General features: G+C 64.1%; 54 protein-coding genes (2 of these 54 running past the window's edge). 33 read left to right on the top strand and 21 right to left on the bottom strand.

Annotated elements, in window-relative coordinates; all coding sequences use genetic code 11:
• The 3 genes in view from GGR38_RS11335 to GGR38_RS11345 are tightly spaced (at most 24 nt apart) and all read right to left on the bottom strand, a layout consistent with a single transcriptional unit that may run on beyond the window.
• Positions 1 to 572 carry the 5' end (the start) of an acyl-CoA dehydrogenase C-terminal domain-containing protein gene (locus GGR38_RS11335; RefSeq protein ID WP_183625584.1) on the bottom strand. It extends 1,219 nt beyond the left edge of the window, so only the first 572 of its 1,791 coding nucleotides appear in the window; its start codon is at positions 570 to 572; the stop codon falls past the left edge of the window.
• Between the two features lie 24 nt (positions 573 to 596).
• Complete coding sequence (locus GGR38_RS11340) at positions 597 to 2,909, bottom strand: 3-hydroxyacyl-CoA dehydrogenase/enoyl-CoA hydratase family protein (RefSeq protein WP_183625586.1); 2,313 nt, start codon at positions 2,907 to 2,909, stop codon at positions 597 to 599.
• Positions 2,909 to 4,030 carry a thiolase family protein gene (locus tag GGR38_RS11345; RefSeq protein ID WP_183625588.1) on the bottom strand — a complete coding sequence of 374 codons (1,122 nt, stop codon included), beginning with the start codon at positions 4,028 to 4,030 and terminating at the stop codon, positions 2,909 to 2,911. The genes GGR38_RS11340 and GGR38_RS11345 overlap by 1 nt, the downstream gene beginning before the upstream one ends.
• Before the next feature lie 225 nt (positions 4,031 to 4,255).
• Between GGR38_RS11345 and GGR38_RS11350 the strand changes: the two genes are divergently transcribed.
• From GGR38_RS11350 to GGR38_RS11375, 6 genes are all read left to right on the top strand, one after another.
• Positions 4,256 to 4,660, top strand: a complete 405-nt coding sequence (locus tag GGR38_RS11350; protein ID WP_183625590.1) for a DUF2147 domain-containing protein — start codon at positions 4,256 to 4,258, stop codon at positions 4,658 to 4,660.
• A 31-nt stretch (positions 4,661 to 4,691) separates the two neighbouring features.
• Positions 4,692 to 5,993, top strand: coding sequence for an OmpP1/FadL family transporter (locus GGR38_RS11355; RefSeq protein ID WP_183625592.1), 1,302 nt, complete (start codon positions 4,692 to 4,694; stop codon positions 5,991 to 5,993).
• A 37-nt stretch (positions 5,994 to 6,030) separates the two neighbouring features.
• Positions 6,031 to 7,695 (top strand): long-chain-fatty-acid--CoA ligase, encoded by a 1,665-nt coding sequence (locus tag GGR38_RS11360; RefSeq protein WP_246404523.1) that lies wholly within the window; start codon positions 6,031 to 6,033, stop codon positions 7,693 to 7,695.
• Between the two features lie 78 nt (positions 7,696 to 7,773).
• Positions 7,774 to 8,199: a MerR family transcriptional regulator gene (locus tag GGR38_RS11365; RefSeq protein WP_246404524.1), complete on the top strand. Its 426-nt coding sequence runs from the start codon at positions 7,774 to 7,776 to the stop codon at positions 8,197 to 8,199.
• 67 nt (positions 8,200 to 8,266) lie between these two features.
• On the top strand, positions 8,267 to 9,043 hold the full coding sequence (locus GGR38_RS11370) for an SDR family NAD(P)-dependent oxidoreductase (protein WP_183625597.1): 777 nt from the start codon (positions 8,267 to 8,269) through the stop codon (positions 9,041 to 9,043).
• Positions 9,043 to 9,249, top strand: coding sequence for a hypothetical protein (locus tag GGR38_RS11375; protein WP_183625599.1), 207 nt, complete (start codon positions 9,043 to 9,045; stop codon positions 9,247 to 9,249). Before GGR38_RS11370 ends, GGR38_RS11375 begins: the two co-directional genes overlap by 1 nt.
• Here the strand turns inward: GGR38_RS11375 and GGR38_RS11380 are convergent.
• The gene (locus GGR38_RS11380) at positions 9,246 to 9,905 is read right to left on the bottom strand and encodes a glutathione S-transferase family protein (protein WP_183625601.1); all 660 of its coding nucleotides are present in this window, start codon (positions 9,903 to 9,905) and stop codon (positions 9,246 to 9,248) included. The genes GGR38_RS11375 and GGR38_RS11380 overlap by 4 nt on opposite strands.
• A 211-nt stretch (positions 9,906 to 10,116) precedes the next feature.
• Between GGR38_RS11380 and GGR38_RS11385 the strand changes: the two genes are divergently transcribed.
• Genes GGR38_RS11385 through GGR38_RS11395 form a run of 3 tightly spaced genes read left to right on the top strand, consistent with a single transcriptional unit; the run spans position 10,117 to position 13,242 of the window.
• Positions 10,117 to 10,971, top strand: a complete 855-nt coding sequence (locus GGR38_RS11385; RefSeq protein ID WP_183625603.1) for a beta-etherase — start codon at positions 10,117 to 10,119, stop codon at positions 10,969 to 10,971.
• On the top strand, positions 10,968 to 11,798 hold the full coding sequence (locus GGR38_RS11390) for a glutathione S-transferase family protein (protein WP_246404525.1): 831 nt from the start codon (positions 10,968 to 10,970) through the stop codon (positions 11,796 to 11,798). The genes GGR38_RS11385 and GGR38_RS11390 overlap by 4 nt, the downstream gene beginning before the upstream one ends.
• Before the next feature lie 16 nt (positions 11,799 to 11,814).
• Positions 11,815 to 13,242: an aldehyde dehydrogenase family protein gene (locus GGR38_RS11395; protein WP_183625605.1), complete on the top strand. Its 1,428-nt coding sequence runs from the start codon at positions 11,815 to 11,817 to the stop codon at positions 13,240 to 13,242.
• Positions 13,243 to 13,277: 35 nt separating this feature from the next.
• Here the strand turns inward: GGR38_RS11395 and GGR38_RS11400 are convergent, their stop codons facing one another.
• Complete coding sequence (locus tag GGR38_RS11400; RefSeq protein WP_183625607.1) at positions 13,278 to 14,099, bottom strand: helix-turn-helix transcriptional regulator; 822 nt, start codon at positions 14,097 to 14,099, stop codon at positions 13,278 to 13,280.
• 186 nt (positions 14,100 to 14,285) lie between these two features.
• On the opposite strand from GGR38_RS11400, the gene GGR38_RS11405 reads away from it, so the two are divergent.
• Together GGR38_RS11405 and GGR38_RS11410 are read left to right on the top strand one after the other, a co-directional pair.
• Positions 14,286 to 15,164, top strand: a complete 879-nt coding sequence (locus tag GGR38_RS11405) for a beta-keto acid cleavage family enzyme (protein ID WP_183625609.1) — start codon at positions 14,286 to 14,288, stop codon at positions 15,162 to 15,164.
• A 26-nt stretch (positions 15,165 to 15,190) separates the two neighbouring features.
• Positions 15,191 to 16,144, top strand: coding sequence for an SDR family oxidoreductase (locus GGR38_RS11410; RefSeq protein ID WP_183625611.1), 954 nt, complete (start codon positions 15,191 to 15,193; stop codon positions 16,142 to 16,144).
• A 33-nt stretch (positions 16,145 to 16,177) separates the two neighbouring features.
• On the opposite strand, the gene GGR38_RS11415 is transcribed toward GGR38_RS11410, so the two are convergent.
• On the bottom strand, positions 16,178 to 17,137 hold the full coding sequence (locus tag GGR38_RS11415) for a bile acid:sodium symporter family protein (RefSeq protein ID WP_183625613.1): 960 nt from the start codon (positions 17,135 to 17,137) through the stop codon (positions 16,178 to 16,180).
• Between the two features lie 243 nt (positions 17,138 to 17,380).
• Here GGR38_RS11415 and GGR38_RS11420 point away from each other — a divergent pair, with 243 nt between their 5' ends.
• From GGR38_RS11420 to GGR38_RS11430, 3 genes are all read left to right on the top strand, one after another.
• Complete coding sequence (locus tag GGR38_RS11420) at positions 17,381 to 18,649, top strand: MFS transporter (RefSeq protein ID WP_183625903.1); 1,269 nt, start codon at positions 17,381 to 17,383, stop codon at positions 18,647 to 18,649.
• 36 nt (positions 18,650 to 18,685) lie between these two features.
• A complete protein-coding gene (locus GGR38_RS11425) occupies positions 18,686 to 19,831 on the top strand; it encodes a pyridoxal phosphate-dependent aminotransferase (protein ID WP_183625615.1) in 1,146 nt (381 codons plus the stop codon).
• Positions 19,832 to 19,916: 85 nt separating this feature from the next.
• A complete protein-coding gene (locus GGR38_RS11430) occupies positions 19,917 to 20,285 on the top strand; it encodes a c-type cytochrome (RefSeq protein WP_183625617.1) in 369 nt (122 codons plus the stop codon).
• 161 nt (positions 20,286 to 20,446) lie between these two features.
• On the opposite strand, the gene GGR38_RS11435 is transcribed toward GGR38_RS11430, so the two are convergent.
• The gene (locus tag GGR38_RS11435; protein ID WP_183625619.1) at positions 20,447 to 21,823 is read right to left on the bottom strand and encodes a porin; all 1,377 of its coding nucleotides are present in this window, start codon (positions 21,821 to 21,823) and stop codon (positions 20,447 to 20,449) included.
• Positions 21,824 to 21,971: 148 nt separating this feature from the next.
• A complete protein-coding gene (locus GGR38_RS11440; protein ID WP_183625621.1) occupies positions 21,972 to 22,964 on the bottom strand; it encodes a PQQ-dependent catabolism-associated beta-propeller protein in 993 nt (330 codons plus the stop codon).
• 197 nt (positions 22,965 to 23,161) lie between these two features.
• On the opposite strand from GGR38_RS11440, the gene pedF reads away from it, so the two are divergent.
• From pedF to GGR38_RS11460, 4 genes are all read left to right on the top strand, one after another.
• The gene (gene pedF, locus GGR38_RS11445) at positions 23,162 to 23,572 is read left to right on the top strand and encodes a cytochrome c-550 PedF (RefSeq protein ID WP_246404559.1); all 411 of its coding nucleotides are present in this window, start codon (positions 23,162 to 23,164) and stop codon (positions 23,570 to 23,572) included.
• A gap of 63 nt (positions 23,573 to 23,635) precedes the next feature.
• Entirely contained in the window at positions 23,636 to 24,511 is an 876-nt protein-coding gene (locus GGR38_RS11450) for a substrate-binding periplasmic protein (RefSeq protein WP_183625625.1), read from the top strand.
• 165 nt (positions 24,512 to 24,676) lie between these two features.
• A complete protein-coding gene (locus tag GGR38_RS11455; RefSeq protein WP_183625627.1) occupies positions 24,677 to 26,422 on the top strand; it encodes a methanol/ethanol family PQQ-dependent dehydrogenase in 1,746 nt (581 codons plus the stop codon).
• Between the two features lie 89 nt (positions 26,423 to 26,511).
• Positions 26,512 to 27,156 carry a response regulator gene (locus GGR38_RS11460; protein WP_246404526.1) on the top strand — a complete coding sequence of 215 codons (645 nt, stop codon included), beginning with the start codon at positions 26,512 to 26,514 and terminating at the stop codon, positions 27,154 to 27,156.
• A 115-nt stretch (positions 27,157 to 27,271) separates the two neighbouring features.
• On the opposite strand, the gene GGR38_RS11465 is transcribed toward GGR38_RS11460, so the two are convergent.
• Both GGR38_RS11465 and GGR38_RS11470 read right to left on the bottom strand, forming a co-directional pair.
• A complete protein-coding gene (locus GGR38_RS11465; protein ID WP_183625631.1) occupies positions 27,272 to 29,500 on the bottom strand; it encodes a NahK/ErcS family hybrid sensor histidine kinase/response regulator in 2,229 nt (742 codons plus the stop codon).
• Positions 29,497 to 30,651 (bottom strand): FIST N-terminal domain-containing protein, encoded by a 1,155-nt coding sequence (locus tag GGR38_RS11470; protein ID WP_425497057.1) that lies wholly within the window; start codon positions 30,649 to 30,651, stop codon positions 29,497 to 29,499. The genes GGR38_RS11465 and GGR38_RS11470 overlap by 4 nt, the downstream gene beginning before the upstream one ends.
• A gap of 225 nt (positions 30,652 to 30,876) precedes the next feature.
• Here GGR38_RS11470 and GGR38_RS11475 point away from each other — a divergent pair, with 225 nt between their 5' ends.
• From GGR38_RS11475 to GGR38_RS11490, 4 genes are all read left to right on the top strand, one after another.
• Positions 30,877 to 31,881, top strand: coding sequence for an efflux RND transporter periplasmic adaptor subunit (locus GGR38_RS11475; protein ID WP_183625633.1), 1,005 nt, complete (start codon positions 30,877 to 30,879; stop codon positions 31,879 to 31,881).
• Entirely contained in the window at positions 31,881 to 33,131 is a 1,251-nt protein-coding gene (locus tag GGR38_RS11480) for an ABC transporter permease (protein ID WP_183625907.1), read from the top strand. Before GGR38_RS11475 ends, GGR38_RS11480 begins: the two co-directional genes overlap by 1 nt.
• Entirely contained in the window at positions 33,128 to 33,829 is a 702-nt protein-coding gene (locus GGR38_RS11485; RefSeq protein ID WP_183625635.1) for an ABC transporter ATP-binding protein, read from the top strand. Before GGR38_RS11480 ends, GGR38_RS11485 begins: the two co-directional genes overlap by 4 nt.
• Positions 33,830 to 33,912: 83 nt before the next feature.
• A complete protein-coding gene (locus GGR38_RS11490) occupies positions 33,913 to 35,310 on the top strand; it encodes a hypothetical protein (protein ID WP_183625637.1) in 1,398 nt (465 codons plus the stop codon).
• Here GGR38_RS11490 and GGR38_RS11495 read toward each other — a convergent pair.
• The 4 genes from GGR38_RS11495 to cysK all read right to left on the bottom strand — a co-directional run bounded on the left by GGR38_RS11495 (position 35,288) and on the right by cysK (position 39,248).
• Positions 35,288 to 36,124 carry a cupin domain-containing protein gene (locus GGR38_RS11495; protein ID WP_183625639.1) on the bottom strand — a complete coding sequence of 279 codons (837 nt, stop codon included), beginning with the start codon at positions 36,122 to 36,124 and terminating at the stop codon, positions 35,288 to 35,290. The two genes, GGR38_RS11490 and GGR38_RS11495, sit on opposite strands and share 23 nt — an antisense overlap.
• A gap of 63 nt (positions 36,125 to 36,187) precedes the next feature.
• Positions 36,188 to 37,303, bottom strand: coding sequence for an alanine dehydrogenase (gene ald / locus GGR38_RS11500; RefSeq protein WP_183625641.1), 1,116 nt, complete (start codon positions 37,301 to 37,303; stop codon positions 36,188 to 36,190).
• A gap of 324 nt (positions 37,304 to 37,627) precedes the next feature.
• A complete protein-coding gene (locus GGR38_RS11505) occupies positions 37,628 to 38,320 on the bottom strand; it encodes a glutamine amidotransferase (RefSeq protein WP_183625642.1) in 693 nt (230 codons plus the stop codon).
• A 7-nt stretch (positions 38,321 to 38,327) separates the two neighbouring features.
• Positions 38,328 to 39,248 carry a cysteine synthase A gene (gene cysK, locus GGR38_RS11510; RefSeq protein ID WP_183625644.1) on the bottom strand — a complete coding sequence of 307 codons (921 nt, stop codon included), beginning with the start codon at positions 39,246 to 39,248 and terminating at the stop codon, positions 38,328 to 38,330.
• Between the two features lie 215 nt (positions 39,249 to 39,463).
• On the opposite strand from cysK, the gene GGR38_RS11515 reads away from it, so the two are divergent.
• Positions 39,464 to 40,507 (top strand): aldo/keto reductase, encoded by a 1,044-nt coding sequence (locus tag GGR38_RS11515; protein WP_183625646.1) that lies wholly within the window; start codon positions 39,464 to 39,466, stop codon positions 40,505 to 40,507.
• Positions 40,508 to 40,517: 10 nt separating this feature from the next.
• Here GGR38_RS11515 and GGR38_RS11520 read toward each other — a convergent pair whose 3' ends face one another.
• The 4 genes from GGR38_RS11520 to GGR38_RS11535 form a co-directional block, all read right to left on the bottom strand.
• On the bottom strand, positions 40,518 to 41,228 hold the full coding sequence (locus GGR38_RS11520; protein ID WP_183625648.1) for a cytochrome b/b6 domain-containing protein: 711 nt from the start codon (positions 41,226 to 41,228) through the stop codon (positions 40,518 to 40,520).
• Positions 41,229 to 41,299: 71 nt separating this feature from the next.
• Positions 41,300 to 41,752 carry a c-type cytochrome gene (locus GGR38_RS11525; RefSeq protein WP_183625650.1) on the bottom strand — a complete coding sequence of 151 codons (453 nt, stop codon included), beginning with the start codon at positions 41,750 to 41,752 and terminating at the stop codon, positions 41,300 to 41,302.
• Between the two features lie 123 nt (positions 41,753 to 41,875).
• A complete protein-coding gene (locus GGR38_RS11530; protein ID WP_183625652.1) occupies positions 41,876 to 42,793 on the bottom strand; it encodes a pirin family protein in 918 nt (305 codons plus the stop codon).
• Positions 42,794 to 42,819: 26 nt separating this feature from the next.
• A complete protein-coding gene (locus GGR38_RS11535) occupies positions 42,820 to 43,518 on the bottom strand; it encodes a pirin family protein (protein ID WP_183625654.1) in 699 nt (232 codons plus the stop codon).
• Between the two features lie 114 nt (positions 43,519 to 43,632).
• Here GGR38_RS11535 and GGR38_RS11540 point away from each other — a divergent pair, with 114 nt between their 5' ends.
• A complete protein-coding gene (locus GGR38_RS11540; protein ID WP_183625656.1) occupies positions 43,633 to 44,544 on the top strand; it encodes a LysR family transcriptional regulator in 912 nt (303 codons plus the stop codon).
• A gap of 237 nt (positions 44,545 to 44,781) precedes the next feature.
• Here the strand turns inward: GGR38_RS11540 and GGR38_RS11545 are convergent, their stop codons facing one another.
• Positions 44,782 to 46,179: a helix-turn-helix domain-containing protein gene (locus GGR38_RS11545; RefSeq protein WP_183625658.1), complete on the bottom strand. Its 1,398-nt coding sequence runs from the start codon at positions 46,177 to 46,179 to the stop codon at positions 44,782 to 44,784.
• Positions 46,180 to 46,359: 180 nt separating this feature from the next.
• Between GGR38_RS11545 and GGR38_RS11550 the strand changes: the two genes are divergently transcribed.
• The 5 genes from GGR38_RS11550 to GGR38_RS11570 all read left to right on the top strand — a co-directional run bounded on the left by GGR38_RS11550 (position 46,360) and on the right by GGR38_RS11570 (position 52,369).
• The gene (locus GGR38_RS11550) at positions 46,360 to 47,955 is read left to right on the top strand and encodes an isocitrate lyase (protein WP_183625660.1); all 1,596 of its coding nucleotides are present in this window, start codon (positions 46,360 to 46,362) and stop codon (positions 47,953 to 47,955) included.
• Between the two features lie 81 nt (positions 47,956 to 48,036).
• Positions 48,037 to 48,207 carry a hypothetical protein gene (locus GGR38_RS11555; RefSeq protein ID WP_183625662.1) on the top strand — a complete coding sequence of 57 codons (171 nt, stop codon included), beginning with the start codon at positions 48,037 to 48,039 and terminating at the stop codon, positions 48,205 to 48,207.
• Positions 48,208 to 48,373: 166 nt separating this feature from the next.
• Entirely contained in the window at positions 48,374 to 50,176 is a 1,803-nt protein-coding gene (locus tag GGR38_RS11560) for a DUF885 domain-containing protein (RefSeq protein ID WP_183625664.1), read from the top strand.
• 111 nt (positions 50,177 to 50,287) lie between these two features.
• The gene (locus tag GGR38_RS11565; protein ID WP_183625666.1) at positions 50,288 to 50,743 is read left to right on the top strand and encodes a hypothetical protein; all 456 of its coding nucleotides are present in this window, start codon (positions 50,288 to 50,290) and stop codon (positions 50,741 to 50,743) included.
• Between the two features lie 96 nt (positions 50,744 to 50,839).
• Positions 50,840 to 52,369, top strand: coding sequence for a tannase/feruloyl esterase family alpha/beta hydrolase (locus tag GGR38_RS11570; RefSeq protein WP_183625668.1), 1,530 nt, complete (start codon positions 50,840 to 50,842; stop codon positions 52,367 to 52,369).
• A gap of 22 nt (positions 52,370 to 52,391) precedes the next feature.
• On the opposite strand, the gene GGR38_RS11575 is transcribed toward GGR38_RS11570, so the two are convergent.
• Positions 52,392 to 52,661, bottom strand: a complete 270-nt coding sequence (locus GGR38_RS11575) for a hypothetical protein (RefSeq protein ID WP_183625670.1) — start codon at positions 52,659 to 52,661, stop codon at positions 52,392 to 52,394.
• 116 nt (positions 52,662 to 52,777) lie between these two features.
• On the opposite strand from GGR38_RS11575, the gene GGR38_RS11580 reads away from it, so the two are divergent.
• Positions 52,778 to 53,761: a 5'-methylthioadenosine/S-adenosylhomocysteine nucleosidase gene (locus tag GGR38_RS11580; protein WP_183625672.1), complete on the top strand. Its 984-nt coding sequence runs from the start codon at positions 52,778 to 52,780 to the stop codon at positions 53,759 to 53,761.
• A 25-nt stretch (positions 53,762 to 53,786) separates the two neighbouring features.
• Here the strand turns inward: GGR38_RS11580 and GGR38_RS11585 are convergent, their stop codons facing one another.
• Positions 53,787 to 54,077: an EthD family reductase gene (locus tag GGR38_RS11585; RefSeq protein WP_183625673.1), complete on the bottom strand. Its 291-nt coding sequence runs from the start codon at positions 54,075 to 54,077 to the stop codon at positions 53,787 to 53,789.
• 180 nt (positions 54,078 to 54,257) lie between these two features.
• Between GGR38_RS11585 and GGR38_RS11590 the strand changes: the two genes are divergently transcribed.
• From GGR38_RS11590 to GGR38_RS11595, 3 genes are all read left to right on the top strand, one after another.
• On the top strand, positions 54,258 to 54,815 hold the full coding sequence (locus GGR38_RS11590) for a phosphoribosyltransferase (RefSeq protein ID WP_172340651.1): 558 nt from the start codon (positions 54,258 to 54,260) through the stop codon (positions 54,813 to 54,815).
• Positions 54,816 to 54,912: 97 nt separating this feature from the next.
• A complete protein-coding gene (locus GGR38_RS24155; protein WP_246404527.1) occupies positions 54,913 to 55,092 on the top strand; it encodes a hypothetical protein in 180 nt (59 codons plus the stop codon).
• Positions 55,089 to 56,055, top strand: the 5' portion of a protein-coding gene (locus tag GGR38_RS11595) for an AtzE family amidohydrolase (RefSeq protein ID WP_246404528.1). The gene runs 302 nt beyond the window's last position; only the first 967 of its 1,269 coding nucleotides appear in the window; it begins with the start codon at positions 55,089 to 55,091; the stop codon falls past the right edge of the window. The genes GGR38_RS24155 and GGR38_RS11595 overlap by 4 nt, the downstream gene beginning before the upstream one ends.

The raw sequence follows: 56,055 nt of genomic DNA on the forward strand, positions 1-56,055 counted from the left end.
GTCAGCTTATAGCTGCCATCGCCCACCGGATCGGCCTTGGTGCGCAGCAGGCCCAGATCGGTCCCGCAATGCGGCTCGGTCAGGTTCATCGTGCCCGACCATTCGCCCGAAATCATCTTTGGCAAATAGGCCGCCTTCAACTCCTCGCTGGCATAGGCGTTGAGCGCCGTCACCGCACCCGCCGTCAGGCCCGGATAAAGGCTGAAGGAGACATTGGTGGCGCAGATCATTTCCTCGACCAGCTTGCCCACCGCCTCGGGCAGGCCCTGCCCGCCATATTCGACCGGCATCACCAATCCGCCCCAGCCGCTCTGCACGAACTGTTCATAGGCTTCCTTGAAGCCCTTGGGGGTGGTCACCACGCCGTTTTCATACCGGCACCCTTCGGCATCGCCCGAAAGGTTGATGGGCAGCAGCACGTCCTGACACAGCTTGGCCGCCTCTTCCAAAACGGCATCGGTCAAATCGGGAGTGAATTCCTCATGCACCGAAAGCCCGCCAAAGCCGTCATCCTGATGCAATTCATTCAGAACAAAGCGCATATCGCGCAGGGGTGCGGTATAGACCTGCATAAAACCTCTCCTGTTATACCGGCGTCAATTGCGCAGCGGCTTGCCGGTGGTCAGCATATGCTCCACCCGCGCCTGCGTACGGCTATCGCGCACCAGCGTCATGAATTCGCGCAGTTCCAGCGCCAATAGCTGCTCTTCGGTTACAGTATCGACCACATCGGCATCTCCCCCGGTCAGGACCGTCGCCAGTTTGTCGGCCACTACCTCGTCATAAGGCGTGGCAAGGCCCCGCGCGCGGAAGCCCTTGACCGCTAGTTCCAGCGCAGTCTTGCCGCTGGCGCCGGGCAAACGGAAGATGGGCGGCGCGGGCGGGGTGTAGCCCTCGACCATCGCCAGCGCTCGCGCCTTGGCGTCCGCCAGCAACCGGTCGCGGTTCATGGTGATGCCGTCGCTGGGGCGCAGATAGCCGATTTCCTTGGCATTGGCCGCCGATTTGGCCACCGTGGCGGTGGAAATCGTCTCGAACGCCTTGGCCACCGGCGGCATCGGCCCCTTGGGCGCCTTGGGGCTTTCCGCGGCGCGGACCATCAATTCGCCGCATCCGCCCCAGCCCGGGATCAACCCCACGCCGCATTCGACCAGACCGATATAGGTTTCGGCATGGGCCTGCACCGCATCGGCATTGAGGCAGATCTCGCACCCGCCCCCCAGCGCCATGCCAAAGGGCGCGGCCACCACCGGGAAGGGAGCATATTTCAGCGCCTTATAGGCCTTCTGCCCGCCCGCGACCAGCTTCTCCACCTCGCCCCATGCGGCAATGTTGATGGCAAAGATGGCAAGGCCAAGGTTCGCGCCCGCCGAGAAATTCGAGCCTTCATTATAAACCACCAGCGCCTTGTACTGCTCGGTCACCAGCGGGATCGCCTTCTCGATCAGCTTCATCACCTCGCCATCGAGCGCATTCATCTTGCCGGTGAATTCCAGCGCGACAACGCCATCGCCAATATCCCACAGCGCCGCCGAGGCGCTCTTGAGGATCGGTTTCGATGCTGCCTTGATGTCCTCCAGCAACAGTACGCCTTCGGGCCGGGCAATCGCATGATATTCGCCATCCGCGCCCAGATACTGGCGCTGGCCTTCCTCCACGCGGTAGAACGGGCGGCCCGCCGCCAATGTCAGGATCGCGGGAACCTCGCGCCCCTCGGCCTGCAAACGGGCGACGAAATCGGCGCCACCAATCCGGTCTATCAGCTCAAACGGGCCATATTTCCAATTATAGCCCAGCTTCATCGCCACATCGATGCTCAGGATATCATCGGACGCCTCGCCGATCAGTCCGGCGGCATAGGCAAGGCTAGGCCCCAGCACGGCCCAGGCATAGGCCCCCACCACGCCCGGCGCGGCAATCAGCGCGCGCAGGTCCTTCTGCGCCGCCGAAGGGATCGACACCGGCTTGGCCGCCTTGGTGTATTCCCCGGTGTTCAGGTTGATCGCTTCCTTGACCTTCCCGGCTTCCTTGTTGATCCGGTAAAAGCCGCCCTTGCCCTTGCGGCCGGTATAGCCATCGGCGATCATTTTCAGGATCAGCGGATGGTCATGGGCAATCGCCTGGTAAGGGTCGTTTGCGGGCAGAGTGCTGGTCAGGCTGGCCTTGAGATAGGGCATCAGATCAATGCCCACCAGATCGACAAGGCCAAAGATGCCCGTCTTGGGCACGCCCATCGGACGCCCGCCGATGGCATCGGCATCCTCGACGCTGACGCCCAGATCAAAGGCCGCATTGATCGCGGCTTGCAACCAATAGGTCCCCACGCGATTAGCGAGGAAACCGGGCGTGTCCTTGGCATGCACCACGCTCTTGCCCATGGCGCGGTCGGCAAAATCGGAGACGGCGGCCACCAGCGCGGGATCGCTCTTCGGCCCCGCCACAACCTCGAGCAGGCGCATATAGCGCGGCGGGTTGAAGAAATGGGTGATGAGGAAATCGCGGGCGAAAGCCTCGCTGCGCCCCTCGATCAGGCGGTCCAAGGGAATCGTCGAGGTGTTCGAGGAAATCGCCGTTCCGGGCCGCCGCACGCCTTCCAGCTTTTCATAAAGCGCGTGCTTCAGCTCGATCTTCTCGACAATCGCCTCGATCACCCAGTCGCATTCGGCAACCCGGCCCAGATCATCGTCAATATTGCCCGCCTCGACCAGCCGCGCCGCAGCCTTGCTCATGAAGGCAGCCGGTTCGGCCTTTTTCAGCCGCTCAATCGCGCCCGCCGCCACCGAATTGCGATCATTGGCATCCCGCACGATGTCCAGCAACAGCACCGGCACGCCCGCATTGGCCGCCTGCGCCGCGATGCCGGCGCCCATGGTTCCGGCGCCGATCACACAGAGTTTGTTGATAGCCATCAGATCGCCTCCAGAACCGTGGCGATCCCCTGCCCGCCGCCGATGCATTGCGTGGCCAGCGCATAGCGGCCCCCGGTGCGCTTGAGCAGACTGGCCGCCTTGCCCACGATGCGCGCGCCGGTCGCGCCCAGCGGGTGGCCAATGGCAATCGCGCCGCCGTCAATATTGACCTTGGCCACGTCCAGCCCCAATTCGCCGATGCAGGCAAGGCTCTGGCTGGCAAAGGCTTCATTGAGTTCGACCACATCGAGATCGGCAACCGAAATCCCCGCGCGGGCCAGCGCCTTGCGGCTGGATTCGACCGGCCCCATGCCCATGATTTCGGGCGCGCACCCGCTGATCGCCACCGATTTGATCCGCGCCAGAATGGGCAGGCCGTTGGCGACAGCATAATCCTCGCTGCACACCAGCACGGCGGCGGCGCCATCGGTCAGCGGGCTGGCGGTGCCCGCCGTCACGCTGCCGTTTGCGCTGAACGCAGGCTTGAGGCCCGCCAGAGCCTCGACCGTGGTGCCGGGGCGCGGGGTGCCGTCGGCATCGACGCCGCCCACAGGCACGATCTCATCGGAGAGCAGACCCGCCGCGATGGCCGCGCCCGCCTTGCGCTGGCTCTCCACGGCAAAGGCTTCCTGTGCCTCGCGGCTGATGCCGAATTTGGCCGCCACGTTTTCGGCCGTATCGCCCATGCCCAGATAGGCCGCGCTCTTCTTCGCCAGCGCCGGATTGGGCAGCGGGTTGAAACCCATCATCGGCACGCGGCTCATCGATTCCACGCCTGCGGCGATGAACACTTCGCCCGCGCCAAGCTGGATTTGGCCCGCCGCATAATGGATCGCGCTCATCGAGGAGCCGCAGAAACGGTTGACCGTCATGCCCCCCACCGAGAGCGGCAGATCGGCAATCAGGCCTATCAGGCGGGCAATGTTAAACCCCTGTTCGCCCTCGGGAAAAGCGCAGCCGACAATCAGATCTTCGAGGGCGGCGGCATCGACGCCCGTGCGTGCGATCAGACCGCGCACCACATCGGCGGCCAGATCGTCGGGCCGCACCCGCGCCAGCGCGCCCTTGCCCGCCAGATGGAAAGGAGAACGGGCATAGCCCGCAATCACCACGTTACGCATCGCACATCCTCTTTTTGTCGAATTATTGGCCGGGATTGTAGCACGGGAATCACGCCCCGCACCCTTCTGCTCTAATGGTGCCGAACTTTCCCTATACGTCAACCAATTTTTGAGGCATACACTGATTCGCCGCAAGGAACAGAGTGCAGCAAAGCACCTAAATGCCTGCGGCCCCGCGCCTTGGGGATCACCCCGATGCGCAGGTCAGGAGAAGGAGCCGAAAGGATGATTGCCCTGTTAGGGATATTGGCGGCCGCCGCCGCGCCATCCGCCCAGGATGCGCTGGGCCGGTGGCAGACCGAAACGAAGCATGGCGTGGTGGAAATTGCCGCCTGCGGCCCCTCGATCTGTGGGCGGCTGGTGGAATCGGATGCGCTGCGCACCAATCCGCAATTGCGCGACACCAAGAACAAGGACGCCGCCCAGCGCGACCGGATGCTCAAGGGCCTGACGATCCTTCAGGGGTTTCATGCCAAGGGCGGCGAATGGGCCGGCGGCACGATCTATAATGGCGACGATGGCGGGACCTATCAGGCCACGCTCAGCCTGATCGACCGCGACACGCTCAAGGTAAAAGGTTGCATCGTCTGGCCTTTGTGCAAGAGCCAGACTTGGAAGCGCTTGCGCTGACCGCAACAATCCCATCAAGGGGAGGCAATACATGACTTCGGTTCGCAAATTTTCTCGTGCTGCAAAAATTTCCGCGCTGCTGCTGGGCCTGATCCCGGCGCAGGCGATGGCCAGCGGTTTCTATATCGTCGAACAAAGCCCCAAGGCCACGGGCCGCGCCTATTCGGGCGAAGTGGCCGATACCGGCCCTGAATCCCTGTGGTGGAACCCGGCCGCGATTGCCGGGCAAAAGGGCCTCGCCATCCATGCCGGGGCCAGCGCGATCCTGCCCAGCGCCAAGATGACCAATGTGAACACGATTATCGTGCGTCCCGCACAATCGCCTGCGGGCGTGGGCGGCGATCAGATAAGCAGCAACCCCATTGAAAACGGCGTCGTGCCGACCGGGGCGATCTCCTATGGCCTGACCGACAAGGTCGCGCTGGGGCTGGCCATCACCGCGCCGTATAATTTCACCACCGATTACGCCACGACCAGCTGGGCGCGCTATTCAGCGCTGCGCACGTCGCTGCTGACCATCGACATCCAGCCCGGCATCGCCATTGAGGTACTGCCCGGCCTGCGCGTTGGGGCGGCCGCCAATATCGAATATGCCAAGGCGGAACTGGGCAATGCGCTGCCCAACCTCTCGCCGCTGCTGGCCGATGGGTCGCAGAAATTGTCGGGCAATGGCTGGGACATGGGCTGGTCGGCCGGTTTCCAGCTTCAGCGCGGCCCGGTCAGCATCGGCGCCAGCTACAAGTCCTCGGTCAAGCATACGCTCAATGGTTCGGTGACGGTGGCGGGCCTGCTGGGGCCGCTGGCGGCCAACAATGGCACGGTCAACACCTCGGCATCCTTCAGCACGCCGTGGCAGGCGATTTTCGGCATCCGCTATGCCGTGACCCCGGCCATCACGCTGAATGCACAGGCCACCGCCAGCGGATGGTCGAAGTTTGACGCGATCCGTCTGGCCGCGCCCTATAACACGGCGATCCCCGAAAATTACCGCGACAGCTGGAGCTATGCGGTGGGCGTGGACGTGGCTGTCTCGCCGCGCTGGACGCTGCGCAGCGGCGTGGCGCGCGACCTGACGCCGGTGCGCAGCACCGAGCGCGATGCGCGCGTGCCCGATACCAACCGCTGGGTCTTTGCCATGGGCGCCACGCATCAGATGTCGAAGCGCTTCGCGGTGGATGTCGGTGTCAATTATCTCTCGCTGGACAGCGGGGCGATCAACCGCACCACGGCGGCCTATGTCGGCACCGCCGCGCAGACGCCGATCCTGATGAACGGCACGGTCAATTCGGCCCATGTGTTCATCTTTGCGCTGGGCGGTCGATTTACCATCTGACGCATAAATAACTATAAAATAATGGAAAGGGCGAGCGATGATTGCAACGGATGATGCCAAGAGCTTTGAGCAGAAAGGGTGGATGCCGCAAGAACGGCTGATCACCGATCTGCTGGACAAGGCGGTCGAGCATCATGCCGAAAGGATCGCGCTCGACTTTCTGAGCCGCACATGGACCTATGGCGAGGTTGGGCGTCTGGCCGACCGGGCGGCGCGCGGGCTATATGCGCTGGGCCTGCGCAAGGGGGATCGCTTTGCGCTGTGCCTGCCGAACACGCCCTATTTCGTGGTGATGTATTTTGCCGCTCTGAAAATCGGGGCGGTGATCGTCAATCTGAACCCGATGTATACCCCGCGCGAGATGGATCACCTGATCCGCGATTCCGGCGCGCGGATGATCGCGGTGCCCGATGTGGCCAGCATCTATGCCAAGGTGCGCGAGGTTGGCCCGGCGGCGGGCATTGAAAAGATCGTGATGTGTCCGCTCGCCCCCATCCTGCCCACGCTGCAATCCTTGGGCTGGCGGGTGCTGAAACGGCGCGAACATGCGCGCTATTCCGAGGATGACCTGCATATCGGCTTCTTCCGCCTGATCGAGCGTAAGGCCGATTTGCCCGTCATCGAGCGCCATCCGCAGGATCTGGCCGTGCTGCAATATACCGGCGGCACCACCGGCACGCCCAAGGGCGCGATGCTCAGCCATGCCAATCTGACCGCCAATTCAGCGCAAATGCTGGCCCATCTGGGCCATGCGATGAGCGAGCAGGAGCGCGTGCTGGGCGTGTTGCCGATGTTCCATGTCTTTGCGCTGACCACGGTGCTGAACTTTTCCATCGAGATCGCCGCGGAAATCGTGCTGCTGGCCCGGTTTGACCTCAAACAGATGCTGGCCACGATCCGGCGCACAAAGCCCACCATCATGTTTGGCGTGCCCACGATCTGGGTGGCGATGAACAATGAGGTGGCGCCGGGCGAGGCGCCCGATCTGTCGCATCTGTCCGCCTGCGTTTCGGGCGGGGCGCCGCTGCCGCTGGATGTGCGGCAGGCGTTTGAGAAGCTGACCGGGGCGATCATCACCGAGGGCTATGGTCTGTCCGAGGCCAGCCCGATCATCACCTGCAATCCGATCAACGGGCGGATCAAGGACAACAGTTGCGGCCCGGCCTTTCCGGCCACGATCATCGAGATCCGCAACCCGGAAAGCGGCGAAATCCTGCCCACGGGCGAGCGCGGCGAGGTCTGCGCGCGCGGGCCGCAGGTGATGAAAGGCTATTGGAACCGGCCCGAGGACACCGAAAAGACCTTTGTCGAGGGCGCGCTGCGCACCGGCGACATCGGCTATCTGGATGACGAAGGCTATCTTTTCCTGGTCGACCGGATGAAGGATGTGATCCTGTGCGGGGGCTTCAACGTCTATCCCCGCGTGATCGAGGATGCCGCCTATCACCACCCGGCGGTGGAGGAAGCCATCGCCATCGGCATTCCCGACGCCTATCGCGGACAAAGCCCCAAGCTGTTCATCAAGCTGCACGCCGGGATGAGCGCCACGCCGCAGGAATTGCTGCATTTCCTTGGCGATTATCTCAACAAGATCGAGATTCCCAAGGAGGTCGAGATCCGCGACCATCTGCCGCGCACGCTGGTGGGCAAATTGTCGAAAAAGGAACTGGTGGAGGAGGAGCGCCGCAAGCGCGAAGGCTAGGCCATGCGCGGCTAGGCCTTCTGGCCCCTTGCGAAAAGCGCAACATTTTGGTCGAATAGGCCGATGGGGGATAGTGAGATGGACGCGAAACAGGAGGAGACCGGGCTGGAGGACAAGGGCAGGAGCCGCGACCTGATGGGGATTCAGGAGGTCGCCACCATGCTCAATGTCACCCATCGCACCTTGCGCTTTTACGAGGACAAGGGGCTGATCGAGCCGCAACGGGTGGGCAACACGCGGATCTATGCGCGGCGCGAGGTGGCGCGGATGCAATTGATCCTGCGCGGCAAAAGGCTGGGCTTCACCATCCGCGAGATCAGCGAATTCCTCGACCTGTATGATGCCGACCCCGAGCATGTCGAGCAATCCAAGCTCCTGCTGCGCCGCATCCGCGAAAGGCTGAAACTGCTGGCGCGGCAAAGGGCGGCGATCGAGGAAACGGTGGGTGAGCTGAAAAAGCTGGAAGCCGAGACGCTGGCCGAGATCGCTGCTGCGGGCGGGTAAAGGCTTGCCGGGCGCCGATCGCGCCCCTATCTCCAGCGCCTATATTGCAACGCAGCAGGAGCCGACCATGAGTGACACCGCCAATTGGGCCGAAAACCGCATCGCCTTGGTGACGGGGGCCACATCAGGCTTTGGCCGGGCGGTGGTGCTGCGGCTGCTGGCAGGCGGCGCGCGGGTGATCGCCACCGGGCGGCGGCGCGACCGGCTGGATGAACTGGCCGCGCAGGCGGGGACGGATCGGTTGCTGACCCTCGAATTGGACGTGACGGAAAAGGACTGCGGCGCAAAGCTGCTGGCCGCACTGCCCGAGGATTTCGCGGCCATCGACATCCTGTTCAACAATGCCGGCCTCGCGCTGGGTCTGGGGCCGGCGCATACGGCCGATCTGGACGAATGGGAGACGATGATCGAAACCAATGTGACGGGCGTTGTCCGCATTGCCCATGCGGTGCTGCCCGGCATGGTGGCGCGCGGGCGCGGCCATGTCATCAATGTGGCCAGCATCGCGGCGACCTATCCCTATCCGGGCGGCAATGTTTACGGCGGCACCAAGGCCTTTGTGCGCCAGTTCTCGCTGGGCCTGCGCGCCGATCTGCTGGGCACGCCGGTCAAGGTCACCTCGCTGGAGCCAGGCGCCTGCGAGACCGAATTTTCGCAGGTCCGCTTTGGTGGCGACAAGGACAAGGCCGCCGCCGTCTATCAGGGCATGAAGCCGCTCTCGGCCGACGATGTGGCGCAAACGGTCGAGGCGGTGCTGCGCCTGCCCGAACATCTCAACGTCAACACGATCGAGATCATGCCGGTGGCTCAGGCCTTCGCTCCGCTGGCCATGGCGCGCAAGTAATGCGCACAACCTATGAAGATGCCTCGGTCCGCCTCTATCATCTCGATGGCGGACCGGAAGGCGGAGCGGCGACCACTCTGTTCTACGGACCGCTGAGCGAAGCGATGCGCATCGCCGAGCAGCAGACCGCAGAGGTGCAGGAAGGCCTGTTCATCGCCACGGACAATGACGTGGTGGCCTTCCTCGATCTGTTTGAGGGCTATTAAGCCAGAATAGATTTGCCCTGCGTGGTGGTCTTGGCGGCCATCTCTTCGGCGGTGGGCGGAGTGGGGATCAACAGTCCCCGCTGCACCGCCGGACGCGCGCCAATATTCGCCATCCAGCGCGCGATATTGGGCAGGCCGTCGAGCGTGACCCCCGCCCATTCATGCCCGCGCACCCATGGGAAACAGGCGATGTCGGCAATCGAATAGTCGCCCACAAGGTAATCGCGCCCCTCCAGCGCCGCATCCAGCACACCCAGCAGGCGCTGGCTTTCGCGCGTATAGCGATCAATCACCGAGGGCAGCTTTTCCGGGAAATAGCGGTTGAAGACCGTCGCCTGCCCCATCATCGGGCCAAGCCCCGCCACCTGCCACATCACCCATTGGATCGCGCGGCTGCGCCCCTGCGCATCGGCGGGGATGAAGCGGCCGAATTTCTCGGCCAGATAGAGCAGGATCGCGCCCGATTCGAACACCGCAAAACCATCATCGACCAGCGCGGGGATCTTGCCATTGGGGTTGACGGCCAGAAATTCCGGCGTCTTCTGCTCCTGATTGGTCAGGGAAATCGGCGTGACCTTATACGGCACGCCCAGTTCTTCGAGCAGGATGGTGGCTTTCCAGCCATTGGGCGTTTCGGAGGTGAAGAGTTCGAGCATCGCGGCATCCCTTATCCATTGCTGCGCGCAACAAACACGCCCCCGCCCCCGCAACAAGGCCAGCGCGCCCGCTATCATTGCCAATGACAGGATGGGAGACAGGAACACAGCCTGTTACTCTTGCTGATAGTATTCGTTTCCCCCTTGGCAGCGCGCCAACCATGCACCAGATTGGCAGTAAGACATACAAACGAACCTGCGGGAGCGGTCCATGGCCAAGGATAACAAGATCACCTTCTTCGATCTCAATCACGAGAGCGGATGCACCACCAGCCCCTTCGTCTGGGCGACGAAATATGCCATTAAGCACAAGGGTTTTGATCTGGATGTGGTGCCGGGCGGGTTCACCGGCATTCTCGAACGCACGGGGGGCCGCTCGGAACGCCTGCCGGTGATCTGCGATGATGGCGAATATATCCTCGATAGCTGGCTGATCGCCGAATATCTGGATGCCAAATATCCCGACCGGCCCACGCTGATCGGCGATCCTTCGGTCAAAGTGCTGGCGCAATTCCTCGAAACCTGGCTGTGGAAGACCGCGATCAGCCCGTGGATGACCTGCTATATCCTGCAATATCGCAGCCGCGCCTTCCCCCACGACCACGCCTATATCACCGAATCGCGCGAACGCATGTTCGGCAACCGCAAGCTGGAAGACATTGCCGTGGGCCGCGAGGATCGCCTGCCCAAGGTGCTGCCCGAACTGGAATTGCTGCGCGGGCTGCTGGGCCAGCACAAATGGCTGGGCGGGGAAACGCCCAATTATGCCGACTATCGCGCGCTGGCCGTGTTCCTGTGGTGCGCCAGCGTGGCCGACATTCCGCCGATGACCGAAGATGACCCGCTGCGCGACTGGATCGACCGCGGTTTCGACCTTTACGGCGGCCTTGGCCGCATTCCGGGCATGAGCCCCCTCTTCGGCCTGCAACTGCGCGAGGGCGATCCCGAACCCTTTGCCAAGGGGCCTTCGCTGGTTGCCGGGCTCGTCAAGCGCAACACGGGGCCTGCCAGCACGGCGGCCGAAACCGCGCATATCACCGGCAAGGGTGAGAAAGCGCCCGCATGATGCACACCAGCGGCGAGCAGGAACCGCCCTCGGGCGTCCTGCGCATGTATCACATTCCCGGCTGCCCCTTTTCCGAGCGGGTGGAGATTTTGCTGTCATTGAAAGGGCTGGCCGACAGGCTGGCCCATCATGACATCGACATTTCCCGCCCCCGCCCGGAATGGCTGCTGCGCAAGACGCGCGGGACCACGGCCCTGCCCGCGCTGGAACTGGAAAATGGCGAGACGCTCAAAGAAAGCATGGTCATCCTGCGCTATTTCGACGAGCGTTTTCCAGAGGTCCGCATCGCGCGGTCCGATCCTTATGAACATGCGGTGGAACAGATGCTCTGCGCCACCGACGGGGCGTTTACCGGGGCGGGATACCGGATGATCCTGAACCGTGATCCGGCCCAGCGCGATGCGTTGAAGGCCGAGGTCGATGCGCAATATGCGCGGCTCGACGCCTTCCTGCGCGATTATGCGCCGGATGGAGATTATCTGTTCGACCGCTTCGGTTGGGCCGAGGTTGCCTTTGCGCCCATGTTCAAGCGGCTGTGGTTCCTTGAATATTATGAGGATTATGCGGTGCCGCAAAACCTCATCCGTCTGTTGCGCTGGCGTGAGGCGTGCCTCAATCACCCCTCGGTCAAGGCGATCCACAGCCACCGCGAACTGATGACGCTCTATTACGATTATGCCCAAGGCGGCGGCAATGGCCGCATTCCAGAAGGGCGCAAAGTCTCCAGCTTCACCCTCGATCCGCCATGGGACACCCGCCCCATGCCCCCCCGCGACAAATGGGGCCACGCCGCCGGCGATGCCGAGCTTGGCCTGATACCCGCCTGATAGAAGGACCCTCCCCATGAAGAACTATCCGCAGAATTTCATCGACGGCCAGTGGGTCGACAGCATCGGCGGCACCGCCCACACCGTCATCAACCCCGCCACCGAAGGCGCGGCCAGCCAGATCACGCTGGGCACCGTCGCCGATGTGGACGCCGCCGTGGCCGCCGCACGCCGCGCGTTTGGGAGCTTCAGCCAGACCACGAAGGAAGAGCGCATCGCCCTGCTGGGCGCGATCATCGAGGCCTATAAGGCGCGTATCGCCGATATTGCCGAGGCGATCAGCACCGAAATGGGTTGCCCGATCAGCACCTCTTCGACCGCGCAGGCCGGGTCGGGCCTTGGCCATCTGGCCAATGCGCTGGCCGCCTTGCAGGCCTATGAGTTTGAAGAAAAGATCGGCGACAACAAGGTCGTGCGCGAAGCCATCGGCGTGGTGGGCCTGATCACCCCGTGGAACTGGCCGATGAACCAGATCGTCGCCAAGGTCGCCCCGGCGCTGGCGGCGGGCTGCACGATTGTGCTCAAGCCCTCCGAGGAAGCCCCCACCTGCGCCGCCGTCTTTGCCGAAGTGTTGGCCGCTGCGGGCGTTCCGGCGGGCGTGTTCAATCTGGTGCAGGGCGACGGGCCGGGCGTGGGCGCGGCGATGGCCGCCCATCCCGATATCGACATGATCAGCTTTACCGGATCGACCCGCGCCGGAATCATGGTGGCCAAGGCCGCCGCCGACACGGTCAAGCGCGTAACGCAGGAACTGGGCGGCAAATCGCCCAACATCGTCCTGCCCGGCACGCCGCTGGACAAGGCGCTGCCTGGCGGTTGCGGCGGCGTGCTGCTCAATTCGGGGCAGAGCTGCGTCGCGCCCACGCGCCTGCTGGTGCATGTGTCGCAGCATGATGAAGCGGCCAAGCTGGCGGGCGAGATCTTTGGCGGCAAGCCGGTAGGCGATCCCTTGGCCGAGGGCGGCCATATCGGCCCGGTGGTGAACAAGGCGCAGTTCGACAAGATCCAGGGCCTGATCGCCAAGGGCATCGAGGAAGGCGCCACGCTGGTCACCGGGGGCCTTGGCCTGCCCGAGGGCGTGGACAAGGGCTATTTCGTGAAGCCCACCGTGTTTGCCAATGTCACCAATGACATGGCCATCGCGCGTGAGGAAATCTTCGGCCCGGTGCTGGTCATCCTGCCCTATAAGGATCTGGACGAGGCGGTCGCCATCGCCAATGACACGCCCTATGGCCTTGGCGCCTATATTGCGGGCGATCCTGCCGTGGCCAAGACCATCGTGGGCAAAATCCGCGCCGGCTCGGTCTATGTGAACGCTGGCGGCTTGGCGATGGACATGCCCTTTGGCGGATACAAGCAGTCGGGCAATGGCCGCGAATTCGGCAAATATGGCCTTGAGGAATATCTGGAGGTCAAGTCGGTGATCGGCGCGCTTCCGGCGTAATCGAGGTTGGGGTGCGGTCCGCCGCACCCCTTTTTTCATGCCATTTCGGCGGCCAATCGGCGCAATTTCTCCGCACTGGCCGGATCGGCGGGGGCGAACAGGATCAGGCGCTGGCCCGGCACTTCCTCGATCGCATAGGACGTGTGGTGAAAGGCGATCTCGCCCACATCGGGCAGAGTGGCGCTGTTCACATCCTCGAAATGGCTGCGGATTTCGGCAGCCTCCCAATATTCGCGGAACAGGTCGGAGGAGGTCTTCATCTCCTCGATCAGCGTTTCGAACACCTGCGGCTGGGCGGTGCGGCTGTAATCCCACTTAAACCGCGCGACCAGACGGCGCGCCATTTCGCGATAACGCTCCGGGTCGGTGCGATAGCGTTCGTTGAGCATCAGAATGCGGAACAGGTTGCGCTCTTCGCGCGGCAGCGGGGCGTAATCGCGGAAAAGCTGGGTCACCAGCGCGTTCCAGCCCACCACGGTCCAGTCCTCGACAATCACCAGCGCGGGGATCGACAGGCTGTCCATCAATTGCTGGGTGGATGGGCGCACCGCTTCATCGGCGCGGCCCGTCAGCGGCGGCGGGCGATGCTGGGCCAGCGCAAATAGGAACTCGCGCTCCTGCGGCTCCAGACGCAGCGCCTTGCCCAAACGCTCGATCATCGCGGCGGAAAGCTGCACCTCGCGCCCCTGCTCGAACCACGTGTACCATGTGACGCTCATGCCTGCGAGCGTGGCCACCTCCTCGCGGCGCAATCCCCGCGTGCGACGACGCTCACCAGCGGGCAGGCCCACGTCGGTCGGGGCCAATCGCCCGCGCGCGGCCTTCAGAAAGCGGGTAAGTTCCTCTCTTTGCGCCATATCCTTGCCTCTTGCCCGTATTCCTTCCGCAGCCCCTTACACTATATGGGAGGCCGCGAAAGTCTGTTCTGCCTGTTACTCCTAATAATGGCACAGACACAGGCCTGTTCAACACCTGCCAGACGGGCATAGGTCATGAATCAGAACATTTCCCCCCCAAAGTTCCCATAGAGGAGAGGACTTTCAATGGCCGATAAGGTCTTTATCACCTGCGCCGTCACCGGTTCGCCATGGCCGCTGCCCAAGCATCCCAATTTCCCCTTCCGCCCCGAACATGTGGCGCAGGAAGCGCTGGACGCCGCCGCCGCCGGGGCCTCCATCATCCACCTGCATGTGCGCGACCGCGAAACCGGCCATCCCAGCACCGAGCTGGAGGATTACCGCGAGGTGGTGGGCCTGATCCGTGCCAAAAACAGCGAAGTGATCCTCAACGTCACCACCGGGCCGGGCTGCACATGGATGCAGAGCGAGGAAGACCCCAGCCTGCCCGGCCCCGGCACTTTGATGTTCACCGCTGAAAAGCGGCTGGAGCATATTCTCGACCTCAAGCCGGATATGTGCACGCTCGACATCTGCACCATGAACCTGTGGGGCGGGGCGGCGATCAACCTGAAGCCGATGGTGACGCGCCTTGGCCATATGATTCAGGACGCGGGCGTCTTGCCGGAAATCGAGTGCTTCGAGGCGGGCGATTTCGTCTATGCCGAGGATCTGATTGCCGAGGGCGCCCTGCCCGCCCATTCGCCCTACACCTTTGTGCTGGGCACCAAATATGGCCTGCCCGCCACGCCCGAGGCGATGCAATATTCGAAAAACCAACTGCCGCGCGGCGCCACCTTCACCGGTTTCGGCATCCAGCGCCATTCCTTCCCCATGGCGGCGCAATCGGTGCTGCTGGGCGGCCATGTACGCACCGGGTTTGAGGACAGCACCTATCTGCGCCGGGGCAAGCAGGCCGCGGGCAATGCCGATATGGTCAACTGGGCCGTCGAGCTGATCGACCATCTGGGCGCGGATCTGGCCACGCCCGGTGAGGCGCGCAAGATGCTGGGCCTCAAGAACTAAATCACACGAAAACGAAGGAGAGGATCATGGCTTACACTCCCCCCGCGTCCGGCCAGAACGCCACGCCGATGGCGGACGTTCGCGGCAAGACAGCCTTTATCACCGGCGGCGCCAATGGCATCGGCCTTGGCATTGCCCGTGCGCTGGTGAAGGCGGGCGCCAATGTGGTGATCGCCGATATTCGTGAGAGTGCCTTGGCCGAGGCCAAGGCTTCGCTGGGCGCTGATGATCAGGTGGAAACGGTTCAGCTTGACGTCACCGACCGCGCCGGTTTCGCCGCCGCTGCGGATAAAGCCGAGGCGCGCTTCGGCAAGATCCACATCCTGGTCGGCAATGCCGGGATCGGCGTGATGGGGCCGATCATGGATGCGCGCTATGACGATTGGGATTGGGGCATGGGGGTGAACCTTGGCGGGGTCATCAACGGGCTGGTCACCATCCTGCCGCGCATCAAGGCGCATGGCGAGGGCGGACAGGTCGTGACCACCTCTTCGCAAAGCGGGCTGATCCCGATCTCCTATTCGGCGATCTATTCAGCGGCCAAGGCGGCGATCATCGGCATCACCGAGGCGGCGCGCGGCGAATTGGCGGCGGTCAACATCGGCATTTCGGCCTTCTGCCCCGGCCCGGTGCAATCGAACATTGCCCATTCCGGCGAGCTGCGCCCCGAGGACAAGAAGCAGGACACCGGCTATCTCAAGCGCGAGGAAGAGCTGGAAGCCCGCCCCGTCTCGCCGCTGTGGATGAGCCAGGACGAGGTGGGCGAGCGCGTGTTGGCGGGCATCCGCCGCAACGATCTCTATATCCTGACCCACCCGGAATTCGGCCCCGGCATGCAGCGCCGCTTTGACGCGATCATGGCCAGCGTGCCGGATGAGGAAGTGAACGAGGCCCGCGCCAAGGAGATCTTCTTCCTGCTGGATAATCCGATTTTCGCGGAACAATCAGCGCGCTGCGCCAAGCAGCCTGCGGAAGCGTAAACCTAACAGCCCCCTGCCGCGCGGCGGGGGGCTTTATTTCTCGTCCTGCGCCAGACCCCGCGCGATCACCGCGCAGGCCATCAACTGGATCTGGTGAAACAGCATCAAGGGCAGGATAACCACGCCCACCTGCGCCGCCGGGAACAGCACGCCCGCAATCGGCACCCCGCTGGCCAGCGATTTCTTTGACCCGCAGAACAGCAGCACGATCCGGTCCGCCCGCTCAAACCCCAGCATCGCCCCCAGCCCCCATGTCGCGGCCAGCACCACGGCCAGCAAAACAATGCTCAGCCCCGCGATCAGCCCCAGTTCCCACAGCGGCAGATGGGTCCACAGCCCCTCGACCACAGCGGCCGAAAAGGCGGTATAGACCACCAGCAGGATCGAGCCGCGATCCACATAGCCGATCATCGCCTTATGCCGCGACACAAAGCCCCCGATCACCGGGCGCAGCCCATGGCCCAGCGCAAAGGGCAGCAGCAATTGCAGCACGATCTTTTCAATCGAACTCCCCGACATGCTGGCCCCCGCCCCGCCCATCAGCAGACTGGCGAGCAAAGGTGTGATGAAAATGCCCGCCAGATTGGAGAAGGAGGCCGAGCAGACCGCCGCCGCCACATTGCCCCGCGCAATCGAGGTAAAGGCAATCGAGCTTTGCACCGTCGAGGGCAGCAGCGTCAGGAACAGCATCCCCGAAGCCACCAGCGCGGGCAGGCCCGGCAAAGCCGCCAGCCCAAGGCCCAGCAAGGGAAAGAGCGCAAAGGTCGTGCCCATCGTGGCCACATGCAGCCGCCAATGCCCCGCCCCCGCCACAATCGCCTCACGCGAGAGTTTCGCGCCATGCAGAAAGAACAGCATCACGATGGCCGCATCGGCGGCATGGTCGAACAGGTTCGCCCCCATCCCCCGCGCAGGCAGCACCGAGGCAAAGGCCACCGTGGAGAGCAGCGCCAGAATATAGGGGTCGAAAGCGGATTTGAGACGGTCGAGCATCCCCCCTGCCTAAAGATTGCCGCCGCCCAGAGCAAGATGGCGACTTGCGTACAGGATCGCGCTGTCATATCGCTATGAACCATAACCAATTAAGCGCGACGATTCCCTTGCGGGATCGCCCGACAACGGGCATCAACAGTATAACCCGCGTTAACAAAGGCGGTATCGAGAGGATGGAGAAAAACTTTGGCATCTGCGCCCCTAAACCCTGTTGATCCGCGCCGATTGCTGGCCGACAGCCCGATGGGCTGGCGCCAGATCGTGGGCATTGCCCTTTGCGCGCTGCTCAATGCACTGGACGGGTTCGATGTGCTCTCGATCAGCTTTGCCTCGCCCGGCATCGCGGCCGAATGGCATGTCGAGCGCAAGGTGCTGGGCTATGTCCTCTCGATGGAAATCTTTGGCATGGCGGCCGGATCGATCCTGCTGGGGCGGTTGACCGACCGGCTGGGGCGTATTCCCACGATGGTCATCTGTCTGGTCATCATGGCATCGGGCATGATCGCCGCGCCCATGGCCTGGGATGTCACCTCGCTGGCGGTGATCCGCCTGTTCACCGGGCTGGGCATCGGGGGCATGCTGGCCGCAACCAATGCGGTGGCCGCCGAATATGCCAACACCCGCTGGCGCAGCGCGGGCGTCGCGCTGATGGCGGCGGGCTATCCGCTGGGCGCGGTGGTGGGCGGCACGATCGCCAGCAAGATGCTGGTGACGGGCAATTGGCGCGATGTGTTTTATCTGGGCGCGGCGCTGGCGCTGATCCTGCTGCCGCTGGTGCCCTTGTTGATGCCCGAACCGATCAACGCCATCTTGCACCGCCGCCCGGCAGGCGCGCTGGAAAAACTCAACAAATCGCTGCGGGCCTTTGGCCATGCGCCGGTCGACACCCTGCCGCCGGTGGACACCTCCATCGCCAAGGCGCGCGTGGCCGATCTGTTCGGGCCGGAATTGCGCGCGGTCAGCCTGCTGCTGCTGCTCTCCTATTTCGCCCATATCCTGACCTTCTACTTCGTGCTGAAATGGGTGCCCAAGATTGTCGTCGATATGGGCTTTCCGGCCTCGGCGGCGGGCGGCGTGCTGGTGTGGGCCAATGTCGGCGGTTTGATCGGCGCCATTCTGTTCTCGCTCTCAGCGCTGCGCCTGCCGCTGCGTCCGACGCTGATGGTGATGATGGTGGCCTCGACGGTGCTGGTGGCGCTGTTTGGCCATTCGCCTGCCGATCTCTCGCGCCTCTCACTGGCGGCGGCGGCGGTGTCTTTCTGCACCAACAGCGTGATCGTGGGCTTCTATGCGCTGATCGCCCAGAGCTTTCCCACCCCGCTGCGCGGCACGGGCACGGGCTTTGTGATCGGCGTGGGGCGTCTGGGCGCGGCCACGGGGCCGATTGTCGCGGGCTATCTGTTCGAGGCCAAGCTGGGCCTGCCGGTGGTGGCGCTGGCCATGTCGGGCGGGTCGCTGGTGGCGGCGGCGGCCTTGCTGGTCATGCCGCATCGCGAAAACGCCGCCCACTGATTTTCAACCCTGATCGATCCTGCTAGGGGCGGCAGCATGACCGCCCCTATCGAACCGTTTCGCGCGATGGCCATCGGCCAGTTGGCCCACAAGCTGGCGGCAGAGGGCCGCAGCGTGATCCATATGGAATATGGCCAGCCATCGACCAGCGCGCCCGCCGCCGCGCTGGCCAAGGCGCATCAGGTGCTGGACACCGAGGCGCAGGGCTATTGGGAAAGCGCCCCCTTGAAGGAGCGCATCGCCCGCCATTATGCCGAGACGCAAAGCGTGACCATCCGGCCCGATCAGGTGATCCTGACCTGCGGCGCATCGCCCGCCCTGCTGCTGGCCCTGTCCAGCGCCTTTGCGCCGGGCGCGCGGATCGTCTGCGCCCGGCCCGGCTATGTCGCCTATCGCAACACTTTGCGCGCCCTGCATATGGAACCGCTGGAAATCCCCTGCGGCGCGGCGGAGCGCTATCAGATCACGGCGGCGGCTTTGGAAGCCATCCACCCCGCCCCCGACGGCGTCATCATCGCCAGCCCCGCCAACCCCACCGGCACGATCATCGCGCCCGATGAACTGGCCACCATCGCGGCGGTCTGCGCGCGGCGCGGCATCCGCATCATCTCCGACGAAATCTATCATGGCCTGTCCTATACCGGGCCTTGCGTTTCGGCGCTGGTGCATGCGCCCGATGCCCTCGTCGTCAACAGTTTCTCCAAATATTTCTCAATGCCGGGCTGGCGTCTGGGCTGGCTGGCGGCGCCCGAGGATCTGGTCGATGCCGCCTATGCGCGGATGAGCAATCTGATGCTGACGCCCCCGGTCTTGGCGCAACATGCGGGCCTGATCGCGTTTGATTGCGATGATGAATTGCAAGGCCATATCGCCACCTATGCCGCCAATCGCGAGGCGATGCTGGCGGCGCTGCCCGCGCTGGGTCTGGGCGAAATCGCGCCGCCCGATGGGGCGTTCTACATCTGGGCGGATATTGGGCATCTCACCAATGATTCGATGGAATTCTGCACCCGCCTTTTGCAGGAAACCGGGGTCGCCTGCGCGCCGGGGGTGGATTTCGATCCGGTCGACGGCCATCGCTTCATGCGCTTCAGCTTTGCCGTTTCAACGCCCTTGGTGAATGAAGCGATCGAGCGGATGATTCCCTGGTTTGCGCGTCAGAGGGGTGCCGGGCAAGGTTGAACCTGATTCCGGCCCAAAGTGCAATTCACCCGCCCCGCCGCATCGTGGCATGGCTTGGCATCCCCCCAAGAATGAGGATGCCAAGATGAAATCCATTTCCATGATTGCAGCGCTGGGCGGTATCGCGCTGTCTGCCACCACTGCCTATGCCGCGCCGGCGCCCACGCCCGCAACCTTCACCTCGCGCTGTGCGGTATGCCACAATGCGGAAAAGGGGGGCGCGGACAAGGTAGGCCCCGACCTGTTCGGCGTTTATGGCAAGAAGGCCGCCACCGGCAAGCACAACTATACCGAGGCGCTGAAGAAGGCGAACCTGAAGTGGGATGACGCCAATCTGGACAAGTGGATTTCCGGGCCGATGCAGATGGTGCCCGGCACCGCCATGGCCTTCCCCGGCATCAAGGACGCGGCCAAGCGCGCCGAACTGATCGCCTGGCTGAAAACGCTCAAGTAAGCCGGTTTCATAAGCCCGCAAAGGGTCGCAGGAGGGCGGGAAGGCTGGGGCTTTCCCGCCCTTCTTCGTGCCCGGGTGCCCTGCCCGGAAATGCCGCGCACAAAAAAGGGCGCGCGAGCCTTCCCTCGCGCGCCCCATCTTCCTTGGGAGTGATGCTTCCTTTAGAAGAACAGAATGCCGCCCAGAGCCACCGCATCGCTGGTGGCCGAATTGCCATTATGCGCCTTGGCGTTCGAGTTGATGTACTCGCCGATCAGCGTCACCCAGCTGTTCAGACCATAGCGCAACTGCCCCACAGCGCTGCTGTTCACGCGCACCAGCGTCGGGTTGGCGGCGCGGTCGGCGGCGTCGGTATGGTTGAGATAGCTGGCGCCATAGCTGCCCGCGATGGTGAACTTGCCCTGCGTCAGCGCGGCCTGCACGTAATAGCCTTCGCTGCTGCGCGGCTTGCCCGCAGCATCGGTGTCGAACAGGTTCAGCACGGTCGTGCCCAGACCCTTGGCGGTGTAATAGGTGCCAACCAGCGTCAGCGGGCCATAGGTCGTGCGTGCGCCCACATCCAGGCCCTGCCCGGTATAGCTGCCGCCCGCAACAAACTTATGCTCCTGCGTAATGCCCGAGACCCACAGGTGCAGCTTGACCGCATCGAAGGCGCCATCATAGGTCACCTTGCCCTGGAAACCGGGGCTGGAATTGTTCTGCGCGCCCGCCGTCAGCGAGTTGAGCGGCTGGAACACGCCCACCGATGCCTGAAGCCCGCTCATGCTGGGCGTGGTATAGGTCATCTGGGGCTGGAAATCGGTGTAGATATAGCCGCTGCCGATGCGGCCCAGCGTGGTGTTGGCAGGCGCCGCATTGCCGCCGGTCGGGCCGGAGGAGAGCAGCGTGATGTCATTGAGGATCGCTTCGGAACCATACAGGCCGATCGCGCGGCCGATCTTCAATTCGCCAAAACCCTTGCGGCCAATGGTCAGATAGGTTTCGCGAAAGTCGATGCCAGCCGTCGCCAGAGCGGTCGGCTGACCGCCGTTGTTGGCCCCCAGCGCGCCCCATGCCGCGCTGTTGATGCCCGGATACATGCCGAAATGCGCACCCACGTCCCATCCGTTCTGGGTCGTGGTGGCGTCCACCTTCAGGAAGCCGGGGAGCAGACCGTTGCGCACCGCGCTGGTGTTGCCGCCCACGCTGGCGATGCCGCCGGTAACGGACGTGTTGGCGCCGGGCTTGGCCGCGCCGTCATAGACGTAGAAACCATTGACCGAGCCGGAAAACTTGATCGTGGCCGGGCCGACCTGAAGGCCGATCCCGCTGTCGGTGGCGCGCACGAATTTGGCGGTGTCCCCCGCGACCACCGGAGCCGCCGCAGGAGCAGGCGCCTCGGCCTCATCCTTGAGCAATTCGTTATATTCCGCGTCCGAGAGGATGCCCTTGTCATGCAGACGCTTGAGCAATGCCTGCGAATTGCCGGCATAGGCCGGGGCCGAAACACCCATCATGGCCACGGCACTCGCGGTGCCGAGCAGAACTTTCCAGAGCATGATACTCTCCCTTGTCGATCCACTTTATCTGCTGTGGTGAAGGGAGAATGAGGCGCGAAAGGCCCTTCTTGAAATTGGACTTTCGGGTCTGATACTTTGGGAGAACGAGCTTGTTCCTAGGTATCAGACCCGATCAGCTATACGAAAATCAGGGCGCAATCGCCACGCCCCACGGCCCCGCGCCCGCCGGAATCGTTGCCGTCACGGTGCGGGTGTTCAGATCCACCACGCTGATATCGTCGCTGATACCATTGGCCACGATGGCGCGGCCGCCATCGGGCGTGATCGCCAGATGCCATGGCCGCTGGCCGACCTTGATATAGGCCTCGACCGCATGGCTGGCGACATCGACGATGGCGATGTGATTGGCCCGGCCCAGCGCGACAATCGCCTTGCGCCCGTCGGGGGTAAATCGGATGCCGCAGGGCATCACGCGAATCGGCTGTACGCCGGGCGGAGCAAAGGGGATGGTCGCCGTGATCGCACGGGTGGCGGGATCGGCAATCTGCACCACGCCGCCCATTTCCGCCGCGATCCACAATTGGCGCCCATCGGCGGTAAACTCGACATGGCGCGGGCGGGCCGCCGTCTCGGTGGTGTCGATCACCTGATGGCTGGCCGCATCAATCCACGAGATCAGCTTGCCATCCTCGCTGGTGACGACAATCACCTTGCCATCGGGGCTTTGGGTGATGCCCTCCGGCTCCTTGCCCACCGGCACCTGCCACGCCACGGCGCGTGAGGAAAGGTCGATGGCGGTCATCGCCGCATCGTCCTCGTTGCTGACAAACAACAGTTTTCCATCGCGTGAGGGGTAGAATTGCTCCGGGTCCTGACCCGATGGCAGATGGGCCACCAAGGCGCCGCTGGCCCGGTCGCGCAGCTCAACCGCATTGTCCAGCCCGCTGGCCACCAGCAATTGCGCGCCGTCGCGCGTCAGGGCGATGCCGCGCGGGCGCTGACCCACTTTCCATGTCGCCACCGGTTTGCCCGTGGCCAGATCGATCACGCTGACCGAATTGCCGCGCTCGTTCGAAACATAGGCCGTTTCGGCCGATACCGGGGCGGGGATCAGCGTATTACCCAAAATGGCAATAAGCAGGGCGGGAATCGCGTGTTTCTGCGCAGTTCGCTTTGTCATGATCGCAGCATATCCCCCCGTATCAGCCCATGAATAGCACCAAGGTCCAATATAGACATGATCGCGGGGGCCATAAACTCGCATCACGGAAACAAAAGACGCGGGCCCGGCACATCGGCACCGCCTTGTGGTGAGAAAGAAGAGAGGAAGATCTGATCATGTCCGGATTTTTCAAGCGCGTCACGCGCGCCCAGACGATGCTTGCCGCCGCCACTCTGCTGGCCGCCACCAGCGTCGGCACGCGCCTTGCCGCCCATGGCGACGTTACGCCCCAGCCGGTCGACACCAGCGCATTGCCCGATATTGGCGATGCATGGGTGACGCACAACCCCTATCGCGGCAATGCCAAGGCCGCCGAAATCGGCAAGTCGGCCTTTGGCCAGAACTGCGCGCGGTGCCATGGTCTGGATGCGATTTCGGGCGGGATCGCGCCGGATCTGCGCTACCTTGAACTGGGCGATTCGGGCGACGAATGGTTCGTTCAGCGTTTCCAGCATGGGTCGAGCCGCGATGGCAAAGTGTACATGCCCCCCTTTGGCGAAGCGCTGGGCCAGAAGGCCGGTTGGGCGATCCGCGCATGGCTGGAAACGCGCCACACGGATGACTGATCTGTCGGCGACTGATTTACTGGCGACTGATATTAAAAGATAAAAACGGGAAGAAGGCGGCACATGGGCAAGCAGGCAACCGGCATTGGGCGCAGGGCGTTTCTGGCGGGAGGGCTTGTCGCTCTGGCCGCCCCCATGCCGCTTTCGGCGGCGCCTCTGGCCAAGGTGCGCGAATTGGGCACGCTGCGGGTGGCGGTGTATAAGCACAACCGCCCATGGTCCTGGGCCGAGCCGGACAACAGCACGAACCTGCGCGGGATCGATGTCGATCTGGCCGGGGCGATTGCCAGGACGCTGGGGGTAAAGCTCGATATTGAGGAGTTTACCGCAGGCGATGATATGGCCACCGACCTGCGCAATGCGGTGTGGCGCGGGGGCCTGCTGGGCTTCAAACCGGCTGACATCATGATGCATGTACCGTTCGACCGTCAATTGATGGTCGAGAACGATCAATGCGCGATTCTGGCCCCCTATTACCGCGAGAGTTTCGCCGCCGCCTGCGGGCCGGAGCAGAATGATTGCGATGTGCCCGCGCCGCAATATCGCGGGCGGCGCATGGCGGCCGCCGTTGCCACCATTCCCGACATCTATCTCCTCTCCAGCTTTGGCGGCACGCTGCGATCGAGCGTCACCCATTTCAACACCGGCCATGACGCGGTGCTGGCGCTGGGCACGGGGCAGGCCGATGTGGCCGTGGCGACGAAGGCCGAGGTCGAGGCGGCCATCTTCGACATGAAAAACCCCGCCATCCACCCACGCAAACGCGCGCTGGAGGCGATGATGTCGCCGGGGTGGGACATCGGCATGGCGGTCAAGGAAAACAGCCGCTCGCTGGGCGATGCGGTCGAGGGGATCATCGGCAAAATGAGCGCCGATGGCCAGATGAAGGCGATTTTCGGCGCCTATGGCGTCGAATGGCGCCCGGCCCTTTCGGCCTGAACATAGGGGACAAGTATGAGCTTGGCCTAAGGTCCAATTGCTGCGCAGCAGGGGGCCGATAGGCTGAACAGCACGGGGGAGAAGCGCGTTAGGACGCGCGCGACAGCACAGACCCGATAACCGACCGTTTCAAAAACAATTGCGAACGACAACAGGAGAGTCGAGATGAAGGGCAGAATTTCGCGCTATGTCGCGTCCTTTGCAGCATTGAGTATTGCAGCCGCCACGCCGCTGCTTGCCGCCGGCCCCACCAGCCAGGACCTGCTCAACGATGCCAACACCCCCGGCGACGTGCTGACCTATGGCATGGGCCCGCAGGCGCAGCGCTTCAGCACGCTGGCCAAGGTCAATGTCGACAACGTCAAGAACATGGTCCCCGCCTTTGCCGCCTCGCTGGGCGGCGAAAAGCAGCGCGGGCAGGAAGCCCAGCCGCTGGTCTATGACGGCACGATCTATGTGACGGGTTCGTACTCGCGCGTTTTCGCGTTTGATGCGCGCACGGGCGAAAAGAAGTGGGAATATTCGGCCCGCCTGCCCGACGGCATCATGCCCTGCTGCGACGTGGTCAACCGCGGCGCGGCGATCCATGGCGACAAGATCATCTTCGCCACGCTCGACGCCCACCTGATCGCGCTCAACCGCCACACCGGCAAGGTGATCTGGAACAAGACCACCTCTGATTATCAGGCCGGCTATTCGGCCACCGCCGCGCCGCTGATCGTCAAAGACATGGTCATCACCGGCAATTCGGGCGGCGAATTCGGCATCATCGGCGAAGTGCAGGCGCGCAATGTCGACACCGGCGAGCTGATCTGGAGCCGTCCGACCATCGAAGGCAACATGGGCACGCTCAAGGGCCAGCCCAACGGCATGACCGGCAAGCTCAACGCCAGCTGGCCCGGCGACATGTACAAGACCGGCGGCGGCGCGACCTGGCTGGGCGGCACCTATGACCCTGACACCAACCTGATCTTTTTCGGCACCGGCAATCCGGGGCCGTGGAACAGCCACCTGCGCCCCGGCGACAATCTCTACACCTCGTCCACGCTGGCGATCGACCCCGACACGGGCGTCATCAAGTGGCACTATCAGACCACCCCGCATGACGGCTGGGACTTTGACGGTGTGAACGAGTTCATCCCCTTTGACGCCACGGTCAACGGCAAGGCGATGAAACTGGGCGCCAAGGCCGACCGCAACGGCTATTTCTATGTGCTCGACCGCACCAACGGCAAGCTGGTCAATGCCAGCAAGTTCGTGATGCAGACCACTTGGGCCAATGGCATCAACCTGAAGACCGGCCGCCCCAACTATACCGAAGATGGCCGCCCCGGCGCCCCCAGCGGCACCGAAAAGGGCAAGGTGGTGTTCTCCTCGCCGTCCTTCCTTGGCGGCAAGAACTGGATGCCGATGGCCTATTCGAAGGACACAGGCCTGTTCTATGTGCCCAGCAACGACTGGGGCATGGACATCTGGAACGAACCCATCGCCTATAAGAAGGGCTCGGCCTATCTGGGCGCGGGCTTCACCATCAAGCCGATTGCCGAGGACCACATCGGCGCCCTGCGCGCGATGGATCCCAAGACCGGCAAGATCGTGTGGGAATACAAGAACAAGGCTCCGCTGTGGGGCGGCGTTCTGACCACGGCGGGCAATCTGGTGTTCACCGGCACGCCCGAAGGCTATCTCAAGGCCTTCAACGCCAAGACGGGTGAGGAACTGTGGAAGTTCAACACCGGTTCGGGCGTGGTCGGTTCGCCCATCACCTGGGAACAGGATGGCGAGCAATATGTGGCCGTGATGTCGGGCTGGGGCGGCGCGGTGCCGCTGTGGGGCGGCGAGGTTGCCAAGACCTTCAAGGAAATCAGCCAGGGCGGTTCGCTCTGGGTATTCAAACTGCCCAAGGGCTGATGAGAGGTGCGGCGCGGGACCACAAAATCCCGCGCCGCTCATCTTTGGAATTGACGCCGATGTACCATCAGAGAGATATACTGATTAGTATGGCAACGCCCGACAGCATCCTGATCGTTGATGACCACGCGCTGGTGCGCGATGGCATGCGGACCCTCCTTGAAGGATGCTTTGCCCAGTGCAACATTCTGGAGGCGGCCAATTACGCCGAGGCGCGCGAGGCGCTGGCGGGCCATGCCGATGTCGATCTGGTGCTGCTCGATCTCAACATTCCCGATGCCAAGCGCTTTTCCGCCCTGCAAGGGCTGCGCGAGGAACATCCCGCCGTGCCGGTGGTGATGGTGTCGGGCACGCTGGATGGTTCGGCGGTGCGTGAGGCGCTTTCCGCAGGCGCGGCCGGGTTCATCCCCAAAAGCCTGAAGCGCGACCAGATCGTCGAGGCGCTGCGCCAGGTGCTTGCGGGCGAGATCTATGTCCCCGATTTCGACTTTGCCGAGGAAGCCAGCACCGGCGAGGAGGTCGCCATCCGCCAGCGTATCGCCACGCTGACGCCGCAGCAAAAGGTCGTGCTGGGCCTGCTCGTCTCGGGCCGCTTGAACAAGCAGATCGCCTATGAACTCGACGTCTCGATGACGACGGTGAAGGCGCATGTTTCGGCCATCCTGCAAAAGCTGAATGTGTTCAGCCGGACGCAGGCGGTGATTTTGGCCAATCGGGTCAATTTTCCGGGTTAAGCGCTAGGGGCGCCGGCCCTCTCCCCCGGCCCTGCTGCCCTACGGGCATACTCTATGGGTGGCAGGGCCGGGGGAGAGGGCCGGCGCCGCATCCCGAAACGCCCGTTTCGGCCAATTACGCCCCGTTCCCCAGCATATTGCGCATCAGCGCCCGCAATTGCGCAGGCTTGACCGGCTTGTTCAGCATCGGCACCCGCGCCTGAGCCAGAGTGGCCTTGACCTCGTCGCTGCGGTCGGCGGTGATGACCAGAGCGGGAATCTCGCGCCCCGCCGCCTTGCGCACCATGGCAATCGCCTCATCCCCGCGCAGCGCGCCGTCAAGGTGATAATCGGCGATAATAAGGTCGATGCCCTGCGCGATGGCCTTGTCGGCCTCCTCGTCCTGCGGCCCGGCGGCGGTGGCCACCTTATGGCCCCAATTGCGCAGCAAAGCCGCCATGCCCGCCAAAATCGCCGGATCATTGTCGATCACCAGCAGGCTCTGCGTGCCGGTGGTGCCGGGCAGCGCGGGGCGTGAGGCATCGCCGCCCCCGTCGCTGCGCGCCTCGGCCAGAGGGACCAGCACGGAAAAGGCGCTGCCCTGCCCCGGCGTCGATTCCACGTCGAGGCGATGGCCCAGCATCGTGCTGGCGCGGCGTACGATGGCCAGCCCCAGCCCCTTGCCGGGGATGCGCTGGGTCGATTCGAGGCGGCGGAATTCCTCGAAAATCGCTTCCTGATGCTCGGGCGCAATGCCGGGGCCGGTGTCGCGCACGGTGATGCGCACCCCGCCGTCTTCGGCGGTAATCTTGATGCTGACACAGCCCTGCGCGGTGTATCGGATCGCATTGGAGAGGAAATTCTGCAAAATGCGGCGCAGCAGGCGGATGTCCGAACGCACCCAGACATCGGTGACCGGAATGTCGAGCGAGAGCCCCTCGGCCCGCGCCACGGCGGCAAATTCGATGCGCAGCGCGGCCAGCATCGGCTCCAGCTCAATCGCGCTCCACGCAGGCGTGATCGCCCCCGCATCCAGACGCGAGATCTCGAACAGAGCCTCCAGCAGATCCTCAACCGAATCGAGCGCCACCCCGGTCTGGCGCACCAAGGCCCGGCTGGGCGCGGCCAGACGCCTTTCGGCCAGCGCCGAAACGAACAGCCGCGCTGCGTTCAAAGGTTGCAACAGATCATGGCTGGCCGCCGCCAGAAAGCGCGTCTTGTCGCGATTGGCATGTTCGGCTGCCGTCTTGGCCGCGCGCAATTGTCCCTCCACCTCGCGACGCTCGGCGATCTCTGCCTGAAGCGCGGTCGTGCGCTCGGTCACGCGGCGCTCCAGCATCTCGGCCGCCTCGCGCAGGGCGTCGCGGTCCTGCACCCGCTCGGTAATGTCGTCAAAACTGAAGGCCATGCCCCCGCCGGGCGTCAGCGGGGTCGAGCGGATGATGAAATGCCGCCCGCCAAGGATGCAAGGCCCCTCCATCTGCTCGCCCGTCTCGCGCCATTCCAGCACCGATGTGCTGTCCATCCCCAGCCGGTCGCGGCAATAGGAGAGCAGGCCCGCGTGGGTTTCCAGCCGCTTGCTGCCCCGCGCGTCCAGCCCCAGCAGCCGCACCATACCCTGATTGCGCACCAGCAGCCGCCGATCCAGCCCATAGTGGCACACGCCCTCGGACAAAGTATCCAGCGTGGCCTGAAGCACGAGGTTGCGCTCGGCCAGTTCGCGGGCGCGCTCGCGCGCATCCTCGGCCTTCACTTCGGTCACGTCGGTGTAAATCCCGACGCGCCCGCCTTCCGATGTTTTCAGCTCGTTGATCTGAACCCAGCGCCCATCGGCCAGCGCCTGAACATGCACCCTGTCGGCCTTGGCATGTTGCGAAAGCCGGTCGGCCAGCCAGCGTTCGCGCGAAACCAGCGAACCGACCGGCAGGCCGCTTTGCGCCGCCATCTCGGCAATTTCGCCAAACGTCACCGAGGACAGATCGCGCCCGCGCAACGCCGGCCAGAAGCCCAGATAGGCCTCATTATGCAGCAGCAGCCGGTCATCGGCATCAAACAGCGCAAAACCATCGGGCAAGGATTCGATCGCATCGCGCAGCCGCACCCGCGCAGCATCGGCATCGCGGTGGGCCTCGGCCATTTCGGCATTGGCCTCGTTCAGGCTGGAGAGCGCATGTTCGAGCGCGGCGGTGCGGTCGCGCACCATGGCCTCCAGCGCGATGGCCGCCTCGAACATCGAGAAAGCCCCGCCCTGCACATCGCTCGACCGCTCCACCCGGTCGATCAGCGCCTCGTTGATCTTTTCAAGCTGGCGGATGCGTTCCACCAGTGCTCCGGCATCGGGCCGGTCCGCCTCGGCCACCCTCACGCGCCGATCGCCAGACCGCTCAGCGTCTGGTTATTATGCGCGGCGCGGAATTGCTCGCCATAGGTGTTGAAGCCGACGACATGACGCGCGGCATAAAGCTGGGAAACTTCGCGCGTGATCTGGCGATTGTCGGCGTCCACCCGGTTCAACACGCAATCGAAACCGATCACATGGTCGATCTCGCCCACGCGGGTTTCCACCTCGGAAAACAAGCGTTCGAGATGGGCCAGCCGGTCCACCCTTTCGCCCACGCGCAGCACGATGCCATTGTCGATGGCGCAATAGAAGGTCAGGCTGCCGTCAGGATTGGCGCTCTGCACCGCGCGGATGTGATATTCTCCCCCGGCGCGCACCATGGGCGGATTGGCGGCGAAGAAGGCCGCATCGATCTCGCCGCCCACCAGTCCGGCGATGCGTGCATATTCCTGCGCGGCGGGGCGGGCGTTGATCTCGAACACCACGCGCGCCTGCGCATCTGCCGAGGTGACGACCATCCGCTCCTCACGCGGGCGATAATGGTGCGAGCAAAAGGCGTGCAGCGGCCGCGTGCTGGAGAGCATCGCCACCACGGCGGCATCCTTCACAAACCGCCCATCGACCAGCACGCCCGTCTCGCGAAACACCATGCCGTCGCCCGACGATCCGCCCACCATCACCGTCTCGCCCAGCGCGTCCTGAACGGTCATGGTCACCAGTTCCTCGCGGTGGGAAAGCCCGTCGACCAGAAAGATCGCCGCATGGTGCAATTGTTCGCCCAGCCGCCGCGCCGAGGCCGCCGCCTGCGCCGCCAGTTCTCGCACCGCGCGCCGCCCCTCAGCCACATCGAAACCATCCAGATCGTCGAAATGCAGCACGCTCATGGCAAAGCCGTCAGCGGGAAAGCCGATAAAGACGAGGCTGTCCTCATCATAGCCGCGCTGGGTCAATTCTCCCGCGCTGGTGCAGCCGATCAGGGGAAAGTCGCCCAGCCGCCGCGTCAATTCGCGCGCCAGCTCATCGCGGTCATAGCGATGCGAACAGAACAACAGCCCGCCCGCCAGCGCCGTCCCGCCGATCGCGCGCACCACCTCGTCCACGGCGGTCACCGGGTCGCTTGCATGAGATGATACCACAGCCAAAGCCGAACGCGCCATATGCGCCATATGCGCCATTACCCTCTCCAACCACCGGATGCCTGTTGCCGGCATTCTCGGTTGACCCACCTTAGCCGGACTCCCCCTCAGGGCCAAGGGGGCGCGATGCGCTCGGCATAGGACTTAAGGATAATAAGGCGCCTATTTACCCTTCCACTGTGGCGCGAAATTGACACTTGGCAAAGACGCAGGCACCCCTGATGCGCAAAAGGCCCCGCACAAGGCCGACAGGAGGCAAAACGGGTGGTAAAGGCACGTTACGTCATAGGCTTGGGGCTTGTGCTGGCGGCGGGTGCGGGCGCATGGGCATGGCGCGACCGGCCCCTTGTCGTGCAGGTGGCGCAGGCGCAACTGGGCGCGGCCTCCGAGCAGGTCTATGCCACCGGCTATGTCGAGGCGCAGCAGCCGGTGTCCGTCTCCTCGCGCATTACGGCGCCGGTGGCAAAGGTGTTGGTGGAGGAAGGCGACCGTGTGAAGCGCGGTCAAGCGCTGGTGCTGCTTTCCGATGATGAACAACACGGCCTGCTCGATCAGGCCCGCGCCCAACAGCGCAGCGCCGAGGTGGTCGAGCGGCGCAATCTGGCCCTGTTTCGCGATGGATGGGTGACGGCGGCCGCGCGCGACAATGCCACCACCGCCGCCGATGCCGCCCGCGCGGCCAGCGCGACCGCCCGCGCCCGGCTCGACCAACTGGTGGTGCGCGCCAATTCCGACGGTATCGTGACCAAGCGCGATGTCTATCCCGGCGATCTGGCCACGCCCACCAAGGTGCTGTTTCAACTGGGCGATCCGGCGCGCATCCGCATCACCGCCACGGTGGACGAGCGCGACATTACCCGCGTAAGGGCGGGGCAAAAGGCGTTGATGTCATCGGACGCGCTGCCCGGCGCGATCCCGGCGCATGTCTCCGAGGTAACGCCCGGCGGCGATCCCACGGTGCGCGCATTCCGGGTCCGGCTGATGCCCGATAGCGCCGCGCCGTTGCCGATGGGGCTGACGCTGGAGGTCAATATCATCACCAGCGAGCGCAAGGCCGCCGTGCTGGTGCCGGTGGCGGCGCTGGCCGGCGATGGGCGGCATGTCTGGGTGGTGGCGCAGGGCCGCGCCGCCTCGCGCGCGATCACCAAGGGCGCCGATGGCGCCAGCAAGGTCGAGATCACCAGCGGATTGCGCAGCGGTGAAACCGTCATCCTCAACCCGCCCGCCGATCTGGCGCAGGGGCAGCGCCTGCGCGCCGCCAATCCTTGATGTTGGCGCGCTTTTCCCTGCTGGTTCACATCGCCTCACGCCATCTGATCGTGCGGCGGCGGCAGACCTTGGTGGCCACCAGCGGGGTCGCCGTGGGGGTGGGGTTTTTCCTGGCGGTTTCGGCGCTGATGGTGGGCAGCCAGAATGATTTCGTGCGGCAATTGATTGATGTCGCGCCCCATATCATCATTTCCGACGAATTGCGCAGCCCCCCGCCCCAGCCCGGCATCGCGGCCTATCCCGGCGGCGCTGTTCAGCTTCACGGCTATCGCATCCGCAATGAGGTGCGCGGGCTGAAGGACTGGCAGCGGATCCTTTCCAGCGTCAATGCCATTCCCGGCGCGATCGGTTCGCCCAGTCTGTCGGGCGCGGTCACGCTGCGGCTGGGCGGGCGGGACGAGCCGCTGGCCATTGTCGGCATCGAGCCGGGGCTGGAGGCCAAGGTCAGCTCGATCAGCGACAAGCTGCGCGCAGGTCATCTGGACGATCTGGAGCGGGTGCAGGGCGGCGTCATCATCGGCGAGGAACTGGCGCAGAGGCTGGGGCGCGGCATGGGCGATATTGTTCCGGCCACCGCCGCCAATGGCACCACGCGATCCCTGCGCATCGTCGCGCTGGTCAAAAAGGGCAACAGCCAGCTTGGCTCCTCCTCAGGCTATATGCTGCTGCGCGAGGCGCAGAGCCTGCTGGGGCGGCCCTTCATCATCAACCGGATCGGGGTCAAGCTGAGCGATCCCTATGCCGCCGAAACGGTCGCGGCGGGGCTGGAGGCGCGCTATCGCTATAAAGCGCAAAGCTGGCAGGAGCGCAGCGCCGATTTCCTGTCCCTGCTGCTGACGCGCAATGTCATCATGTACACGGTGGTCTCGGCCATCCTGTTGGTGGCCTCTTTCGGCATCTACACCGCCGTATCGAACAGCGTGGCGGACAAGCGGCGCGACATTGCCATCCTGCGCTCGATGGGCTTTTCGCAGGGCGATCTGCAACTGGTCTTTGTGCTGGAGGGTATGGCGCTGGCGGTGATTGGGATTTTGCTGGGCTGGGCGCTGGGCTTTGGCCTGATGACCATTCTGGGCAGCCTTGAATTTTCCATCGGGGGCGAGATCCAGCATATGCCGCTCGACCGTTCGCCGCGCCAATATGCGATTGCGGCGGCGGCCTCGCTGGCGGCGGGCGTGCTGGCGGCATGGCTGCCCGCGCGCAAGGCCTCGCGGGTCGATCCGGTCGATATTCTGCGAGGGGCGGTATGACGGACCCGGTGCTGGTTGCCCGCCATCTGCGGCGCGAATTGCCCGGCGATCCGCCGCCCGTGCTGGTGGCGGACGCGGATCTGGCGGTGATGCCGGGGCGGTTCACCGCGATTGTCGGGCCATCGGGCTGCGGCAAATCCTCGCTGCTCTATCTCCTCGGCCTGATCGACCGGCCAACGGGGGGCGAGTTGCTGTTTGACGGGCGCGATCTGGCGCAAATGTCAGGCGATGAGCGCGCGGCGATCCGGCTCGAACATTTCGGTTTCGTGTTTCAGTTCCATTTCCTGCTGCCCGAATTTACTGCGCTTGAAAATGTCATGCTGCCGCTGCGCCGTCTTGGCCGCCTGTCCTCGCGTGAGGTTGAGGCGCGGGCCAACAGCCTGCTGGCCGATGTGGGCCTCGCGGAAAAGGGATGGAAATTGCCCGAAAAGCTGTCGGGCGGCGAAAGACAGCGCGTGGCCATCGCCCGCGCTCTGGCCAACAATCCGCGCCTTGTGCTGGGCGATGAACCGACCGGCAATCTGGACAGCGTCAATTCGGCCCGCGTGGTCGATATGTTTCGCGCGCTGGCCCATGAACAGGGGCGCGCGGTGGTTTGCGTGACGCATGACATGGGGATTGCCGATCTGGCCGATATTCGCGTTTCCATGCTGGACGGGCGTGTGATCGAGGTCAGGGAACAAAACCCTCCCTCATGAAATATTGAAGAAATATCCGGGCAAACCGCCCGGCCTACCGCCCTGAAAAGCCCTGCCCCCAGGCTTGCTTCAGGAGATGCCCCATGCTGCGCTGGTTGCGCCACCTCTATGGCCGGATGGAAAGTGCGATCCTTGCCCATGGCCTGTACCGGCCCGGTCGGCTGTTGCTGGTGATGGCCGGGATCATGGCGGCGCGCGCGCTGGGCGATGATATCTGGGCAGCCTTCAGCGGCGACACTTCCTCGATGTTTTTCCCGGCCAATGACCGCTATGCCGATTTCATCAAGGTCGCGCTGTCCTACAGCCACATTTTCACCGAAACGTTGGCCAGCAAGGCCTATCTCAACCACTGGCCCTACATCTTCCGGCTGTATCTACTGGACAATCCCTATGACCTTTCGGCGCATAATCTGTCGGTGCCCGATGCCGAGGCCAATGTCACCAACCTGCACCTGCCGCCCTTTGCCAGCGTGCTTTACCTATCCTGCGCCCGCCTGATCGCGGCTACCAATCCGCTGGTGGCGATGGCGGTGTTCTGGGGGGCCTATCTGATCGGCGGATGGTGCGTGGCGCGGATGGCGCGGGCCCATTTCGGGGTTTCGCGGGCTTGCGGATGGTTCATCCTGTTTGCCGCGCTGGCTTGCTATCCCGTGCTGTGGATGCTCGCGCGCGGCAATCTGGCGGGGGGCTATTCGGGGCTGCTCACGCTGGGCTGGCTGGCCACGGCGGTGTCGGGGCGCAATCGCTGGGCGGGGTGGGTGATGCTGGCGCTTTCGGTCAATCTGCGGCCCGAACCGGCGCTGCTGGTGATGATCGAATTGCTGGGGTCCGGCTCGCTCTGGACGCGGTTTTCGCGCATGGCCATCCCCGGCGCGATGAGCGTGGCGCTGGCCGCGATCACCTTCCCCATCGCCCATGCGCTCTATCCGCTCTATACACTCGACAATGTGCGCCATGGCCTGCGGATCTATCATTTCCGCTATATCGTCTCGGACATGGGCGATGAATGGAACGCCTCGATCTTTCTGTGGGCCAAGGGCGTGCTGATGCTGATGGATGTGCGCCCGCGCTATAATGACGGCGTGGCGCAGGCGCTGGAATTATGCGGCAGCGCGGCGCTGTTGCTGGCGATCTGGGGCGCATGGGCGCGGCGGATCGCCATGCCCGCGCTGGTTTTCCTGCTGACCGCGCTGCCCGCGATGTTCGTGCCGGTCTATTCCTATTACCACATGGTGGCCTTTGTCGCGGTCATCGCGCTGATCGTGGCCGATTTCGAGCGTAACCCTCCCCGCCCCGGCGACGCGCGCCTGCCGCTGCTGATCGTCACGGTGCTGGTGATGTCGCCGCTGGCCGGGTCTTATTCCAACGGCTTGCTCGATAGCCTGTTGATGCTGGGCGGCACGCTTTATGTGCTGGCGCCGCTGGCGCGCGCGGCGTTCCGGGCCGGGGGCGTCTCGCCTATTTCAGCCCCAGCTTCCTGATCGCGCGCCAGCCCAGCGCCTTGGCCTTGTTCTGCTCGGGCCAGCGGCCGGGGCGGCGCGGGTTCAGCCCCATCCCGCGCAGCACGCCGTTGAAGGCATGGGCGGCGGCCTCGTCATAGGACCATTGCGAGCGCCATGTGATCGAGAGCGAGACGGAAACCTCCGGCCCGTTCTTTACGAAATGCGGCGCCATGACCGGCACCATCAGGCCCTGTCCGGGCGCCAGCGCGAAATCGCGGCCACCGGGCAAAAGGTCATCGCTCCATTTCAATTCGCGCCCGCCGCCGGTGTGATAGATCTCATGCACGCGCGCGGGACTATAGGCTTCCTCGGCGGCGGGGAACTGGGTCATCACCTTGCTGCCCCGGATCTGCATCAGGATATTGTGTTCCGGGTCAAAGTGATAGGGCGTGACCGCATTGGGCGAGGAGACGAAGACGAAGCCCTGCGGGTGGTAAACCTTGCCGGTCTTGCTGGTGATCGTGCCTTCCAGCTCGCCGATCACATCGAGCAGCAGCGCGCGATAGGCCTCATCCTCCTCCAGATGCTTGATCGCCACCCAGCAACCCGCGCTGTCGATCTGGCGCACCGCATCGGCGGCGCTGATCGAGGGCACGGGGGGCTTGCCGGTGATGCCGATGGGCTGTTTGGCATAGGCATATTCGACATTCTTCGCCGGCAGCCGCTCGATCAGCGCGGCCAGCGACTCCAGCTCCATCAACGGATGGCCGCAAAGATTGTGCTCCAAGACATGGGGCACTTCGGGATAATTGGCGGCAAAAGTTTCGAACGCGCGCGGCGGCAAATAAGACATCGGCCATGATTCCCTTGGATTTGCAGCCCGGTTTAGGCCCAGAATGCCAAGGAATGGCTAACGTCACTCCAGCGCGGCCTCGGGCGCGACGGCGGGATAGTCCAACGCTTCGGCCACCGCCGCGCAGGTGATCCGCCCATCCCACACGTTCAGCCCGTCCAGCAAATGCCGATTGCGGCGCAGCGCCTCGCGCCAGCCCAGATCGGCGATGGCCAGCGCATGGGGCAGCGTGGCATTGTTCAGCGCATAGGTGCTGGTGCGCGCCACCGCTCCGGGCATATTGGCCACCGCATAATGGACGATGCCATCGACGATATAGGTCGGGTCGGCATGGGTGGTGGCATGGCTGGTTTCAAAACAGCCGCCCTGATCGATGGCCACATCAACCAGCACCGCGCCCGGCTGCATGGTGGAAAGCATCGCGCGCGTCACCAGCCGGGGCGCGGCCGCGCCGGGGATCAGCACCGCGCCAATCACCAGATCCGCCCCCGCCACAGCCGCCGCCAGATTGGCCCGGCTGGAATAAAGTGTTTTGGCCCGCGCGCCGAAATGGGTCGCGAGCCGTTCAAGCACCGAGGCGCTGCGGTCGAGGATCGTCACATCGGCGCAAAGGCCCACCGCCATTTCCGCCGCGTTGAACCCCACCACGCCCCCGCCGATCACCACCACCCGCGCCGGGGCCACACCCGGCACCCCGCCCAGCAAAACCCCGCGCCCGCCATGCGCCTTTTCCAGCGCGCTGGCCCCCGCCTGGATCGCCATGCGCCCGGCCACCTGCGACATGGGCTTGAGCAAGGGCAGGCCGCCTTGCACATCGGTGACGGTTTCATAGGCGATGCAGACCGCGCGGGATTTGATAAGATCGGCGGTCTGTTCCGGGTCGGGGGCCAGATGGAGATAGGTGAACAGCACCTGCCCCTCGCGCAGCATCGCCCGCTCGACCGCCTGCGGCTCCTTGACCTTGACCACCATATCGGCGCGGGCGAATATTTCGGCAGGCGTGGCGATAATCTGCGCGCCCGCCGCCGCGTAATCGGCATCACTGGCGCCTATGCCCAGCCCTGCGCCTGTCTCGACCAGCACGTCATGGCCATGAGCGGTCAGCTCAATCACGCTCTCCGGGGTCAGGCCGACGCGGTATTCGTGGTTCTTGATCTCTTTAACAGTGCCGACGATCATGGGAGGGACTCCTTGATGCTGCGGTCTAGATGGGGAGGAGAAGGGGAAATGCGAGGGATGGTTTTTTAGCAGGCCGATTTGTCGAGACAAATCGGTTGGCCCCTCGCGCTTCCGCTACTGTCTGCGTTGCGTAATGGGTTCGGCGTTTGGTGTCGGACGCGATGGCTGGATTGTTAAAGCCTGCGGCGCCTTTCGCGCAGCCCATCCGCGCCGCAGGCTTTCAAACCAAAGCCCAAGACACCACGATCCCGGCCCACCACCCCATTAACGGGATTGCAAAGGGCCCCCGCCCTTTGCCCGCCGGAGGCATAAAACCCACAAACCTTACCCCACCCCCTCCAACCACTCCGCAATCATCGCCCGCCCGGCCGCCACGGCCTTGGGCCCCAATTCCGCATGGGCCGCGCGCAGATCGGCCTCGGTCCCGCCCGCCTCGACCACGCTTTCGGGCCATTGCGCGATCCATGCGTCAAAGCGCGGGTCCATGCCCATTTCGGCGTGGAATTGCAGCGCCAGGATGTTGCGTCCGCGGCGAAAGGCCTGATGGTCATAGACATGGCTGGCGGCCAGCAGTTCGACGCCTTCGGGGCGAGTGAAAGTGTCGCCGTGCCAGTGCAGCACGGGAACGCCCTCGATATGGCGCAGGGGGCTGTCCTTGGCGTGGACGTGGACGGGGTGAAAGCCCACTTCCTTGCGCGGGCCGGGATAGACCTCGGCCCCAAGCGCCGCCGCCATCATCTGCGCGCCAAAGCAGACGCCCAGCGTTGGCCGGTCCGCCTCCAGCCGCATGGCAAGGCGGCGCATCTGGCAGCGGATCCACGGGTGCTGTTCCTGCTCATAGACGCCCATCGGGCCGCCCATCATGATCAGCAGGTCGGGCTCTCGCAAATCGAGCGAGGCGAAAGCGGGATCGGCCACATCGATGCGATCCACATCATATCCGGCCGCCTCGATGGGGGCGCGATAGCCCGCCACGCCCTCATAGGGGACGTGGCGGATGATAAGGGCTGTCTTCATCTTGGCCTTAGGGTTCGGGCAGGAAATCCGGCACCGAGAGATAGCGCTCGCCGGTGTCATAGTTGAAGCCGAGGACGCGGCTGCCTGCGGGCAGTTCCTTCAGCTTCTGGGCGATGGCGGCAAGGGTGGCGCCGCTGGAAATGCCGACCAGAATGCCTTCCTCGCGGGCCGAACGGCGCGCCCATTCCTTGGCATCGGCCGGGTCGACCTGAATCACGCCGTCGATGCTGGCCGTGTGCAGGTTGGCCGGGATGAAGCCCGCGCCGATGCCCTGAATCGGGTGGGGCGCAGGCTGGCCGCCGCTGATGACGGGCGAGAGGGTGGGTTCGACCGCATAGGCTTTCAGGCCCGGCCAGACGGGTTTCAACGCTTCGGCAACGCCGGTCAGATGGCCGCCGGTGCCGACGCCGGTGATCACCGCATCAATCGGCGTATCGGCAAAATCGGCCAGAATTTCCTGCGCCGTGGTGCGGGCGTGAACGGCGGGGTTGGCGCCATTTTCGAACTGCTGCGGGATCCATGCGCCGGGGATTTCGGCGGCCAGTTCCTTGGCGCGCTCGATCGCGCCCTTCATGCCCTTTTCGCGCGGGGTCAGATCGAAGGACGCGCCATAGGCCAGCATCAGGCGGCGGCGCTCAATGCTCATGCTTTCGGGCATGACCAGGATCAGCTTATAGCCCTTGACCGCCGCGACCAGCGCAAGGCCGATGCCGGTGTTGCCGCTAGTGGGCTCGATGATCGTGCCGCCGGCTTGCAATGTGCCGTCCGCCTCGGCCGCCTCGACCATCGCCAACGCGATGCGGTCCTTGATCGAGCCGCCGGGGTTGCTGCGCTCGCTCTTTACCCAGACCTCGTGATCGGGAAACAGGCGCGAGAGGCGCACATGGGGCGTTCCGCCAATGGTTGCGAGAATCGAATCGGCCTTCATCGGTCTTGCCTTTCCTCTTGCTGGCGCATTCCTGCCGCGCCTGATCTTTTGGCGCTCAAGCCATGGACCGCTTCTGATTAATCCTCAATGACAAGTAATCCAGTAGAGTTTTCTTGTCGGCGCACAATTCCCGCTTTATCCCTCTGGATGAACCGGCCCCGACTTCCTATCTTGGGCGCCTTATCCCCCTCCCCCCAATCAGGAATTATCCCCGCATGGATTATCGCCCGCTTGGCACCACTGGCCTCTCGGTCAGCGCCGTCTGCCTTGGCACCATGACTTTCGGCTCGCAGAACACGCAGGCCGAGGCCCATGAGCAGATCGAGGTCGCGCTCGACCATGGCATCAATTTTCTCGACACTGCGGAAATGTATCCCGTCACCCCGACGCGGCCCGAAACCTTTGGCCGGACCGAGGAATATCTGGGCACATGGATCGCCGGGTCGGGCAAGCGCGACAAGATCTTGCTGGCCAGCAAGGTTTCCGGCCCCTCGCGCTTCTTCCCTCTGCGCGGCGGCAACAACCGGCTGGACCGCCGCAACATCGAGGAGGCCATCGAGGGCAGCCTGAAGCGGCTCCAGACCGATTATCTCGACCTCTACCAACTCCACTGGCCCGACCGCAGCGTGCCGATGTTCGGCGGGCGCGGCACACAGGCGATCAGTGATGCGCCCGAAGCGGTGGCGCTGGAGGAAACGATCAGCGTGCTGGAAGAACTGGTCAAGGCGGGCAAGATCCGCGCCTTTGGCGTGTCGAACGAAACACCTTGGGGCGTGTCCGAAGCGCTGCGCCTGCACCGTGACAAGGGCCTGCCGCGCGTGGCCTCGATCCAGAATGCCTATAACCTTCTGAACCGCGTGTTCGAGGTGGGCCTGTCGGAATTTGCCCTGCGCGAGGGGGTGGGCCTGCTGGCCTATTCGCCGCTGGCCGCCGGGCATCTGTCGGGCAAATATCTGGGCGGCGTGGTGCCCAAGGGTTCGCGGGTCGATGTGGCCAAGCAGTTCACCCGCTATTTCACCGTGAACCAGCAGCAGGCCGCCGCGCGCTATGTCGCCGTGGCGCAATCCTTCGGCCTGACCCCGGTGCAACTGGCGCTGGCCTTCGTCTACAGCCGCCCGTTTGTCACCAGCTCGATCATCGGGGCCACCAGCGTCGAACAGCTCAAAACCGACATCGCCGCCAGCCTCACCCCCCTGCCGGAGGAAGCGCTGACGGCGATCAACGAGGTTTACAACTTGTACCCGGATCCCTGTCCCTGATTATAGGCCCTTAATACGAAATGTCGTAAGCCGGGGGCGGCGGAGGCACGAAATGGCCGCCATGATAGACCCACCAGGTCAAGCCCCCGGCCAGCACCAGCGCAATGGCCAGACGCCACAGAGGCGCGCCCTTGGGCTGCTCTACGGGTTCTTCATAGGTCTTGTTGCCCGTCACCATCGGGGGCACCAGCCGCTCCTTCTTGGCCACGGTATAGAAGATGACCGCGCCCAGATGGATAATCACCATCAGCACGATCAGGTTGAAGCCGACCTCGTGCAGATCGGTCAGCTTTTCGGCCAGGTCGGACCCGACCCAATAATTGAGCGGCCCCGAATAGGTGGCATCAGTATCGGTGGCGAACAGGCCCAGCGTGACCTGCGCCGCCATCAGCCCCAACAGGCCAAGCACCGAAAGCGCGCCCAGCGGATTATGCCCGATCACCGGCCCGCCATCAGGCCCGCGCCCGCTGCGCAAATAAGCCAGAATCGCGCCCGGCCCCTTGACGAAGCTGGCAAAACGCGCCGTCTGGCTGCCCAGAAAGCCCCAGATGATGCGAAAGCCCACGATGAACACCAGCGCCAGCCCCAACTTGATATGCAGGTCCATCTTGCCTGCCTTATACGTGGCCCACATCGCGGGCACGAGCAGCACCACGCTCCAGTGAAACAGGCGCACCGGCAGATCCCATAGCCGGATGGTGCGCGACTTGTTCTGATCCATGACGGACCCCCCAATCAAAAAGAGCGCCCGACTTTGGCCGGGCGCTCCAGAATTTCAATGCAAAGGACCGATCAGTCCTTGTTCTTGAACTTTTCGTGGCAGCCCTTGCAGGTGCCGCCCAGAGCGCCCATTGCCTTGCCGGCAGCGGCCAGATCGCCCGAGTCAGCCGCGGTCTTGAAACCCTTGGCAGCAGCCGAGAAGTCAGCAGCAGCCTTCTTGAAGCCAGCCTGATCGCTCCAGATTTCGGCCTTGGCGGCGGTCTTCACGCCCGCTTCGGCGCCGGTGCCCTTGGGGAACCAGGTGCCCAGCTTGTCGGCATAACCGGCAACGGTGGCCGCGCTGGCCTTGATGACGGCGGCATCGGGATTGCCCGACTTGAACGAGTCGCCCGCGCCCTTCATCGCCTTGCCCATTTCCTTGAGCGACTTTTGACGCGCTTCAATGGTCTGGGCCGGAGCCGCCGCCTGAGCCGCCACGGCCACGCCCAGCGCGAGCGCGCCAATCATCATCGAAATCTTGCGCATAAATTCTCCCGATCTCTTTCGGGCACAGCGCAAGAGCCGCCCCCGACCAGCCTTAGGGGTCGCTTCTGGCCATGGTAAAGTCAAGTCTCGGAATGTCGTCAAATGTATTCAAAATGCTGATGCTCACTTGAGCTTCACCCCCGGAACGTCCTCGGGCAGGGGGATAAATTCATGCTCGCCCGGCACCGGGCCAAAGCGGCCCTCGCGCCAGTCCTGCTTGGCCTGTTCGATGCGGTCGGCGCGGCTGGAGACGAAATTCCAGTAAACATAGCGTTTTTCGGCAAAAGGCTCGCCCCCGATCAGGAAAATGCGGGCGCCGTTCGCGCTGGAGATCACCACCTCGGCGCCGGGTTTGAAGATGATGAGCTGGCTGGTGGTAAAGCTGCCCTCCTGCCCCTCGACGACAACCTCGCCATGCACCACATAGGCGGCGCGTTCGATATGATCGGCGGCCAGACGGTAACGCCCGCCCGGCGAGAGTACCAGATCGCCGCAAAGCACATCTGAATAGGTCTTGACCGGCGAGACCAGCCCGTCGATCTGCCCGGCGATCACCGAGAGATGGAAACCCTTGTCGCCATCGCGCGGGATGCCCCCGGCGCCATAGTGGAAGAATTCAGGCGCGGTTTCCTCATATTGCGTGGGCAGCGCCAGCCATGTCTGAAGCCCGAACAACCCGCCCTGCTGGCCGCGCACATCCTGCGGGGTCCGCTCGGAATGGACGATGCCCTGCCCCGCCGTCATCCAGTTGACCGCGCCCGGTTCGATCACCTGCTCGCTGCCCAGTGAATCCTTGTGCATGATCGCCCCGTCCAGCAGATAGGTCAGCGTGGCAAGGCCGATATGCGGATGCGGCCGCACGTCCAGCGCCTGATCGGGGGTAAAGGCCACAGGCCCCATCTGGTCGAGGAAAATGAAAGGCCCCACCATCCGCCGTCCCGCATTGGGCAAAGCGCGGCGGACATTGAACCCATCGCCCAGATCGCGCAGGGGCGGCACGATCATCATCTCGACGGGGCTGTTGACGGCAAAATCAGTCATGGGACCTCTCCTTCTTTCCGGGCGCTTTATGCGGTTTCCACCAGCACGATTTCGGCATCATCCAAAGCGGTAATACGCAGATTTTCCTCATCGGCAATGGCCACGCCATCGCGGGGCTGGGCGGCAATGCCATTGACCTCGATCCGGCCCGTGGCCGACACCAGATAGGCCTTGCGCTCTGCGCCCAGCGGGTAATCGACGCTCTCGCCCGCGCGGATCGTGGCGCCCAGAACGCGGCCCTCGGTACGGATCGGCAGGGCGTCGGCATCATCGCCATAACCGCTGGCCAGCACGACCATCTGGCCGGCGCGATCGCCGCGCGGAAATTGCTTGGCGCCCCAGCTTGGGGTGCCGCCGCGCGTGGTGGGCTGGATCCAGATCTGGAACAGCGTGGTCACCTCGTCCTCAAGGTTATATTCGGCATGAGTGATGCCCTCGCCCGCGCTCATCACCTGAACGTCGCCCGCAGCGGTGCGGCCGGTGTTGCCCAGGCTGTCCTTATGCGTGATCGCCCCGGTGCGGACATAGGTGATGATTTCCATGTCGCGATGCGGATGCGGCGGAAAGCCGGACTTGGGGGCAATCGTATCATCATTCCACACGCGCAGGGGCCCCCACTGCATACGGGCGGGGTTGTAATAATCGGCAAAGGAAAAGTGGTGATTGGCGTCCAGCCAGCCATGATTGGCATGGCCAAGACCGGCAAAGGGGCGAAGTTCGATCATCGGCTTTCTCCAGTGCGCCGCTGTATGGATACGCGGCTGTTGAGGCCAAGATAGGGATTGCGCCGCGCAAAGAAATGGCAATGATGGAAAAGCATCGGTGAAAGGATTTTACCAATGAGCTTGCCGGATCTTGAGGCATGGGCGATCTTTGCCAAGGTGGTCGAGCATGGATCGTTTGCCGGGGCGGCGGGGGCGCTGGGCCTGTCCAAACCCACCGTGTCCAAGGCGATGACCCGGCTGGAAATGCGCCTTGGCGTGCCGCTGCTGCATCGCACCTCGCGCCGCCTCGCGCTGACCGAGAGCGGCAAGGGCGTGCTGGACCGCGCCCGCCGCATCCTGTCCGACGGCGAGGCGGCCGAGGCCGAGGCCAGCGCGCAAGGCGTCACCCCGCGCGGGACGGTGCGCCTTGCCGTGCCGATGAGCTTTGGCCTGCGCCATGTCGCGCCGATCCTGCCGGAATTCATGGCGGCCTATCCGCAGGTGCACGTCGATCTCGACCTGTCCGACGCGCTGGTCGATGTGGTGGGGGGCGGGCATGATGTGGTGCTGCGCATAGCGGGGCTGGAGGACAGCTCGCTGCGCGCGCGCCGCCTGTGCAAGGTGCGCCGACCACTGGTGGCCAGCCCCGGCTTTCTGGCGGAACACGGCGCGCCCAGCCATCCGCGCGATCTGGCCGCCATGCCCGCGCTGCTCTACTCAAACCTTGCCGCGCCCGGCGTCTGGCGGTTTTCGCATGCCAGTCAGGGCGACTATATCGTCACCGTCGAAGGCCGCCTCTCGGCCAACAATGCCGATGCCCTCACCCCCGCCCTGCTGGCCGGAAAAGGCATGGCGCTCCAGCCCGATTTCATGGTCTGGCAGCATCTGGCCAGCGGGGCGCTGGTCGAAGTCCTGCCCGAATGGCGCATCCCCGATATCGCGCTGCATCTGGTCACGCCGCCCGGCGCGCTGCGGCCTGCGCGGGTGGTGGCGTTGATTGAATTTCTGGCCGGGAGGTTGGCGGGGGCGGAGTGGGCCAAGGATTAGAAGGTTAGATGCGAGGGTCTAGGCCCTCGCGCTCCCATTACTGTCTGCGTTGCGCCATGGGTTCGACGCCCGGTGTCGGACGCAGCGTTTGAATTTTAAGGCCTGCGGCGCCTTTAACGCAGGCTCTCTGCGCCGCAGGCTTTAATACAGTCGCACCCCCTCAAACCCACCCCCATTAATGGGATTGCAAAGGGACGAGTCCCTTTGCCCGCCGGAGGCATCACTCCCAAAACCTTTCTAACTCTCCGCCAACCCAAACGGCGCCGCCCCCCGACGATAATCCTCGGCCATCACCTCGCGCCCGATGGGAGGCAAGGCCCGCGCCGCGCAATCGGGGCGATGACACAAGCGGCACGACACTCCAATGGGCGCGGCTTCCACCCGGCGCGGATCGGCCCCTTCGGCATAGATCAGGCGGGGCGCATGTTCGGCGGCGCAGGCAAGGGCAACGGCGCGCAGGATGCGGGGCTGGCGATAGGCTCCGCCGCCCGATTCGACGGTGCGGGCGATGGAGAAGAAGCGCTGGCCATCGGGCAGTTCGAGCCATTGGGTGTGTACACGGCCGGGCGCGGCAAAGGCATCGTGGACATTCCAGAGCGGGCATCCGCCGCCATGAGAGGCGAAGGGGAAGCCCGCGCCGTCGAGCCTTTTGGAGATGTTGCCCGCCGCGTCGAGGCGCAGGAAGAAGAAGGGCACCTTTTCCGCATTGGGCTTGTGCAGCGTGGTCATGCGGTGAGCGGTCTGTTCGAAACTGGTGCCGAACAGGCGGGCGACGGCCTCGATGTCATAGTGTCGTTCTTCAACCGCGCGGGCGAAGGCGTCATAAGGCATCAGGATGGCCGCCGCGACATAACCGGCCAGCGCGCGACGGATCAGGTTCGATGTGGTCTGGCTGGCAAAGCCGCCCTCGCGGGTCAGGGCGTTGATGTCGCCACGGCATTCCTGATAGGCGATCTGCAACGCCGCCTGAAACCGCGCCGTATTGGCCGAGAGCGTATCAACCAGCAGCAATTGCTGATTATGCCGGTCAAAGCGGCGGATCGCGCCCATCATCACATGGTCGGGCAGGCTGCGGGTGCGGATGCCGTGGCGCTGGGCCAGATAGGCTTTGGGATCGCCCGATTCGGCCACCAAGGCGGCAATGCCCTCGGCGCGGGCATCGAGCGAGGGGAACCAGTTGCGACGGGAGGAGATAAAGCGCCGAGCCTCGGCCACGGGGTCGGGGGTTTGAGCCCCCCCGCCCGCCGAGAGGTCGGCCAGCGCGGCCTGTTCGCGCGTATAGGCGCCGTGGAGCCGGAGCAAAGCTTCGGAAATGCCGGGAAAAGAGGTGGCCAGATCCGCCACTTCCAGCGCGGGCAGATCGATATCGGCAAAGATCGGATCGCGCAGCACGTCCTGCAATCGGCGCCCATAGTCCGCGCCCTCATCCCCGCCCAGATCGTCGAGATCGAGTCGATAGGCCCGCGCGAGGCGCAGCACGAGATCGGCAGTAAAGGGCCGCTGGTTGCGTTCGAGCAGGGCGACATAGGAAGGCGAAATGTCGAGATCGGCCGCCATCGCCTGCTGCGTCAGGCCCAGTTCGCGGCGCAGACGCTTCAGGCGTGGCCCCATATACAAGGGCTTAGGTCCGGACATGGGGGCATCCTCTCATGGCTGTCTTGTCACTCCTATACAACTTTACAGACAAAAGCTGTAAAGTTTTACAGCAGCACTTCGCCGAGAATTTTCTTCGCCCCGCCCCCGGCATAAACAGGTTTCAACAACGCAGATGCCCGGGAATTGATGGGCGCGTTACACCCAGCGGGAGTTGAAGCCATGACGTACCAGTCCACCATCGCTGAAGCCAACACGGCCATTGGTCCTAACACCGACACGTGGAGCGGCATTGACGCGGCCAATGTGGCCCGCATGCGCCTGCAGAACCGTTTCCGCACCGGCCTTGATATTGCGCGCTATACCGCCAAGATCATGCGCCAGGACATGGCCGCCTATGACGCGGACCCGGCCAATTACACCCAGTCGCTGGGCTGCTGGCACGGGTTCATCGGACAGCAGAAGCTCATCTCGATCAAGAAGCATTTCGGCAGCACTAAGGGCCGCTACCTCTATCTTTCGGGCTGGATGGTGGCCGCGCTGCGCAGCGAATTCGGGCCGCTGCCGGATCAGTCGATGCATGAAAAGACCAGCGTGTCGGATCTGATCGAAGAACTTTACACCTTCCTGCGCCAAGCCGATGCTCGCGAACTGGGCGGCCTGTTCCGGGAACTGGACGCGGCGAAAGCGGCCGGCGATGCGGTCAATACCCATCGTCTCCTGCACAAGATCGACGAGTTCCAGACCCATATCGTGCCGATCATCGCCGACATTGACGCAGGGTTCGGGAATGCCGAAGCCACCTATCTGCTGGCCAAGAAGTTCATCGAGGCGGGCGCCTGCTGCATCCAGATCGAAAATCAGGTTTCGGATGAAAAGCAGTGCGGCCACCAGGACGGCAAGGTCACCGTTCCGCACGAAGACTTCCTCGCGAAGATCCGCGCGGTGCGTTACGCCTTCCTCGAACTGGGCGTTGACGATGGTGTGATCGTGGCCCGCACGGACTCGCTGGGCGCGGGGCTGACCAAGCAGATCGCCTATGTCCGCGAAAAGGGCGACATTGGCGATCAGTACAACAGCTTCCTCGACTGCGACGAAGTGACCGCCGATCAGATCACCCACGGCGACGTGCTGATCACCCGCGAAGGCAAGTTGATGCGTCCCAAGCGCCTGCCCTCTAACCTTTACCAGTTCCGCACTGGCACCGGGGAAGACCGCTGCGTTCTCGACTCCATCACCAGCCTTCAGAACGGCGCGGACCTGTTGTGGATCGAAACCGAAAAGCCGCATATCGGCCAGATCGGCGGCATGGTCAGCCGCATCCGCGAAGTGATCCCGAATGCAAAGCTGGTGTATAACAACAGCCCCAGCTTCAACTGGACGCTGAATTTCCGTCAGCAGGTGTTCGATGCCTGGGCGGCCGAAGGCAAGGACGTGTCGGCCTATGACCGCGCTCGTTTGATGAGCGCCGAATATGACGCCACCGATCTTGGCGCCGAAGCCGACGAACGCATCCGCACCTTCCAGCGGGACGCGGCGGCTCAGGCGGGGATTTTCCACCACCTGATCACCCTGCCCACCTATCACACGGCGGCGCTCAGCACCGACAATCTGGCCAAGGAATACTTCGGCGAGGCCGGCATGCTGGGTTACGTCAAGGGCGTGCAGCGTCAGGAAATCCGTCAGGGCATCGCCTGTGTGAAGCACCAGAACATGTCGGGCAGCGACATTGGCGATGATCACAAGGAATATTTCTCGGGCGAAGCCGCGCTGAAAGCCGGTGGTGTCCACAACACGATGAATCAGTTCGCGGCGTAAAACTCCGCAAGGGCGGCCTCAGTAGGCCGGGGCCGCCCTACTTTTTGATGACCAACCCTTCTTGCAATGAGGAGAAAGACGATGACGACCCAAGTTCGCGAACCCGCCCGCGCCCGCGCCGTCCTCTCGACCGAGGACTTCCGGCTCTTGCAGGAAGCGGTACTGTTCTACCTGCGCGCCCATGAAGATGCACCGGGAACCGCCAAGTTCTCGAACCTGTATCACCGGCTGGGCAGCGCGACGCGCCGGTAAAATAGACAAGACAAGTTTCGTTTAGACTCCTGGGGAGGAGTTGACTTGAGGCCCGCCGGAGCGATCCGGCGGGCCTTCCTTTATGCATCCCGCTACTTTCATCTTTGTCAATTATACGCATCCTGATACACCACCGCCCGTCACGAGTTTTGCGGGGGCAATCGGCATGAAAAGACGCGAATTCCTCTCATCTGGCGCTGGCGCCACGCTGGCTGCAACCTTGCCCGTCGCGGCGCGGGCGGCTGGAAATGGTGACGCCGATTTCGTCGCGCTGACCGACCGGATCTTTTACGAGCGCCTTGCCCTCTCGCCGCAGGACGCCACCTCGATCGGGCTGGACAAGGGCGAACGCGCCGCGCTCAAATCGCGGCTGACCGACCGCAGCCAGGCCAATGTCGAACGCTATCTGGCTCATCGCCGCTGGGCCGCAGGAGCGCTGCGGGCGATCAACCCAGCCAATTTGTCGCCCGCCGTGGCGCAGCAGCGCGAGCTGGCGCTGTGGTATGAGGATCACGCAATTGCCTCGGCCAGATTCGACATTGAGAATGTCGAAAACCCCTATGTCCTCTCGCAGGCCGATGGCGCCTATTTCGAAGTGCCCGATTTCCTCGACAGCCAGCATCCGGTCGACACGAAAGAGGATGCCGATGCCTATCTGGCGCGGCTCGATGCGTTTGACCGGGCGATTGATCAGGACAGCGAGAAGCAGAAGTCACGCATCGCGCGCGGGCTGGTCGCGCCGGTCTGGTCGCTCGATCTGACGCTGGGGCAATTGCGGGCGCTGCGCGAGGCCAAGCCGGAGGAAAGCGGCATGGCCACCTCGCTGGCGCGCCGCGCGGCCAAGGCGGGCATCGCGGGCGACTGGCAGGCGCGCGCCGCCGCCATTGTCGCGTCCAAGGTCTATCCCGCGCTTGACCGCCAGATCGCCTTTGTTGAAAGCCTGAAGGGGCAGACCCCGGCGGGCGACGGCATCTGGCGCGTCAAGGATGGCGAGGCGCTCTATGCCGCCGCTCTGGCCGAGGCGACCACCACGAGTTTCACGCCCGAGGAGATCCACAAGATCGGCCTTGCGCAGGTGGCCGACCTTTCGGCCCGGCTGGACAAGGTGCTGCGCGCCAATGGCATGACGCAAGGGTCCATCGGCCCGCGTCTGGCCGCGCTCAACACCCGGCCCGATCAGCTTTATCCCAATACGGATGAGGGCCGCGCCGCGCTGCTGGCCAGCCTGAACCAGAGCGTGGCGGCGATGCAGCAAAAGCTGGGCGCGGCGTTTAACGATCCGCCCAACGATCCGCTGGAAATCCGCCGTGTGCCGGTCGAAATTCAGGATGGCGCGCCCAACGGCTATTATTACCGCGCGCCCTTCGATGGTTCACGCCCGGCGATCTATTGGATCAACCTGCGCGATACCGCCAACTGGCCCAAATATGGCCTACCCGATCTGACCTATCACGAAGGCGTGCCGGGCCATCACCTGCAGCTTTCCTATATTCGGCGCGCGGGCAATCTGCCGCTGCTGCTGCGCAACACGTTCAATTCGGCCTATGCCGAGGGCTGGGCGCTTTATGCCGAACAGGTGGCCTATGAGCTGGGCGCGCTGCCCGGCCTTGACGAGGCGGGCTATCTGCAATCACTGCTGTTCCGCGCGACACGATTGGTGGTGGACACCGGCATCCATGCCAAGCGCTGGAGCCGCGAGGAGGCCACGCGCTATATGATGGACACCACCGGCTTTGTCCGGGGCCGCAGCCAGAGCGAGATCGAGCGCTATATCTGCATGATCGGACAGGCGTGCAGCTATAAGATCGGCCACAATGTCTGGGTGGCCCAGCGCGAAAAGGCGCAAAAGGCGCTGGGGGCGAAATTCAGCATGGGCTGGTTCCACGAGGTGCTCAAAGACGGCATCCTGCCGCTGGCCATGCTGGAGCGGCGAGTGGACGAACGCATTGCGGCGCGGCTGCGTGGTTAAGATTTCCGGCCGCCCTCTGGTTAACGCCGCCTAGCGTTAAATACAGGGGGTTGCCGCAAGTTTCTCCGCAAACCCATCGTGTAAAAGCCGCGCGACAATGAAAGGAATAAGATGGGCTCGCGCAATGGTATCCCGATGGATCGCTCGGATTGGTTTCAACGGCTGGACGAACTGGCCCGGACCATAAGGGGGGCTCAGGCCGGACGGGAGATCCATCTGCTGCGCCTGTTCCTCGATCTGATCGACCATGTGCCGGAATTGGCTCTGTTGCAGGGCATCACGCCCCCCGCGCGCGACCGGATCGAGGCCATGCTGGCGGCGGGCGCGACCGAAAGCGCGGTGATGATGCTGATGGGGCAGGACAGTGGATTTTGCCTGTCGCGCGGGGCCGATGGCGCGCCGCTGGCCTCGATCCTGCTGCCCTATCGCTTTCAAGAAAGCACGGCCGGCGGGGCCAGCCTGACGCTGGCCTGCCTTGCCGCGCTGGCCGATGCGCTCAATGGCGCGCAGGGGCAGACGGCGGGCAGCGCCCCGTTCGAGATCCCAGCGGACATTTTGCTGCACTGATGATCGGGACCTGAAAATTCTTGTCAGGGCGGAACGGGATTGTCATATCTTACAACGAAAGGTTGATACAAACCTGCGTTGAGAGGACCGCCCCCGATGTCTCTGCTTTCTGTGCGCTCCGGCCTGTTGCTGACGCCGCTGTTGTTGGCCGCCACCCCCGCCATGGCCGCCGATTCCTGCGCGGCGATGGCGCGCGAGAATTTCGGCCCCGGCGTGGCGATCACCTCGGCGCGGATGATCCCGGCAGGCACAGCGCCGGGCGACATGGGCGCTCCGCCAGTCACCTTGCCCGCCCATTGCCGGGTCGAAGGCACGATCAACGCGCGTCAGAGCAAAGGTGTCAACTACGGCATCGGCTTTGCCATCGCCCTGCCCGCCAATTGGCAGGGGCGCTTTCTGCTGCAAGGCGGGGGCGGGCTGAACGGCTCGATCCGTCCGCCCATCGGCGCGGCGGCCTCTGGAAAGGTCCCTGCTCTGGCGCGCGGCTTCGCCGTCATCAGCCATGACAGCGGCCACAAGGGCGCGGTTTTCGACCGGGATTTCATGGTCGACCAGCGCGCCGCTCTCGACTTTGCCGAAAGCTCGGTGCGCGAGGTGGCGTTGCTGGGCAAGGCGATCACGCGGGCCTATTACCGCCGCCCGATCGCGCGCTCCTATATGGCGGGCTGTTCGACCGGCGGGCGCGAGACGATGCTGGCCGCCCAGCGCTATCCCGAATTGTTCGACGGGCTGGTGGTGGGCGCGCCCGCTATGCGCACCGGCCATTCCAATCTGGCCACCACGCACGCCGCCGTCACCTTTAATCAGGCCGCCCCGCGCGACGGGGCCGGAATGCCCCTGCCCGCGCAGATCTTTTCCACCGCCGACCGCAAGACCATCCTCGATGGCGTGTTAAACCAATGCGACGCGCTGGACGGGCGCAAAGATGGCATGATCGCCAATGTGGCCGCCTGTCATTTCCGCCCCGCCGCGCTGATCTGCGCGCCCGGCGCGGCGCAGAATTGCCTCTCGCCTATACAGGCCGAAGTGCTGGAGCGCGCATTCCAGCCTCCGCGCGACAAGGCGGGCCATGCGCTCTATTCGCCCTTCCCCTATGACACGGGCATCGTGGCCACGGATGGCGGGATCCCCGGCTTTCTGCCCACCGGAATGCCCGGCCCGCTCGGCCCGCCTGTCCGCGCTTTGACCTTCGATCCCGATGCCCGCATCGAGGCGATCCGCGCCGATTTCGTGCAAGGCCTGACCGACACCGACCGCTGGACCAACCTCTCGGGCTTTCTGGGCCATGGCGGCAAGGTACTGTTCTATCACGGCGTTTCCGATCCGTGGTTCTCCGCGCTCGACACGTGGGATTACTGGCAGCGCGCGGCCGCCGCCAATGGCTCGGCTTTCACCGATGCCAGCCGGTTCTATATGGTGCCCGGCATGGGCCATTGCGGCGGGGGCAACGCTTTTGACACGTTCGACCTGCTGGGCGCGGTGGTCGATTGGGTGGAAAAGGGCGCGGCGCCCGAGGCCATCGACGCCTTTCGCCGGACCGGGAGCGAGACGATGCCGCTCTGCCCCTATCCCGGTTTCGCCCAATTTGCGGGCGATTCTGGCCGTTTCACCTGCGCCCCGCATTAACCTTGCGCATTAAGGCTGGCGGTTAAGACTGGTCGCGCTCGGCCCGATAGGTTGCGCGCTGCCAGTCATAGGCCGGTTCGACCAGTTGGGGGTGGTCCTTGAAGGCCTCGGCGGGCGGCGGGGCCATGCCCATCGCGTCAAGCAGCACCCAGAGCGCGAATTTGCGCCCGCCCTCCTGCTCGATCCCGAAATCCAGCGCGAGCTGTTCGCAGCCCATTGCCAGCGTGTCAGGGTCGACATCGGCCAGATCAGCGGTGTTGAAATAATGGGTGAGCAGCATGTCGAGTTCCATGGCGAGACCCTTGCGCCATCGCGCCCGGTTTGAACAGGCCCATCCGCAATTCGGCCCCGTTGACACCTCGCGCCGCGCTGCTCCACCCTTGGGCGCTGTTTCCGATGGAGTTTGCCATGATCGCCCGCCGCTGCCTGCTTGCTCTTGCCCTTGCGACATCGGCATTGGGGGCGGCCCCGGTTGCGGCCAAGCCTGCCGCTGTCGCTTCGGGCAAGCTGGACGCCATCCCCCGAACCGTCATCATCACCGCCTTCGAACCGGAATGGGTGGCGCTGGAGGGCGCGGTGCAGGCTCCCAAAGCCTATCACCTCAACGGGCTGACCATCCTGACGGGCAAGATGGCGGGGCGCCCGGTGGTATTGCTGCAATCGGGCGTGTCGATGGTCAATGCGGCGATGAACACGCAATTGGTGATCGACCGGTTCAACGCGCGGCGCATCGTCTTTTCCGGCATCGCGGGCGGCATCGACCCGGCGCTGTCGGTGGGCGATGTGGTGGTGGCCGACCGATGGGCGCAATATATGGAGGTCGCGCTGGGCCGCAAAAAGGGCGATCAGTTCATCAGCCCCGACATCTATGACGACCCCGACCATCTGAGCAATTACGGCATGATGATCCCGCGCACGGTGCGCGTGGGCAATGCGGCCCAACCGGCAAAGCGTCATCGCTGGTTTCCGGCCGATCCCGCGCTGCTGGCGCTGGCGAAGAAATCGGTCGGCGGCTTTGCGCTCGAACGCTGCCTGCCCGCCAACGAGCCGATCCCCCAGACGCGCGGCGTTTCGGCCGAGGCGGGGCGCTGCCTCGACCATCAGCCGCGCGTGAGCGTGGGCGGCAACGGCATTTCCGGCCCCGCCTTTGCCGACAATGCCGAATATCGCGAATATCTCTTCGCCCAGTTCAAGGCGCAGGTGCTGGACATGGAAACGGCGGCCACCGCCCATGTCGCCTATGCCAATCAGGTGCCCTTCATCGGCTTCCGCTCGCTCTCCGACCTTGCAGGCGGCGACAGCGGGCCAAACCAGTCATGGGTGTTTGGCCGCCTTGCCGCGCGCAATGCCGCCACGGTGGTGCAGCGGTTTGTGGCCGCGTTGCCCAATTAAATGCGGCACCGGCCCTCTCAGCCCATCAAAACGCCCGGTAGATCACCGGCGCGATATTGGTGAATTTGGGCAGGTCGGCCATCACCTTGGGCGTCTCGATCCCGTTCAGCGCCGCATCGATCGCCGCGCTGCTTTCAAACCGCAGCAGCACCGCCCCGTGCCACGGCTGATCGCCCTGCGGCAAGAGCACCTCGGCGCTGCTCAGGCCGTAAGGCGTCCAGCAGGTGCGGACCAGCGGGATATGCGTTTCCACATAGTATTGCGCGTCAAATTCCGTGCCATCCCCCAAGGGATAGCTGACAACCAGAGTAGGCATGATCTTCTCCTCATCCCGCGCCCGGTTCTGGCCGGGCCGCTTGTGTGGTGCCAACTTGCCGCAATTATCGGCAATAGGCGAATTGCCCTTTGGTCCTACGCGCTTTTGCCCGGGGCGCTATTCAATGGCGCGTAAAGCGTTTATTCCTGCTGCATCAGACATCAAAAGAGCCCCTCTGCCATGATCGAAAAGCGTTACCTCTCGGCCAATGACCTGCTTGCCGATTCCTTTCGCCTCGCCAATAAAATCCTCGATTCCGATTTCCGCCCCACCCATATCGTGGGCATCTGGCGCGGGGGCGCGCCAGTGGGCATCGCGGTGCAGGAATTGCTGGAATATCACGGTGTGATGACCGACCATATCGCCGTGCGCACGGCCAGCTATACCGGCATCGACCGTCAGGAGGACGAGGTTCAGGTCTATTCGCTGGGCTATCTGATCGACACGCTGGAACCCACCGACAAACTCCTGGTGATCGACGATGTGTTCGACAGCGGACGCTCGATTGCCGCCTTTATGAAGGAACTGGCCGCGCGGTGTCGTCACAACACGCCCAAGACGATCCGCAGCGCCACGGTCTATTACAAGCCGCGCCGGTCCAAGGTGGATATCAAGCCCGATTTCTATGTCTATGAAACCGACGAATGGCTGGTGTTCCCGCATGAGGTGGACGGGCTGACCAAGGAGGAAATCCGCAAGCACAAGCCCGAGGCGGCGATCATCCTGCGCGAGGAATAAGGGCGCTCTGATTTTTGCAACGCATGGGGCAAAAATTTGCGCTTTCTCGCACAGGGCCGTCGGGGCAAAGAGGACAGGGGCAACATAGGGAGGCCAGATGAGCGGGGACATCGACGGCGCGACACTCGATGTCCTGCTGCGCGTGGCGGGACTGGCCCCGCCGGAGGAATGCCGCGCGGGGATCATGGCCAATCTGGCGCTGCTGGCCCGCCACGGCGCGCATTTGCGCGAGATCGACGACCCGATGGCGGACCCCGCCGAGTTGATCGCGCCATGATCGACACGTTGAATATCTTCACCACGCTCCTGCCCGAAGGCCCCTTGCCCAATGGCCTTACGCCGGACGGGCCTCTGGCGGGCACCAGCTTTGCCGCCAAGGATCTATACGATGTGGCGGGCCATGTCACACTGGCCGGTTCAAAGATCAACGCCGATGACGGCAAAGTGGCCGCGCAGGACGCCACGCTGGTGGCAAGGCTGAGGGCGGCGGGGAGCCGGTTGGTCGGCATGACCAACATGGACGAATATGCCTATGGTTTCGCCACGGAAAACAGCCATTACGGCACCACGCGCAACCCGCATGATCCCGCGCGCATCGCGGGCGGTTCATCGGGCGGATCGGCGGCGGCGGTGGCGGCAGGGCTGGTGGATATTGCGCTGGGCTCGGACACCAACGGGTCGATCCGGGTGCCCGCCTCACTCTGCGGGGTCTATGGGCTGAAGCCCACCTTTGGCCGCCTGTCGCGCGCGGGGGTCTATCCCTTTGTGCACAGCCTCGACCATGCCGGATTGTTCGCCCGCAGCCCGGCGATGCTGGCCGCGGCCTATGACGCAATGCAAGGCCCCGACCCGCGCGACCCCGCGCAAGGCCAACGCCCGGTCGAACCCACCGGTTTCACACCCGAGATGCCCCCCCTGCGCGTGGGCGTGCTGGGCGGATTTTTCGCAGCCGGCGCCGCGCCGGAGGCTCATGCGGCGCTGGCCCATGTCGCCGATGGTCTGACGGGTCTGGGCTGTTCCATCGCCCCCGCCCTGCTCAATGGGGCCAGTCAGGCGCGTTCGGCGGCCTTTTGCATGACCGCGATGGAGGGGGGTAGCCTGCACCGCGCCGATCTCATGACGCGCCCGATGGATTTTGATCCGGCCGTGCGCGACCGGATGCTGGCCGGATTGCTGATGCCTGCCGATCTGCTGCTGGCCGCGCGACGGGTGCGGCGGATCGTGGCCGATCAGGCCCGCG

The sequence above is a fragment of the Novosphingobium sediminicola genome, from assembly GCF_014196525.1.
In the GTDB taxonomy this organism is placed as follows: domain Bacteria; phylum Pseudomonadota; class Alphaproteobacteria; order Sphingomonadales; family Sphingomonadaceae; genus Novosphingobium; species Novosphingobium sediminicola.

Coding starts and splice junctions, on each gene's coding strand:
- GGR38_RS11485 (WP_183625635.1), top strand. CDS start 33,128: ATGACGGACCCGGTGCTGGTTGCCCGCCATCTGCGGCGCGAATTGCCC.
- GGR38_RS11480 (WP_183625907.1), top strand. CDS start 31,881: ATGTTGGCGCGCTTTTCCCTGCTGGTTCACATCGCCTCACGCCATCTG.
- GGR38_RS11355 (WP_183625592.1), top strand. CDS start 4,692: ATGACTTCGGTTCGCAAATTTTCTCGTGCTGCAAAAATTTCCGCGCTG.
- GGR38_RS11575 (WP_183625670.1), bottom strand. CDS start 52,661: ATGGAACTCGACATGCTGCTCACCCATTATTTCAACACCGCTGATCTG.
- GGR38_RS11420 (WP_183625903.1), top strand. CDS start 17,381: ATGGGCTGGCGCCAGATCGTGGGCATTGCCCTTTGCGCGCTGCTCAAT.
- GGR38_RS11400 (WP_183625607.1), bottom strand. CDS start 14,099: ATGGCGCAAAGAGAGGAACTTACCCGCTTTCTGAAGGCCGCGCGCGGG.
- GGR38_RS11585 (WP_183625673.1), bottom strand. CDS start 54,077: ATGCCTACTCTGGTTGTCAGCTATCCCTTGGGGGATGGCACGGAATTT.
- GGR38_RS11340 (WP_183625586.1), bottom strand. CDS start 2,909: ATGGCTATCAACAAACTCTGTGTGATCGGCGCCGGAACCATGGGCGCC.
- GGR38_RS11440 (WP_183625621.1), bottom strand. CDS start 22,964: ATGACAAAGCGAACTGCGCAGAAACACGCGATTCCCGCCCTGCTTATT.
- GGR38_RS11425 (WP_183625615.1), top strand. CDS start 18,686: ATGACCGCCCCTATCGAACCGTTTCGCGCGATGGCCATCGGCCAGTTG.
- GGR38_RS11370 (WP_183625597.1), top strand. CDS start 8,267: ATGAGTGACACCGCCAATTGGGCCGAAAACCGCATCGCCTTGGTGACG.
- GGR38_RS11505 (WP_183625642.1), bottom strand. CDS start 38,320: ATGAAGACAGCCCTTATCATCCGCCACGTCCCCTATGAGGGCGTGGCG.
- GGR38_RS11535 (WP_183625654.1), bottom strand. CDS start 43,518: ATGATCGAACTTCGCCCCTTTGCCGGTCTTGGCCATGCCAATCATGGC.
- GGR38_RS11410 (WP_183625611.1), top strand. CDS start 15,191: ATGGCTTACACTCCCCCCGCGTCCGGCCAGAACGCCACGCCGATGGCG.
- GGR38_RS11525 (WP_183625650.1), bottom strand. CDS start 41,752: ATGCGCAAGATTTCGATGATGATTGGCGCGCTCGCGCTGGGCGTGGCC.
- GGR38_RS11590 (WP_172340651.1), top strand. CDS start 54,258: ATGATCGAAAAGCGTTACCTCTCGGCCAATGACCTGCTTGCCGATTCC.
- GGR38_RS11430 (WP_183625617.1), top strand. CDS start 19,917: ATGAAATCCATTTCCATGATTGCAGCGCTGGGCGGTATCGCGCTGTCT.
- GGR38_RS11395 (WP_183625605.1), top strand. CDS start 11,815: ATGAAGAACTATCCGCAGAATTTCATCGACGGCCAGTGGGTCGACAGC.
- GGR38_RS11580 (WP_183625672.1), top strand. CDS start 52,778: ATGATCGCCCGCCGCTGCCTGCTTGCTCTTGCCCTTGCGACATCGGCA.
- GGR38_RS11495 (WP_183625639.1), bottom strand. CDS start 36,124: ATGTCTTATTTGCCGCCGCGCGCGTTCGAAACTTTTGCCGCCAATTAT.
- GGR38_RS11390 (WP_246404525.1), top strand. CDS start 10,968: ATGATGCACACCAGCGGCGAGCAGGAACCGCCCTCGGGCGTCCTGCGC.
- GGR38_RS24155 (WP_246404527.1), top strand. CDS start 54,913: ATGAGCGGGGACATCGACGGCGCGACACTCGATGTCCTGCTGCGCGTG.
- GGR38_RS11350 (WP_183625590.1), top strand. CDS start 4,256: ATGATTGCCCTGTTAGGGATATTGGCGGCCGCCGCCGCGCCATCCGCC.
- GGR38_RS11540 (WP_183625656.1), top strand. CDS start 43,633: ATGAGCTTGCCGGATCTTGAGGCATGGGCGATCTTTGCCAAGGTGGTC.
- GGR38_RS11515 (WP_183625646.1), top strand. CDS start 39,464: ATGGATTATCGCCCGCTTGGCACCACTGGCCTCTCGGTCAGCGCCGTC.
- GGR38_RS11555 (WP_183625662.1), top strand. CDS start 48,037: ATGACGACCCAAGTTCGCGAACCCGCCCGCGCCCGCGCCGTCCTCTCG.
- GGR38_RS11460 (WP_246404526.1), top strand. CDS start 26,512: ATGGCAACGCCCGACAGCATCCTGATCGTTGATGACCACGCGCTGGTG.
- GGR38_RS11365 (WP_246404524.1), top strand. CDS start 7,774: ATGGACGCGAAACAGGAGGAGACCGGGCTGGAGGACAAGGGCAGGAGC.
- cysK (WP_183625644.1), bottom strand. CDS start 39,248: ATGAAGGCCGATTCGATTCTCGCAACCATTGGCGGAACGCCCCATGTG.
- GGR38_RS11570 (WP_183625668.1), top strand. CDS start 50,840: ATGTCTCTGCTTTCTGTGCGCTCCGGCCTGTTGCTGACGCCGCTGTTG.
- GGR38_RS11435 (WP_183625619.1), bottom strand. CDS start 21,823: ATGCTCTGGAAAGTTCTGCTCGGCACCGCGAGTGCCGTGGCCATGATG.
- GGR38_RS11550 (WP_183625660.1), top strand. CDS start 46,360: ATGACGTACCAGTCCACCATCGCTGAAGCCAACACGGCCATTGGTCCT.
- GGR38_RS11450 (WP_183625625.1), top strand. CDS start 23,636: ATGGGCAAGCAGGCAACCGGCATTGGGCGCAGGGCGTTTCTGGCGGGA.
- GGR38_RS11470 (WP_425497057.1), bottom strand. CDS start 30,651: ATGGCGCATATGGCGCATATGGCGCGTTCGGCTTTGGCTGTGGTATCA.
- GGR38_RS11345 (WP_183625588.1), bottom strand. CDS start 4,030: ATGCGTAACGTGGTGATTGCGGGCTATGCCCGTTCTCCTTTCCATCTG.
- GGR38_RS11560 (WP_183625664.1), top strand. CDS start 48,374: ATGAAAAGACGCGAATTCCTCTCATCTGGCGCTGGCGCCACGCTGGCT.
- pedF (WP_246404559.1), top strand. CDS start 23,162: ATGCTTGCCGCCGCCACTCTGCTGGCCGCCACCAGCGTCGGCACGCGC.
- GGR38_RS11565 (WP_183625666.1), top strand. CDS start 50,288: ATGGGCTCGCGCAATGGTATCCCGATGGATCGCTCGGATTGGTTTCAA.
- ald (WP_183625641.1), bottom strand. CDS start 37,303: ATGATCGTCGGCACTGTTAAAGAGATCAAGAACCACGAATACCGCGTC.
- GGR38_RS11455 (WP_183625627.1), top strand. CDS start 24,677: ATGAAGGGCAGAATTTCGCGCTATGTCGCGTCCTTTGCAGCATTGAGT.
- GGR38_RS11530 (WP_183625652.1), bottom strand. CDS start 42,793: ATGACTGATTTTGCCGTCAACAGCCCCGTCGAGATGATGATCGTGCCG.
- GGR38_RS11415 (WP_183625613.1), bottom strand. CDS start 17,137: ATGCTCGACCGTCTCAAATCCGCTTTCGACCCCTATATTCTGGCGCTG.
- GGR38_RS11360 (WP_246404523.1), top strand. CDS start 6,031: ATGATTGCAACGGATGATGCCAAGAGCTTTGAGCAGAAAGGGTGGATG.
- GGR38_RS11490 (WP_183625637.1), top strand. CDS start 33,913: ATGCTGCGCTGGTTGCGCCACCTCTATGGCCGGATGGAAAGTGCGATC.
- GGR38_RS11385 (WP_183625603.1), top strand. CDS start 10,117: ATGGCCAAGGATAACAAGATCACCTTCTTCGATCTCAATCACGAGAGC.
- GGR38_RS11375 (WP_183625599.1), top strand. CDS start 9,043: ATGCGCACAACCTATGAAGATGCCTCGGTCCGCCTCTATCATCTCGAT.
- GGR38_RS11405 (WP_183625609.1), top strand. CDS start 14,286: ATGGCCGATAAGGTCTTTATCACCTGCGCCGTCACCGGTTCGCCATGG.
- GGR38_RS11545 (WP_183625658.1), bottom strand. CDS start 46,179: ATGTCCGGACCTAAGCCCTTGTATATGGGGCCACGCCTGAAGCGTCTG.
- GGR38_RS11520 (WP_183625648.1), bottom strand. CDS start 41,228: ATGGATCAGAACAAGTCGCGCACCATCCGGCTATGGGATCTGCCGGTG.
- GGR38_RS11380 (WP_183625601.1), bottom strand. CDS start 9,905: ATGCTCGAACTCTTCACCTCCGAAACGCCCAATGGCTGGAAAGCCACC.